This is a genomic window from Kitasatospora sp. MAP5-34, assembly GCF_029894335.1.
In the GTDB taxonomy this organism is placed as follows: domain Bacteria; phylum Actinomycetota; class Actinomycetes; order Streptomycetales; family Streptomycetaceae; genus Kitasatospora.
Map to the genome: position 1 here is coordinate 57,672 of NZ_JARXZC010000011.1, position 55,689 is coordinate 113,360.

Here is a 55,689-nt window from a genome sequence, read left to right on the forward strand (position 1 = left end):
GGCGGGCGTGGCCCAGCCGCGCGGGTTCGCCACGAAGACCTGCACCGCCTCCGCCCCGACCCGCCGGGCGTACGCGAGCCCGGTCCCGACCAACCCGCGCCCGGCGACGGGAACATGCGCGCCGACGGGGTTGCGGCGGGCGGGGGCGGGCGGCTGGGCTGCGGCGTTCATGGGTCCGAGGATGCCATGGCGTCGCAGCGGGCCGTGACGAGGGTGAGGGCGGTAGCGACAGCCGGTGAGACGGCACCGATGATGTCGGGGGGCATCAGGACTGCCCAGCCGCCCACGCCCGACCGAGGTTTACGGAGTACCCGATGGCCGACACCACTCTCCCCGAATGCCGTTGCGGATGCGGCGACACCCGACTCGGCAACCACGGCTTCGCCAGGAGCGGCGGCCACGATCAGAAGGCGATGCTCCGGCGGTTCCGCGCCGACTTCGGCGACGAGTCCGGCATGATCGGCCGGTTCCTCGACTGGTACGACGACAACCGGCCCACCCGTACAGCGGACGAGTGGGGCACGATCCGTCAGCTCGTCGCCTGGCTGGACCAGAAGAACGGGAGCAGCGACCACGAGACCGCGATGCGCCTGATGAAGCTCAGCGAGGAGGTCGGCGAGACCATGCAGGCCTACATCGGCGCGATCGGCCAGAATCCTCGGAAGGGCGTCACGCACAGCCCGGCCGACGTGGCCGACGAGCTGTGCGACGTCATCGTCACCGCCATGGTCGCTCTCGACCGGTTCACGCCGGACCCGGAACAGCACCTCGCGGCGAGGATCCAGCGGATCGCCGACCGATCGCGCGCGATGCTCGACGTGCCCGCCGCCGAAGCGGCGCCGGACGGCGCAGCCGAACTCCGGTGACCAACTCCGGGGGCTGTCGGGGTGGGTGCTGCTGAGCCGCCGCTGTCCGCCCCGGGCCGGAGCGGGCTCGGCCCGAGCGCGCCGCTCATGCTGGATCATGGTGTGAGGGTGAGCCTGTCCTGCGGGAGTATGCGGGGGCGGCGTTCGCCGCCCGCCGCACACCTCGCCGAAGGAGAGCACCAGCGATGACCGAGCCGTCCGCCTACGCCCAGCAGATCGCCGCAGTCATCCGCCCCGCCATGCTCACCGGCCTCCAGGAGGCCGAACTCCTCGGCCCCGTCGGCACCCAGCGCATCAACGAGTGGGCGGACTGGATCTCCGAAGCCATTGCCCAGGCGGTCGTGCAGCCGATCACGGCGGAACGCGACGCCTTCGCCGACCGGGTCGACACCCTCAGCCACATCGCCAAGCGGCACAAGGACGGGTACGCCGACGCCGTCGCGGACGTCCAGAAGCTGGAGATCCGGATCACCGAGCTGGAAGCCGAACTGGCCGAGCTGCGGGCCGCCGCGGAGCTCGGCCGGGACTGAGCCTGCGGCCCCGGGGCGGGCGCGTCACCAGGCACGTCACCGGGCTGGGCGTACGCCCGTGAAGACCGTGGTGGCGGAGAGCAGGAAGGCGTCGGGTCGCCGCAGGATGCCCTCCGGTGCCCCGGGATCGATCAACACGTCGAGTGTCCTGCAGTCCTCGACGTCCAGGGACTCGCTCATCGCCTCCCGCAGCCGGGTCAGATGGTTGTGCAGGAAGGCGCGGGCCGTCTCGCCCAGCGGTGCCGGCAGGTCGAGCAGGAAGGTGAAGCCGCCGGTACGGGTGAGTCCGGCGCGGCCGAGCATCGCGGGCCAGTCCTCGACCACGGCGGTGCTGCCGGGGAGTTCGGCTCGCATGATCTCGAACCAGTGCTCCTGGGCGGTGTCGAGCCGGGCCTGGAGGCCCGGCCTGCCGATGCCGATATCGCGCGGGAGGAAGCGCATCGGCAGGCCGCCCTCCGCCAGGGCGAGCAGGCCGCCGGGCCTCAGCACAGCAGCGAGTGCGTCCAACGCGCCCTGCTGGTCGCCGAGATGGTGCACGGCCTTGCTGCTCCAGATCAGATCTGCCGGGCCGAGGCCGCCCGCCCCGTGCTCGTCACCGTCGGTCAGGCCCTCGGGCAGCTCGGCATGCCGGACGGTCACCCGGCCGTCCAGGCCGAGCCGCTCGGCGCGGGCCAGGGCGTGGTCCAGCAGCCCGGGCGCGCCGTCCACGGCGACCGCCTCGGCGTCGGCGAAGGCCTCGGCGAGCACGCAGGTCATCACGCCCGGCCCGCTGCCGATGTCGAGGATGCGCCGGACCTCCTGCTCCGGGCCGAGCAGCTCCCTCAGGCGGTCCGCCGTCAGGCGGAGGACCGGGAGCTGCAGTTCGCCGGAGTCCTCCAGTTGGTCGGTCATGACCTCCCAGTCGATCTCGGTGTGGTGGTGTCCGGGTCCGGGTCGGTGACTGCTGTGTGCGCTCATGCCGAGGAGCGTGCACCCGCCCGGACGGCAACGGCAACTTCTGTTGCCGATTCCGGGACAGCGGGGTGGAATGGCCGCCATGGACAACCCACCGACCTACCAGGCGGTCCTCGACGAGGTCGCTCCCAGGCTCCGACGGCTGCGCGCGAAGAGCGGCCTCACGCTGGCCGCGCTCTCCGAGGCGACCGGCATCTCCAAGAGCACCCTGTCCCGGTTGGAGTCCGGACAGCGGCGTCCCAGCCTGGAGCTGCTGTTGCCACTGGCCGGTGCGTACCGCGTGCCGCTGGACGACCTGGTCGGCGCCCCGGAGGTGGGGGATCCCCGGGTCCGGCTGACACCCCGCACCCTGCCGGACGGCGGCACGGTCGTACCCCTGACCAGGGGGCCGGGCCCGCTCCAGGCGTACAAGATGATCATCCCCGACCGAGGTGCCGAGCCGGATCTCCGTACGCACGAGGGCTACGAGTGGCTGTACGTACTGAACGGCCGGCTGCGGCTCGTCCTCGCCGGACACGATCTGGTCCTCGGCTCCGGTGAGGCGGCCGAGTTCGACACCCGCCTGCCGCACTGGTTCAGCAGCGCGGACGGACGGCCCGTGGAGGTCCTCAGCCTCTTCGGGCGGCAGGGGGAGCGCATGCACGTCCGCGCGAAACCGAGCGCATGACGGCACGACAGCCCGGCGGGCCGGGAGGTCGGTGGTCACCTGGTGGTCAGCCGGTGGTCTTGCCCGCCGTTGCCGTACGCGGGACGCCGTCGACGGTGAGGCAGATGCCGAACACGCGGTCGTGGCTGGTCCAGCCGTTGACGCGGCCCCGGTTGTTGCTGATCTGCACCCGCTTGCGGCTCGGGTCCACCGCCGACACGAGATGCAGGTACACCGTCCCCGTGACCCGGGCGAGGACGATGTCACCGACTTCGAGCTTCGTCGGGTCGACCGGGGCGACGAGCACCTGCTGACGACTGCGTATCAAGGGGACCATCGAGGAACCGGTCGGCCGGAACTCCACCCGGGCCCCGCCGGCTACCCTGCCCGCTGCTGCGTCCAACATTCCCATCCGCCGATAGTGCCCGATCAGGGCCGGTCGGCAGGCGGAATTTCCTCCGGGCGGTGTGGGGCGGGACGCGGGTTCCGGCACGCTCGACCGATCCGCTTCGCCGCAGCGCCCCGCCGTACGGCAGGATGGCTGCGACAACATCAGGAGCTACCGCCAGGAGCGTCCATGGGCCAGCCCGACCGGTCGGTCAACCGCTACCGCATCGGGGAGGCGGCGGCGATGCTCGGCGTGAGTGCCGACACCATGCGGCGCTGGGTCGACGCGGGCCGGCTCGACGCCGAGCGTGACGAGCACGGGCACCGGATCATCGCCGGTGCGCGGCTGGCCGCCTTCGCCCGCGAGCTGGCCAGACCGGAGAACGCCGAGGCCGAGGGGCGGCCCTCGTCCGCCCGCAACCGCTTCCCGGGCATCGTCACCAACGTGATTCTCGGCGACGTGGCCGCGCAGGTGGAGATCCAGGCCGGGCCCTTCAGGGTGGTCTCGCTGATCAGCCGGGACTCGGCGGAGGAGCTCGAGCTGGTGCCCGGCGCCCCCGCCACCGCCGTCATCAAGTCGACCAACGTGGTGATCGAGCGGAGCTGACGACTCCCGGGCGTGTGCGGGTACAGGCGTGTGCGGGTACACGCTCCTACGTTGACAACCCTTACGTGTGACGAGCGACGAGTGAGGATTTCCAGTGTCCACGTCTGCCCTGCCCCGGCCGGTGCTCGATGCCCGGCCCGTGCTCGCGGTCGCCCACCGGGGTGACCCCTACCGCTTCCGGGAGAACACCCTCGCCTCGGTGGAGTCCGCGCTCGCGGCCGGCGCCGACGCCGTCGAGGTGGACGTCCAGCTGACCCGGGACGGTGTGCCCGTCCTGCTGCACGACCTGACGCTGGAGCGCCTCTGGGGCGACCCGCGTCCGGTCGGCTCGGTCACCCTGGAACAGCTCAGCTCGCTGGGCAGCCCGGGCGTACGGGTGCCGACGCTGGCCGAAGGGCTCAAGGCGGTCGCGGCGACCCCCGCCGCCCGGCTGCTCATCGATCTGGACACGCCCGGCCCGGCCGTGGCCGCCTGGCAGGCCGTCACCGATCTGGGCGCCGAGGACCGGGTGGCGTTCTGCGGCCCGATCGGCGCGCTGCTCGCGGTCCGGGCGCTCGCGCCGGACGCGGAGCTGGCCCTGACCTGGAAGCTCCCGCAGCTGCCCGGCCGGGCCCTGTTGGACGACCTCCGGCCACGGTACGTGAACCCGCCGTTCGGCCTGGTCGACCAGGCGTTCACCGCCGCCGCCCACGACACCGGACTCGCCGTCAGCACCTGGACGGTGGACCGCCGTCGCACCATGACCCGCCTGCTCCGGGCCGGTGTCGACTCGCTGACCAGCAACCGCGTCGCGCTGCTCCGCAAGGTCCTGGACGCGCACTCCCGGGCAGAGACGCCCTGACCGCCGTACTGACCCGCCGGGCACTCGGCCGGGCCCTGCTGGCCCGTCAGCACCTGCTCGCCCGGACCCCGGACACCCCGGACTCCCCGGCGGCGATGGTCGGGCACCTCGTCGGTTTGCAGGCCCAGGCCGTCCCCGACCCGCCGTACCTCGGGCTCTGGTCGCGCCTCGACGGCTTCCGCCCGGAGGCGCTGACCGAGCTGATCGAAGGCCGCAAGGTGGTCCGGGTCGCGCTGCAACGCGGCACCATCCACCTGGTGACGGCCGAGGACTGCCGCACGCTGCGCCCACTGGTCCAGCCCGTGCTGGACCGTGCGCTGCGCAGCACGTACGGCAAGCGGCTGGCCGGTCTCGACCTGGCAGAGGTGTGGGCGCGGGGCCGTGAGCTGGTCGAGCGGGAGCCGCGTACCTTCCAGCAGCTCGGCGCGCTGCTCACGCCGGAGTTCCCGGGGTACGACCCGGCGGCGCTGGCGCAGGCCGTCCGGGCGGGACTGGCGCTGGTGCAGGTCCCGCCGCGCGGGCTCTGGGGGCGCAGCGGTCCCGCCGCCCACACCACCGCCGAGCACTGGCTCGGGCAGCCGCTCGACCCGGCGCCGTCGCTGGACGCGATGGTGCTGCGCTATCTGGCGGCGTTCGGCCCGGCCACCGCCGCCGACGTCCAGAAGTGGTGCGGCCTGACCGGGTTCGGCCCGGTCCTCGCCCGGCTGGCGCCGGAACTGGTGCTCTTCCGCGACGAGCAGGGCCGGACGCTGTACGACCTCCCGGCGGCGCCGCGCCCGGACGAGGACACGCCCGCGCCCGTCCGGCTGCTCGCGCCCTTCGACAACCTGCTGCTCTCGCACGCCGACCGCACGCGCGTCCTGCCGGAGGAGTACCGGCCGCGCGTGATGACGCAGAACGGGATCGTGCTGGGCGCACTGCTGCTGGACGGACTGGTGGCCGGTTCCTGGCGGATCGAGGGCGGCACTCTGCGGGTCCGCCCGTTCCGGCCGCTGTTGCGGGCGGAGGCGGCGGCCGCCGAGGCGGAGGGTGCGCGGCTGCTCGAATTCACGGGTGGCGAGCGGGTGGTGGTGGGCGGCTGAAGTCCTACCGGTCCGGGACGGTCAGGCGGGCGCGTAGCCCTGGTCGTGCGCCCAGTGCCTGGCGAGGGCGGTGAAGGCGCGGGCGGCGCTGCTTCGGTAGGCGGCGTCCCGGCGCAGCAGGGTGACGGTGCGTGAGGGCAGCGCGGGGTCGACGGGGACCGGGCGCAGGTGGGGCTGTTCGCGGGTGATGGCGTGCGGCAGCACGGTGGCGAGGCCGGTTCTTCGGACGATCTCGACGAGTGCGTTGATGGAGTTGGCCTCGATGCAGATCCGGGGCCGGACCCGGTGGTCGGCGAGGTACTGGTCGATGTGCCGACGGGTGGCGAAGTCCTGGCTGAGCAAGGCCAGTTGGTGGTTCTCCAGCTCGCGTACCGGCATGGGGTCGCAGCGGTCAGCGAGGGGGTGGCCGGCCGCGACGACCAGGCTGAGGGTCTCGGTGAACAGGGCGGTGCCGCTGATGCCCGGCAGGAGTGCGCCGCTGAAGGCGATGCCGAGGTCCGTCTCGTCGGCGGCGAGCTGGGACTCGATGCGGTCCTGGGTCAGCTCGCGGATGTCCAGGGTGATTCCGGGGTGCTGGGCGTGGAACTCCGCGACGAGCGGCCCGATCAGGTAGGCGGTGAAGGTCGGGGTCATCGCCAGGCGCAGGGCGCCCTGTGAGAGGTCCTGGACGTCCTGGACCGCGCGTTCGGCCGCCGCCAGCTCCTGCAGGGCCTGGCGCGCGTAGCGGGTGTACGCCTCGCCCGCGTCGGTCAGGCGCACGGTGCGTCCGGAACGGTCGAGGAGCTGGACCTGCAGCGACCGCTCGAGCTGCTTGATCTGCTGCGACAGGGTCGGCTGCGAGACGTGCAGGGCCTCGGCGGCGCGGGTGAAGTTGGCGTGCTCGGCCACAGCGAGGAGGTACCGGAGGTGGCGCAGTTCCATGGAGTCAACTATAGCCACAACCAATCGCCTCTATTGATCTTGTGTCTTGGACACTATAGGTCCAGGTCATGCATCGTTGGACTCGTCGGAACAAGCAGCCGATCGTCGAGGAAATCGTCGAAGCGTCGAAGCGTCGAAGAAGTCGAAGAAGGAGTGACCCTATGAACGAGATCGCGGCGGGCTTCCAGCGGTTCAGCCGGGACGTGTTCCCGACCCAGGCGGCCCTCTTCAAGAAGCTCGCGACCACCCATCAGCCGACCGCCCTGTTCATCGGCTGCTCGGATGCCAGGGTCGTGCCGGAGCTGATCACCCAGACCGATCCGGGCGAGCTGTTCGTCATCCGTACGGCGGGGAACCTGGTGCCGCCGCACGGGCAGGGCGCCGACGGCGTCGCGGCCAGCATCGAGTACGCGGTCAGCGTCCTCGGGGTGGCGGACGTGATCGTCTGCGGGCATTCCGCCTGTGGCGCGATGACCGCCCTCGCCTCCGGCAGCGACCTGACCGGCCTGCCCGCCGTGGCCGGGTGGCTGCACCACGCCGACGCCTCGAAGGCCCGCACCGACGCCGGGGAACACCTGGCCGGCCCGGACCGGGTCGCCGCCCTGGTGCGGGACAACGTCCTCGCCCAGCTGGCGAACCTGAAGACCCACCCGTCCGTGGCCAAGGCCCTCGTCCAGCAGAAGCTGACCCTGCACGGCTGGGTCTACGACATCGGGACGGGCTCCGCCGAGATGCTCGACGTCGACAGCGGTCGGTTCGTCGCCCTGACGAGCTGACCACCCTCCTCACACCCCTCTCCTCACTCTGAAAGGCCTCACCATGGTGCACGCCCAGTTCGACCCGACCGCCCGCCAGCAGCTCGCCCTCCAGGTCGTCGACGCCAAGACGCGCAAGGACCTCACCTGGCAGCAGCTGGCCGACACCACCGGCCTGTCCGTCGCCTTCGTCACCGCCGCTCTGCTCGGCCAGCACCCCCTCCCGAAGGAGGCGGCCGAGGCCGTCACCGAGCTGCTGGGCCTGGACGAGGACGCCGCGCTGCTGCTCCAGACCATCCCGCTGCGCGGCAGCATCCCGGGCGGCATCCCCACCGACCCGACCATCTACCGCTTCTACGAGATGCTCCAGGTCTACGGCACCACCCTCAAGGCCCTGGTTCATGAGCAGCTCGGCGACGGCATCATCAGCGCCATCAACTTCAAGCTGGACGTGAAGACGGTCGAGGACCCCGACGGCGGCCACCGCGCGGTGATCACCCTCGACGGCAAGTACCTCCCCACCAAGCCGTTCTGACCCTCCCGTAGCGAGCCGGGGGGAGCCTTCCGGCTTCCCCCGGCCTCTTCCTCTTGGGGCACCGCATCATGGACTTCGTACAGCGCACCATCGACCTCGCCCGCAAGAACGTCGAGGAGGGCGCGTCCGTTCGCCACCGTCATCGTCAGGGACGGCCGGATCCTCGCCGAGAGAGCACAGACCCCCTCCAAGGCCGACCGGCAACTGGTGGGCGGCGTCACGACGCTCCCCCAGCCTTCGGCCGGGAGGTGCCCGCAGGGCCGAGTCTGGACGGCTTCTCCTCAGTTGCCGCAGCGCTGCTGCTACGCCCTCGTCGGCACCGCCCAGACTCGGCCCGACCCAGACACCTGCCGCCGGCGCGGCGGGCGCTCCTTCACCCACCCACCCACCATTTGCCGGTCGGTCTGACTCCCGTGGCGGACCGTCGCTGCCTGGCACGCGGCGGTTCAGGGGAGCTTGACGGCCAGGATCTCGGTGGTGCGCATGTCGGGGTCGGCGGCGAGCATGGTGGGTGCGATCTGCCCCAGGGCGGCGGCGATCGGCCCGTTGAGGTGCGCGGAGCGGCCCTCTTCGTCCTCGAAGGTGTCGAAGACCCCAAACACGGTCGGGCTTTCCTTGAAGGCGAACCAGGTGACGGTGAGCTCTTCCGCGCGGGCCAGCTCCAGGGCCCCCTGCAGCAGGGCCTCCACCTGGTCGGCGTACTCGGACTTGGCCTCGATGCGGACCAGCAGGCCGATCTTCGACATGTTGCGCTCCATCTTCAGGGGTTCTTGGTCTTGTTGGTGTTCGTGCCGGCCGCGTGCTGCCGGCCATCACGAAGTTACGGGGTGAGCACCGGGCCGGCGCAGTGGCGTATCCGGCGCGTCCGATACCGTTTCCGCCATGCGTATAGCAGTGCTCGTCCTTGACGGTGTCTTCGATTCGGGGCTGGCCGCAGTCCTGGACGTTCTGCAGTGTGCCAACGAGCTGCGCGGGCGCATGCCCCAGCCGCCGCCCGCCTGGCAGGTCAGCACGATCGGCTTCACCGACACGGTGCGCACCGGCGCGGGACACCTGGTCAGTGCGGATCCGGTGGACGGGGCTGCGGACTGTGACCTGCTGCTCGTCCCCGCTGTCGCCGAACGGCAGCCCGAGGAGCTGGTGCGATGGGTGTCCGGGCCCGCCGCAGCCCCTGCGCGCCAGCTGCTCGCCGAGGCCCGCACGCGTCGTACACCTGTCGCGTCCGCGTGCGCGGGCACGTTCCTGCTCGCGGAGGCGGGCATCCTGGACGGCCTTCGGGCCACCACCACCTGGTGGCTCGCCCCGCTGTTCCGCAGCCGGTACCCGCAGGTGACTCTGGACCAGAGCCGCATGGTCACCAGCTGCGACGACGTCACGACCGCCGGCGCCGCCTTCGGTCACGTCGACCTCGCCCTGACCATCGTCCGACGACGCAGCCCCGCCCTGAGCGACCTGGTCGCCAACTACCTCGTGATCGACGAGCGCCCCTCCCAGGCCGCCCACACCATGACCGCCACGCTCGCCGAGAGCGACCCCACCATCGCCGCGTTCGAACGGTGGGCCCGTGACCACCTCCACGAACCCCTGAGCGTCAAGGACGCGGCCCGGGCCGTCGGCGTGAGCGAACGAACCCTGCAACGCACCACCCAGGCCGTCCTGGGGACCTCACCCGTCCGCTTCGTCCAAGATCTGCGCATCGAGCAGGCCACCCACCTGCTGCGCTCCACCACCCAGTCGATCGAGGCGATAGCCCGACGCGTCGGCTACGAGAACGCCAACACCCTGCGCGTCCTGCTGCGCGAACGCACCGGCCATACCGCCGGCCAGCACCGCCGTACCTGACGCCGCCGCACCTGGCACCGCGTACGTCGACGCGCCGCCGTGTGACAAAAGGGACATATCGTCAGATAGTGTGCTGAGATGGCGCCGTGGACCTGAGCAGGCAGGGCGGAGGCGGCGATGTCGGAGGAGTCCACGCACCAGGGCACGACGGACGACCGGCCGGGGGACCGCCGTAGGCCGCACCAGTACCTGCCGCCCGCCGTGCGGGCTGCTGCCGCGTGGTCCGTCGCCGTGATCATCTTCATCTCGGTCGCCGCGCTGGTCGTCTACGCGTTCGTCGCGCTGCGGGCCGCGACCATCCCGATGATCCTGGCGATGCTCGGTACGGCGCTGCTGCACCCGGTGATGCCGTGGCTGGTCCGCCGTGGACTGCGGCGCGGGCTTGCGGCCGGGTTGACCTGTGCGGTGCTGGTCGCGGTGGTGTGCGGGGTGCTGGCCGTGCTCACCAACTCGCTGGTGCACAGTGCTCCGCAGATCGCCAACTCGCTGAAGGAGGCGGGCAATCGGCTCGCCGACTGGCTGGGCCCGACCGGCGGCAAGCTGCGGCAGGCGCTCACCGATGCGGCCGGCTCCGGCAGCTCGGCGGGTGGCTCACTGACCAACTCGCTGGCCAGCGGCGTGCTCTCCGGCCTCGGCATCGCCACTCAGCTGATCACCGGTGGTGTCCTCGCCCTCGCCCTGGTCTTCTTCTTTCTGCGTGACGGCCACCGCAGCGGCGCCCTCGTCCACTCGATGCTGCCCGCCGAGCGGGCCGAGATCGTCATCGCCTGCGGGCATCGGGCGTTCTCCGCGATGGCCGGATTCATGCGCGGCACCACGTTGATCGCACTGATCGACGCCACCGTCATCACCATCGGCCTGGTGATCCTCGGCGTACCGGGCGCGGCCGGTCTGGGCGCGCTGGTGTTCCTGGGCGCCTTCATCCCGTTCATCGGCGCGTTCCTGTCCGGCACGGTCGCGGTGCTGGTCGCGCTCGCGGACCGGGGGCTCGGCACCGCGCTCTGGACGCTCGGCGTGGTGCTGGCCGTGCAGATGGTCGAGGGAAACGTCCTGCAGCCCGTGATCCAGAGCCGTACGGTCGAACTCCACCCGGCCACCATCATGTTCGCCGTCGTCGCGGGGGCCGGGGTCGCGGGCATCCTCGGCGCCCTGCTCGCCGTACCGCTCTGCGCAGCAGGACTCGGCATCGTCTCGGTGCTGCGCGGCACTGCGGGGGAGAGCGTCCGCTGACGGAATCGGTGCAGGGCCCCGACGAGCGTCCGAGATGAGGAGAGGCAGCTGTGGAGTTCTTGGTGGACATGGTGACGAGCGTTCCGGAGGGCACGTCCGAGCAGGCCGTCGCGGAGATCCGTGGCCGGGAGGCGGCGCGGTCGCGCGAGTTGGCCGCCCAGGGGAGCCTGCTGCGCTTGTGGCGGCCACCCCTGGCGCCCGGTGAGTGGCGCACGTGGGGGCTGTTCCACGCGGAGGACGCCGAGCAGTTGGAGCAGGTACTCGCGTCGATGCCGTTGAGGGTGTGGCGACACGACACGGTGACTCCGCTGTCCCCGCACCCGAACGACCCGGGCCGGTAGAGCGCCCCGGACTCCAGGCGAAGAGGAGCACCCCGACGCACGGCACGACGGACAGCGAAGCAACCCTGCGGGACGTGCCGTTCTACCGGTGCGGCAGCCGCCAGCCGGGGCGGACGAAGTGGCAGGTGTAACCGGCGGGGTAGCGCTCGAGGTAGTCCTGGTGCTCGGGTTCGGCCTCCCAGAAGGGCCCGGCGGGGGCCACCTCGGTGACGACCTTTCCGGGCCACAGGCCGGAGGCGTCGACGTCGGCGATCGTGTCCTCGGCGATCCGCCGCTGCTCGTCGTCCTGGTAGAAGATCGCCGACCGGTAGCTGGAGCCGATGTCGTTGCCCTGGCGATTCGCGGTGCTGGGGTCGTGGATCTGGAAGAAGAACTCGAGGATGGTGCGGAAGTCGGTGACGGCGGGATCGAAGGTGATCTCGATCGACTCGGCGTGGCTGCCGTGGTTGCGGTACGTGGCGTTGGGCACGTCTCCGCCGCTATAGCCGACCCGCGTCCCGGTCACCCCGGGCTGCCTGCGGACAAGGGCCTGCATGCCCCAGAAGCACCCGCCTGCCAGGACGGCCTGCTGCGTCTGCGCGGTCACTGGATCCTCCTTGTGATGGTGTCGGCTACTCGCAACACGGACTTCCCCGGCGATCATTCCCCACGTACCGGAATGCTCCGCGTTCAGGGCGGCCGTCGGCGTGACGCACCCAGCGAGCTACCGGCCGGTATCCTCGGTGCTCCTGGCACGGTCGGAAGCAGAGATTGGGTGCGGCAGCAGACATGGAGTTCCGAGAAGACATCCTGGGTGCGCCGTACGAGGCGGCCGAGTTGCCGCTGACCGCCGACGAGGAGGGCGCCGTCGGCGCGACCCTGGTCAGGCGGCTGGTCCCGGGCTCCCAGCGGGCCGTGCTCTACCTCCACGGTTACACCGACTACTTCTTCCAGACCAATCTCGCCGAGCATTTCGTCGCGGCGGGATTCTCCTTCTACGCGCTGGACCTGCGTAAGTACGGCCGGTCGCTGAGGCCCCATCAGTCGCCCAACTTCGTCCGCGACCTCGCCTCCTACGACGAGGAGATCGACGAGGCCGTCCGGCTCATCCGCGAGGTCGACGGACACGAGCAGCTGCTGGTCAACGGCCACTCGACCGGCGGGCTGGTCGCCGCCCTGTGGGCCGACCGCCGGGCCGGGCGCGGGCTGGTGCAGGGGCTCTTCCTCAACAGCCCCTTCCTCGCCATGCCCGCCGCGCCCGCCGTACGCACCCTCGGCGCGCCCGCCCTGGACGCACTCGGCCGCTTCGCCGCCACCAGCAAGCTGCCCGCCCCGCTCAACCCGCACTACGTGCACAGCCTGCACCGCGACCACCGGGGCAGCTGGGACTTCGACCTCGCCCTCAAACCCGCCGAGGGCTTCCCGCTCTACGCGGGCTGGCTCGCCGCCATCCAGCGCGGCCACCGTCAGGTCCGGCGCGGCCTGGCCGTCGACTGCCCGGTCCTGCTGATGGCCTCCACCGCCTCGACCGTCACCAGCAAGTGGGACCCGGCGCTGCTGCACACCGACGCCGTGCTCCGGGCGGACGACATCGCCGCGCTCGCCCCGCGCCTCGGACGCCACGTCACCACCGTCCGGATCGAGGGCGGCATGCACGACCTGGTGCTCTCCGGCGAGCAGGCCCGCGCCCAGGTCTTCGCCGAGCTGGACCGCTGGCTCGCCGCGTACGTACCGGCGCCGGTGTGAGCGGCGGCTCGGCGACCGGCGAGGACCGTGTGTCGGTCCAGTGTCCCGTCGCGCTCGGCACGGCGAAGCTGATGCCCGACATCGACGCCGACCAGGGCTGGCTGCTCACCCTGGACGACACCCCGCAGTCCTACGTCGACCTCGCCGACCCGACGCACCTGGAGTTCGAGTACACCCGGCGGATCGCCCACCTGCTGGACGTGCTCGCCCCCGCCGGAGCGCCGCTGGCCGCCCTGCACCTGGGCGGCGGCGCGCTCACCCTTCCCCGTTACCTGGCCGCGACCCGTCCGGGCTCGCACCAGCGCGTGGTGGAGCTGGACGGTCCACTGATGCGGCTGGTCGCCGACCACCTGCCGTGGCCGCCCGGAATCGAGGTCACCGTCGGCGACGCCCGCGAAGCCCTCGGAGCGACCCCGGCCGGCTCGGTGGACGTGGTCGTCGCGGACGTCTTCCACGGTTCGCGCACCCCCGCCCACCTCACCTCCGTCGAGTTCCTCCGGCAGGCGGCGGCCGCCCTGCGCCCCGGCGGCTGCTACGCCGCCAACCTCGCCGACGGCTCGCCGCTGGCCTTCGCCAAGGCCCAGGCGGCGACGTTGCGCGAGGTGTTCCCGCAGGTCTGCCTGGCCGCCGAGCCCTCGGTGCTGCGCGGTCGCCGCTACGGCAACGTGCTGCTGATCGGCTCCGACCGCCCGCTGCCGGTGGCGGAGCTCAGCCGCCGCCTGGCGGGCGACGCCTTCCCGGCCCGGCTCTGCGACGAGGGGGAGCTGGCGAACCTGGTCCGGGGCACGGCTCCGGTGCTGGACGCCGGCGCCGAGGACTCCCCGCCGCCACCGGACGGCGCGTTCAGCGTCGGGTGACCGGGTGGCTGCGTGGTGGTGACCGGGTGGCTGCGTGGTGAGGTGATCGGGCGTCAGTCCGGCGGCGGTGCCAGAATGCCGGAGTGGGCCAGGGCGAGGCGAAGGAGAGTCGGATGACGTCGGAGCAGTCCGAGCAGGCGCCCGAGAACGAGAGCGAGAAGGTGAAGGCGGGGCTGGGGGCGATCCCGGAGACCGCGCTCTGGACGCTGTACCACCGGGCTGTCGAGGCCCGGCGGCCCGACGCGTTGCTCATCGACCCCCGGGCCGTCGACCTGGTCGAGCGGATCGACTTCCCCTTCGAGGAGCGTTTCGGCCCGGGCGGCGGGGTGCAGACCCAGGTGCAGGCGCTGCGGGTCGGCTGCTTCGACCGTGAGGTCGAGGACTTCCTGGCCCGTGAGCCGCGCGGCACGGTGGTCTGCCTGGGCGACGGACTGGAGACCCAGTACTGGCGCGTCGACAACGGGCGGGCCCAGTGGCTCAGCGTGGACCTGCCCGAGTCGATCGCGCTGCGTGAGAGCCTGCTGCCGCCCGGTCCGCGCCAGCGCTATCTGGCCGCCGATGCCACCGACCTCGGCTGGGCCGAGGAGGTCGACCGCAGCCGTGAGGTACTGCTCACCGCGCAGGGGCTGTTGATGTATCTACCGCCGGCGCAGGTGCGTGCCCTGATCGCAGGCTGTGCCGAGCGGTTCCCGGGCGGCTCGCTGGTGCTGGACGCCGTACCGCACTGGTTCGGCCGGCTCACCCGGAGCGGCAGGGTGCGGAGCCATGGCTACCAGGCCCCGCCGATGCCCTGGTCGATGGACGCGGGCCAACGAGCCAAGCTCTGCACCGCCGGTCCGGCGGTGGCCGCCGTGCGGGACGTCCGGCCGAGCGGCGGGCGCGGGCTCGTCCGTGCGTTGCTGCCGCTCGCGCTCACCGTCCCACCGCTGTCCACCCGGCGCCCCTCGGTCACCGTCCTGGAGTTCGCCGAGCGGTCGGAGCGGTCGGAGCGGTCGGAGCGGCCCGAGCGGTCGTAGGCGGCGGGGGTGGTGGGCGGTCCAACTGGGCCGGGAGCGCCCACTGACACCCGCCCGACTCTCCCCGCGCCGACTTCAGCCTCGTTTGAAGAGCTCGGCCGCGCGCCGGTCGCACGGAAGCAGCTGGACGCCTGTGCCGCCGTTCACCACGCCCGCGCACAGCTTGGCCTGCGAGGAGTAGATGGTGTCACCGCTGACGGAGAACCGCTGTGCCGGGTTGCCGCTGCAGTTCGCGAGCTGCACGACCGTGCCGACGGTGGTGGCGCCCCAGGCGGCGTCCATGCAGAGGCCGTTCGTCCGGATCGTGCCGTCGGAGGTGACGTCCCACTTCTGGTTCGCGGCGCTGTCGCACGGCCAGAGGATCAGCGGTGTGCCGTCCGATCCCGCTGATCCGCTGAGGCACTTGCCGGTGCCGGGGTTCACCAGCGCGGTCGCCGGGCCGGCGGTCGTGGTGTGCGAGGCCGCCGCGCTCGCGGGCGGAGCGCTCTTCGTCGCCTTCGAAGCTGCGGTTCCTTGGGGCACCACCTGGTGGTCGGAGGCTTGCGCCACGGGTGCGGAGGGCGACGAGGACCCCTTCAGCGTGAGCACGACGGCACCGCCCAGCAGGCAGGCGACTACCACGGTCGTGACGATGATCCACCGGCGGGCGAACGGCCGTCGGCGGCCCTCGTGGGCGGCCCCGCCGACCGGGTGGCCGGCCGGATCGGCACCGAGTTCCTCGTGGGCAGGCGTGTCCGCCGTCGAATCCAGCCGGCGCGCCACGGTCTCGTCCAGGAGGCCGGTGTCCACGACACCGGTGGAGTCGATGGTGAAGCGCCATCGTGGCTGGTCGACCCGGCCGACGACGACCACCGACCATCGTCCCTGCGGATCGTCGGCCAGCCGGTGGATGAACTCGCGATCCCGGCCGCCGGGCAGACCGAGCAGCAGCGCCACCCCGCCGCCGCTCTCGTCGGCCAGTGCGGCATCGCCGTCGGCCAGGGCCGGTGCCTCCGTCGCCCCGAACCGCTCTGCGGCGCCGGGGTTGAACCCGATGCGGACCACCTGCACACCCCGTGACCACGGGCTCGTGGTGAGTTCACGGGTCCAGTCCTCGGCCAGGGCCCTCGCCTGCCGGGGATCGCCTTCCAGGCTGATGATCCCACCGACCTGGTTGAGGTTGAGCAGCACAAAGCCCTTGCTGGTGTGGCCGAGTGAGACCAGCCGTGGGTACGGCTCCGTCAGCGCCTCCGCCACGCTCTCGCTCTGCAGTCGCCGTAGCTGAGCGTGCCAGGTCCGGCCGCCGTCATCGGCGGCCCAGCCGGTGGGGGGCCGCTCGTCGGGGGTCTTCAGGCGAAGCCAGACGGTGTCGGGCCCGACGATGACCGCGTGGGCCACCGGAACGGCGCGGTTCTCGCGGTCGCAGGCGGTGGCCAGGACGCGCACCACCCGGTCCACGGTCCACAGACCGTGATCGGCACGAGGGCCCCCCGATCGCGGCTCGGCCCGGCGCGACCGGCGCAGCCGGGCAAGCCAGCTGCTGCGGTGAGGGACGGGATCGGCGGGTCGGCTCGGCAGTGTCACCTGTGGCACCTGTGTCTCCTCGGCTGGGGGTGGCCGGTCGTGTTCGTGGACACCCCGCCCGGCGCGGCGGTGTCCGGATCGTCAGATCATCGGATCGTCAGGAACGCCTCACGTCGACCGCCGGGTGGGGCATTCGGTGTGCTCTGAGCGTTGGCTACCCGTCAGGGAGGTGTCAACGCCGAGCAGGGGGAGGGCTTGGGCCCTTGGGCCCAAGCCCTCGGCCGGGGCTCTGGACCCGCCGCCGGGTCCGTTCCTAGCATCGACAGCGTCCGAGCCGAACGTGTCGGTGCCCACCGAGACGCTCGGCACCACCAGAAGGGACACACCATGGCGAATCTGAACGTCACGTATCAGGAGATGTCGGACACCGCGAGCACGATGCGCCGCAACAAGGCCGACATCGACGACAAGCTCAACCAGTGCAAGAGCATCGTCGACAGCCTGACCACCAACGGCTTCGTCACCGAGCAGGCGTCGGGCAAGTTCGACACCGTGCACACCGAGTTCAACAACTCGGCCACTCAGGCCATGGACACGCTGGACCAGCTGTCGCAGTGGCTCGACAAGGCCGTGGCCGCGATGCAGGACATGGACACCCAGCTCTCCGGCTCCCTCAACAAGTAGTAGCCGGCCCGGAGTCGGCCGGGCATCGCACGCGCGCCCCGCGTCGGCCGTAACGGCGGCGCGGGCGCTCGGACTCATGAGGGGTTGGGAACCATGCCCATGATGATCACCATTGCCCGGCGCCCGGACTGGTCGGCCGACGTGGTCGTGGATGCCGATCCCACGACGCCGCTCCGCGACGTCGTCAAGAACCTGCTGGACAGCCTCGATTCGTCGCAGGCTCCGCCAACCGGCGACTCGGCCGTGACGGCGGTCTATCTCGCCGATCAGCTGCTGGACCTCTCCGGGCCGCTGGCCGGCAGCGGGATCCACGACGGCTCCGTGCTGTGGCTCGGCCGGCCCGGCCCTGGCCCGAGCCGCCGCGCCGGCCTGGTCACCATCAGGGTGGTGGCGGGTGCCGGTGCCGGGCGGGTCTGGTACCTCGACGCAGGCGAGCACCGGATCCGGTCCGGCGCCGGTGTCCACGTCACCAAGGGCGGTGACCAGGCGGCGGCGGTGGCCGCCGTCGTCCGGGTGTCCCTCGATGCCTCGGTGCACGTGCGCGCTGTCGCGCCCGCCGCCCTACTGGGCCGCGCCCCGCTGCCCGACCACGAGGTCGCCTGGCGGGAGACGGTCCAACTCCGGGTCGGGGACGCCATCATGGAGGCGCACCCCCTGCTGCGCCCGGATGCCGTCGTCGAACCCTCTCCCGACGGTGAGTACCTGGACTACAACCGCCCCCCTCGGCTGCTCCCCCCGGTGCAGCGCAGCGCGTTCCGGCTGCCGACCCAGCCCAAGCCGTCGGCCCCGAGCGCGCTGCCGTGGCTGGCGGCCGGCCTGCCCGCCGTCGGCGGCGGCCTGTTCGCGGTGATGACACACAACCCGATGTTCCTGATGATGGCGGCGATGTCGCCGGTCATGATGGTCGGGAACTGGATCAGCGGGCGGCGTCAGGGCCGGCTCGGCAACCGGCGGCAGCTGGTCGAGTACCAGGCCCAACTGGAGGCCACCGAGGCCGAGATCGCGGCGGCGCTGGATCAGGAACGCCTGGACTGCCGCGCCGCGAGCCCGGACCCGGCCGAGCTGCTGGTCATCGCGACCGGACCGAGGGCCCGGCTCTGGGAACGCCGCCGCACCGATCCGGACCACCTGCTGGTCCGGGTCGGCGTCGCCGACCTGCCCACCAAGATCGCCGTCGAGGAGGGTGAGGGCACCGAGCGCCACCGGAACCTCCGGGCGGTGCAGGACGTCCCCGCCGGTTTCTCCATCGCGCAGACCGGAGTCGTCGGTGTCGCGGGACAGGGCGACTGGCCGCGCCGGATGGCACGCTGGCTGGTCGGCCAGCTGGCCGTGCTGCAGAGCCCTCGTGACGTGCAGCTGTACGTGCTGACCGATCCGGCGGGCGAGCCCCTGTGGCAGTGGGCGGCCTGGCTGCCGCACACCCGGCCGCTGCTGGGACAGCAGGCCCTGGCGCTGGTCGGCGCCGACGCCGAGACGCTCGGCCGCCGGGTCGCCGAGCTGATCGAGCTCATCCACGTCCGCCAGCAGGCGCGACTCAACGCCGGTGCCAGTGCCGCGTTCGCCGACCCGGACGTCGTCGTGGTGCTGGACGGTGCCCGACGACTACGGGCGCTGCCCGGCGTGGTGACGATCCTGCAGGAAGGCCCTGCGGTCGGCGTCTACAGCATCTGCGTGGATGCCGACGAACGCACCCTGCCCGAGGAGTGCGCGACCGTCGTCGTCGGAGGCGCCGCGCGACCGGCCACCCTCCGCCAGCAGCGCGCCGCGCAGCTCGACGGCATTCTCGCGGACGAGGTGGCGGACAGCTGGTACGCGGAGACGGGACGTCAGCTGGCGCCGCTGCGCGATGTCAGCGAGAACCAGGGCGAGGCCGCACTGCCGGCCTCCGCGCGCCTGCTGGAGGTCCTCGGTCTGGAGGATCCGACCGCCGCCGCGATCGCTGCTCGCTGGCGCTCCTCGAGCCGCAGCACCAAGGCCGTGGTCGGGTACTCGCTGAACGGTCCGTTCGCCCTCGACCTGGTCAACCACGGCCCGCACGGCCTGGTGGCGGGCACCACGGGCTCGGGCAAGTCGGAGTTCCTGCAGACCCTGGTGGCATCGCTGGCGGTGGCCAACCGCCCGGACGCGATGACCTTCGTCCTGGTCGACTACAAGGGCGGTGCCGCGTTCAAGGACTGTGTCGAACTGCCCCACACCGTCGGCCTGGTGACGGACCTGGACACGCATCTCGTCGAACGGGCCCTGACCTCGCTGAGCGCCGAGCTGACCCATCGCGAACACCTGTTGGCGGCCGCAGGCGCGAAGGACCTGGAGGACTACCTCGACTACGCCGGCCGCCGGCCCGAACTGGCGCCGATCCCGCGCCTGCTCATCGTCATCGACGAGTTCGCGTCCATGGCGCGCGAGCTGCCCGACTTCGTCAGCGGCCTGGTGAACGTCGCCCAGCGCGGGCGCTCGCTGGGCATCCATCTGATCCTGGCGACGCAACGTCCGTCCGGTGTGGTCTCGGCGGAGATCCGCGCCAACACCAACCTGCGGGTCGCGCTGCGGGTGACCGACCCCGGAGAGAGCACCGACGTCATCGACGCCCGGGAAGCCGCGAGCATCTCGGTGGCAACCCCGGGGCGGGCCTACGCCCGGCTCGGGCACAGCTCGCTGATCCCGTTCCAGACCGGCCGGGTGGGGGGCCGCCGCCCACGGGCCGACCGGACGGCCGCAGTGGCCCCGCCGTTCCTGCAGCCGGTCTCCTGGCTGGACCTCGGACTGCCCGCGCCGCAGCGCCCGCACAGCGTGGCCGAGACCGACGAGGTGACCGACCTGTCGGTCCTGGTGGCGGCGATCAGGCAGGCCAACGACCTGCTGGGTATCGCCCCGCAGCGCCGGCCGTGGCTGCCGCCGCTGCCGCTGTCGCCGGTGGTCGAGCTGGCGGCGGAGGCGGTGGGCGGTACGACGGGGAATCCGTCGTTCTCCTGGGCGGTCCAGGACCTGCCGGCTCGGCAGCGCCAGGAGCCGGTGACGGTGGACCTGGCCACCTTCGGGCACCTGCACATCATCGGCGCCCCGCGCTCCGGGCGCTCCGCCGCGCTGCGTACCTTCGCGGCGGCCGCGGCCAGCGCCTCCGGCGTCGCCGACCTGCACCTGTACGGGCTCGACTGCGGCAACGGCGCCCTGCTGCCGCTCACCAAGCTGCCGCACTGCGGCGCGGTGGTGCAGCGCACCGAGACGGACCGGGCCGCCCGGCTGCTGAAGCGCCTGCACGCCGAGGTGCAGAACCGTCAGCGACTACTCGGTGAGGGCGGCTTCGCCGACGTGGCCGAGCAGCGCGCGGCCGGCGCCGAGAACGAGCGGCTGCCTCATGTCGTGCTGCTGCTGGATCGCTGGGAGGGCTTCATGGGAACCCTCAGCGAGTACGACGGCGGGGTGCTGACCGACCTGGTCCAGACCCTCCACCGCGAAGGCGCCAGCGCCGGGGTGCACGTGGTCATCGCCGGTGACCACATGCTGCTGAGCGGCCGGATGAGCTCGCTGTGCGAGGACAAGTTGGTGCTGCGGTTGTCGGACCGCAGCGACGCCAGCCTGGCCGGGCTGAACTCGCGGAAGATCCCGGAGAACCTGCCGCCGGGCCGTGGCTACCGCGCGGTCAGCGGGATCGAGACCCAGGTCGCGCTGGTGGCGGCCGACCCGGCGGGCCCGGCCCAGGTCGCCGCAGTGCACGCGCTGGCGGCCCGGCTGGTCGAGCGCGAGGCGGCGGTCCCGAAGTCGGCGCGTCCCAACCGGATCGCTGTGCTGCCCACCCAACTGCCCTTCGAGCAGGCGTGGGAGATGGTCGGGACCCCGGCCCCCATGTGGGCCCTGATCGGCGTCGCCGGCGACGACCTGGAGCCGGTCGGGGCCGACCTGCTGGGCGATCAGCCGACCTTCCTGGTCGCCGGGCCGTCCCGGTCCGGGCGCAGCACGGCACTCGCCGTCATGGCGGAGTCGCTGCTGCGCGGCGGGACCGAGGTGGTCATCGGCGCCCCCATGAACTCCCCGCTGCGCGGCTTCGCGGGCCGGCCCGGCGTTCGGGGCGTCATCACCAGCGAGGAGCCCACCGAGCGGCAGTTCGCCGAACTGCTGGACCCCGGTGACGGTCCGGTGGTGCTCATGGTCGACGACGCCGAGGCCTGGCGCGACCTGATGTGTCGGGACTGGCTGAAGGCGTTCGTCCGCAGGGCCGCCGGGAGCAGGCGAGGCGTCATCATCGGCGGGGAGGTCGCGTCGGTGGCGAACGGCTTCTCCGGCTGGCAGGCGGAGGTCAAGAAGAACCGGCGCGGCGTGCTGCTGTCGCCGCCCAACATGAGCGACGGCGACCTGGTGGGCGTCCGGCTGTCCCGCTCCCAGACCGCCGCCAGGGTCGTACCGGGCGCGGCCCTGGTGCATCTGGGGAGCGGCAGCCTGCTGCCCGCCCGGATCCCGCTGGTGCCCGCCCCGCCCGACAGACCCGCCCACGACAACCGGGAGCACTGATGGCAGACCTCGTGGTGAAGGACCTACAGGACCTGGTCAACGACCTCAACTCGCTGATCAGCCAGTTCGAGGGGGCGCTGGACTTCCAGAACGACGACAAGGGGCTCTGGGGACAGCTCAACGCCAACCTCTCGATGGGCGACTTCGCCGACAACTGGACCGTCCACCGCGACGCGATGGTCAAGGACATGAAGGCGCTGCGCGACAAGGTCACCAAGATCGACGCCGCGTGGACGCAGGGAGAGCAACAGCTGCTGGACTCGTTCCAGAGCTGACGAGCCGGGAAAGGAGGACCGAATGAGCATCAGGCATCTCGACTGGTCGCCGTTGGACCGGGAGTCGGACCCGGTCCACGCCGACCCCGACGTGGTGGTCGCGGCACAGAAGCGCTACGCGCTCATCGCCACGACCATCGACGACGCGACCGCCAAGCTGCAGCAGATCGTCAACACCAACAGCGACAGCCTCGCCGGCCAGTACGTCCAGGGGCTGAGGTCCGAGGCGAGTTCGCTCAACGACAGACTCAGCAAGGCCGCCGTGCGGTACCACGATGTTGCCAACGAGATCAACAAGTACGAGCCGGATCTGGACCAGGGACTCACCGAGACCGCCGGTGCGCTGACCGATGCCGAGGATGCCAAGAGCTCCCAGGCCAAGGCGAACGGCATGCCGAATCCGCAGAAGAGCTCGGACGGCACCACCACCCCGGCGGAGCAGCAGAAGGGCACCGACAAGAGCAAGGCCCAGTCCGACGCGGACGCGAAGCTGGCGGCGGCGAAGACGCGGCTGAACAACGCGCTGGACGCGCTCAACGTGGCCGGCAAGCGCTTCGGCGACGCGGTCAGTGCCAGGAGGTACGACGACGGGCTGACCGACTCCTACAAGGACAAGCTCGACGCCGTCATGGCCAAGATCAGCCAGATCTTCGCCATCATCGGCATGATCCTGGGCGCTCTCGCGATCCTCATCCCCGGCGTGGACGTGCTGGTCATCGCCGGAGTGGTGGCCGGCGCGGTCACGCTGATCGCCAACATCGTGCTCTATCACGACGGCAAGGGCAGCGTCGTCGACGTCATCCTCGGGGCCGTCGGGCTGGGCATGGCCGGCCTGGGCGCCGTCATCGGGTTGGTGGGCAAGGGGATCTCCAGCATCGCCAAGGCCGGCGCCCTCGCCAACCGGCCGGGCGGAGCCGGCGGAATCGAGCTGGTGCCGCTGAAGCCGCCCGGCTCGATCACGAACTTCTCCAGGCCGTTCGGGCCGGGCAACCCGCGTCCCGGCGGACCTCCCCCGAACTTCTCCAGGCCGTTCGGGCCGGGCAACGTTCCCATCAAGCCTGCCCCGCCGGTGCGCCCCACTCCGGCCGGGGCGCCGGAGCCGAACGCGGCCGCCGACTGGAAGAACCTGTCGGACTGGTTCAACAACCCGGCCACCAACTGGGTGCTGGGCAAGCTCGGCGTCATCACCCCCGAAACCGGGTTCTGGGCCTCGGCCTGGGCCCAACTCAAGGGCGCCGGAGAGATGTGGGCCACCCTGCTGACCGATCCGGCGAAGTTCGGCAAGGACTTCGCCGGCATCCTCACCGGCCTGAAAGGCCCCCTCGACCTCTCGGCCATCGTGAAGGCGGGCGGCCTCGGGGGCATCTCGCCGCTCTGGTTCGCCTGGGGCGGTCTGAACGGCGCGTTCGGGATCGGCGCCGGATTCATCTACACCGGCGGGCGCCTGATGGGCTGGATCCCCTCGGTCAACCCGCCGGGCCAGGTGCCCGCCACGTGAGCACGGAGGAGACGACGATGAGCGACGATCTGACGGCGCTGACCCGGCAGCCGTGGCACTGGGAGTGGGTTCCCGTCGTCCGACCGGGTGAGCCGGCGGACGAGGCGTGGACCGAGCACGTGGTGGCCCTGTTCGACGAGTGGATGTCCGAGGGCCTGGCCGCCACGCGCGCGGCCTGGCCCGCCGCAGCCGGGACGTTCCCCTTCACGTCGGACACGGTGGGACGCGACGCCGCCCGCTGGCTGCTGGAACGCGCGGAGGCGCTGCCCGCCTGGTCCCGGCTGGCCTGGGGCACGGCGTTCGTGAACAGCCGGCCCAGGTGGTCGCCCGTCCCGGTCGTCGTGGAGTTCACCGGGCCCGTGACGGGGGACCCCAACTACCTCATGCACCTGGTCGGCGCCCGTGGCATGGAGGGCGACGCACGCGACCCCGTCGTCGACTACGTGACCACCTCGATCGGTGACGGGCTGCGGGTGTTCGCCCTGTGCCGCAGCGCGGAGGGCGCCGCCTATGCGCGCGTGAATGCCGCACTGCGCCTCGACGTGCCGCCGACCGGCGCCACGCCGGGTGTCGGCATCGACGTCGTGCTGAGCACGCTCGTCTTCGAGATGGGGCTGATGGCCTTGATCGGGAACGGAGTCGAGCGGTTGATGCAGCAGATAGCCGACGAATGCGCTCCCGCCGACGGGGGCCCGGCCCGGCTCGGCTTCCTCGCGGCCACCGCCACCGCCACCGAAGGAGCACCGGCATGATCGACTTCGAACTCGTCCTCCCGGACGGCTGGGTGCAGATTCCCACCACGCCGGACACCGCCAGGCTGCGCCACCGGATCATCGGCGACGTGATCCAGCATCACCTGCCCGACTCGCTGCCCCGGGACAAGGCGACTCCGTGGCGCCGGATGCTGCGCAAGGAACTCACCGAGGCGACCGACGAGGCCGCGCGGCAGAGTGCCCGCTCGGTCCTGCTGCCGCTGCAGGAGTTCAGTGGCATCCGGCTGCCCGGATCGATGCTGGTGACCGTCCTCGAAGGCGAGGACGAGACCGAGGACCTGGAACAGCTGCTGGCCGCCATCCTCGCCGATGCGGGGGCCGACGGGACCCGACTGGAGATCGGCGGTGCACCGGCGGTACGGGTGGCCTCGGTCATCGACAGCGGCCGGGTCCGGCGCAAGTCGCCGTCCTGGAAGGTCTCGTACTACGTGTCCCATCCGGAGGCGCCCGGCGTGTGGGGGTTGCTGACCTTCACCGTGCTGACCGACGGGGATGTCGACGCCGCACCGGTGCAGGCCGTCGTCCTGCTCTTCGACATGATCGTGGCGACGCTGCGCTGGGGGGACCGCGTGGACGTCCCCACCGAGGACGAGGTGCTCGCCCAGCTCACCCAACTCGCCGAGTTGGCCCAGGCATCGGGCGCGGGCGCGGGCGCGACAGCCGACGGGGCCGGCCTGCGAACGCCGTCCGGACCGGACGTGAAGGAAGTATGAAGCGGGCTCCGCCACGCTGGGCGTATGACACTCGTCGCCACGTCCGTGCCGATCAGTCCTACCTGCGTGCGGATCGCCATCACGAGCCCGGACATCCTGGCCCAGATCCGGCAGGTCTTCGCCAGCAAGAACCTGGCCGTGGAGATCGTCCGCATGCCCTACGTCGAAGTCACCGTCAGACCGGCGGCGGTCGCCGTGACCGGCACGGACCGGTCTGTGATGGGTACCTCGCTGGAGCGGGTGGTCGGCCCCGCCGTCCAGCCAGGTGCCCCGGCCGCGCGCCGGCTGTGCGCGGAGTACCGGCTGAGCGTGGTCGAGGTCGGCGGCCGCCCGGGGACCGAGGACCCCGCCCCACCGGCCTCGGTGCCGGACCCTGATGCCGGCAGCCCGGTGGCCGCGCTGTCGCGGCGTCAGCACGAGGTGATGGCCCTGGTGTCCAGCGGCGCGCGCAACAGCGAGATCGCCGCCCGACTGCATGTCAGCGAGAAGACCGTGAAGAACCACATCAACCGGATCTTCAGGTCGCTGGGGGCGGGCAGCCGGGTCGAGGCCGTGCTGGCCTGGCAGCGCCACCAGCAGAACCACGCTATCCCGCGCGGCGCACCGAGTCCTCCGCTGGCACCGGCGCTGGTCCGGCACCCAGGGCACGGAGGAAATCCGTGACGTCGGCGACCTCCTCGGCGGTGAACGGGGACAGTGTCACCCGGCGGGCCGAGTATCGGACCACGAGGCCGCTGAGCCGGTTGCGGCTGGTCACGACGGTGAACGAGGGACCGCCGTCCGGCAGCAGGTCCTCGACCTGGTCGGCGGACGCGGCGTTGTCCAGCACGATGAGCAGGCGCTTGTCCCGCACGATGCTGCGCCACAGCGCGACCCGCTCCCCATGCTCCGCCGGGATGTTCCCCGCGTTGAGCGAGGTGAGCAGGTGGTACAGGGCGTCCTCGGGGGAGCGGACCGGGTGCTCGGGGTCGAAGCCGCGAAGGTTCACGTACACCTGGCCGTCGGGGTACTCGGCGGCCAGCAGATGACCGCAGTGCACGGCCAGCGCGGTCTTGCCGACCCCGCCGACTCCGACGACCATCACGATCTGCGGGCGCCCCGCCTTGTCGGCCCCGCCGTCACCCGGCCCGGTACGCGCCGCGTCCAGCACCTGCCGGACGGGAGCGACCCGACCCACGAAGCCACCGACGCCGCGAGGCAGCTGCGCCGGCCGGACCGGAGCGGCGGTCGCCGGCCTCCTCGGGGCGCTGCGCGGCCCGGCGTTGTCGGTCAGGATCGATGAGTACAGGGCCCGCAGCTCGGCCGACGGGTCGATCCCCAGATCCTCGGCGAGCAGCTTGCGCACGTCGTGGTACTGCGCGAGCGCGTCGGCCGTCCGACCGCTCCGGCGCAGCGCCGTCATCAGCAGGGCACGCAACCGCTCGTGGTAGGGGTTGCCCGCCACCTGGCCCCTCAACTGGTCGGCCGCTGTGGTCGGTTGCCCCAGTTCAAGGAGAAGTTCGGCGCGCTCCAGCAGCAGGCGGAGCCGTAGTTCCGCCACCCACGTACGGTGCTGGGCAGCGAACGGACCCGGCAGGCCGCTCAGCGCGGAGCCCGGGTGCCAGCGGGCCAGTGCCTGGTCGAAGGCGTCGACCGCAGCGGACGGCTGCTGCCGGGCCCGACTGGTCCGGGCCCGGGCCGTCAGCCACTCGACCACTCTGACATCGAGCTGCCCGGGCCCGAGCCGGAGCGCATAGCCCGATCCCGAGCTGGTCAGCGGCTCGCCCAGACCGGCCAGGGTCCGGCGCAGGCCGGACACGTAGGTGTGGAGGCTGCCGGCGGCGGTGACCGGCGGCGACTCGCCCCAGATGTGGTCGATCAGCTCGTCACGCGGGACGACGCTGTTGGCACTCAGCGCGAGAACGGCGAACACGGCGCGCTGCTTGGGCGGCCCGAGGGGAAGCTCCCGCCCTTCGGCATACGCGCGTAGTGGTCCGAGAGTCTCAACCCTCAGGCAACCGTTCTCCATCTCTCTCCTTGCGTGGAAATCCGGGCCCTCAGGCCGGGTGGGAGACGCATCTCTGGTCGCTGACGCGCGAAGCGCTGGAGTACTACCAGTGACCTGTCCTCGGACAGCGGTCAGGGTTTGGCCGTCACGAGGCTTTGCGGAGCCAAGTGAGAAGCCCTCTCGTTCACGAGAGGGAGGAGTCACGACGGTCTCTCCCTCGGGGGAGGCAGAGTTTCGGCGCGCATGCGGGCGTTGGGCTGCCTTACGTCGCCTGGTGGTACGAAAAGGGCATCTGTCGGCAGTACCCCGGCCCAGGGCATGGGTCTGCCGACCGCTCCCGGACACAGTTCCGCAGTGGCTCCGGGTTGCTCCCGTGACAGCGTCCGGTTCGAACTCCGGTAGGTGGTGCTTCGTCACCATCGGCACAGGACTGCGGCCCACCAAGGCCATCGGGGTCCGAGTGTGGCCGGAGTCGAACAGCCGGGTCAAGCCTCATGACCGTGTTCGATCGGCGTGCCCTGACCAGGGCGGAACCCGTGGTCCGGCAGCCGTCCCCGGCCAAATGACCGGTGGGGTCGGTCATCGGGGGCCGGAATCTGGGCATTCGGGCATCCAGGGTGGGCCGCCGGGTTGTTCGAAGTCGCTGACCTGCGGTCATCTCCGGTGGGAGCGGGCAGAATTCGGGCCTGTTCCGGTCTGCCACGGAGCTGTTCGTCGTCCCGGCACGGGGGTATAAATCTTGCACGGGCGCATTCGGGCTTCCGATGTCCGAACGGGCGGAGGGAGCACCGGAGATGCGAGCAGCGGAGCGGCAGCACCGAATTCTGGTACTGGCCCGTCAGGAGGGGCGCGTCGAGGTCACCACTGCGGCCGCTGATTTCTCGGTCGCGGTGGAGACCATCCGGCGCGATCTGAGCGAGTTGGAGCGCCGGGGGCTGATCCGTCGTACCCACGGCGGCGCCTACCCGGTCGAGAGCACCGGCTTCGAGACCGACCTGGCGCAGCGCGTCACCCGGCACGTGGAGGCGAAGCGCCGGATCGCGGCCGAAGCCGTCAAGCTCGTGGGCGAGGCGGAGAGCGTCTTCGTCGACGAGGGCTACACCCCGCAGATCCTCGCCGCGCTGCTGCCGGCCGACCGTCCGCTGACCGTGGTGACGGCATCGCTGTCGACCGCTGCGGCCGTGGCCGACTCGGCCAACATGACCGTCCTGCTGCTGGGCGGCCGGGTGCGTGCCCGGACCATGGCCACCGTGGGCTCCTGGGCCTGCGCGATGCTGGCGGGCTTCGTCATCGACCTGGCGTTCCTGGGAGCGAACGGGATCTCCCGCGACCTCGGGTTGACCACCCCCGATCCGGTGGTGGCCGACGTCAAGGCCAAGGCCCTCGAGGTGTCCCGCAGGCGGGTCTTCATGGGTCACCACAGCAAGTTCGGAGCCAGCAGCTTCTGCCGCTTCGCGGAGGTCGGCGACTTCGAGACGATCGTCACCGACGCCGAACTGTCCAGTGCGGAAGCCCATCGCTACGCCCTGTTGGGACCGCACGTCATTCGGGCCTGAGGCACCAGGCCCGAGAAGACCCGCACTTGAACAACCCCGCGCTCGAACAACCCCGTGCTTGAGGCACCACCCCCCCGGTGGTCGTGGCGCGGCTGCCGCCGTCTCCGCAGGACGTCCGGCCGCCGCCTCGGTCGCACGTGCCCCGAACCCGTCCCACCCGACCGGGTTCACCGAGAGAAGGAACACGCATCATGACGATCAGACAGACAGTCCTGCGCAGAACCGTGCCGCTGGGCGTGGTAGTCCTCTGCGGCGCCACCCTCGCGGGCTGCAGCGGCGCCGGTGGCGCCGGCGGTGGCTCGCAGGCGCACTCCATCAACGTGCTGATGGTGAACAACCCGCAGATGGAGGACCTGCAGAAGCTGACGGCGGCCAACTTCACCAAGGCCACCGGCATCAAGGTCAACTTCACCGTGCTGCCGGAGAACGACGCCCGGGACAAGTTCACCCAGGACTTCTCCAGCCAGTCCGGCCAGTACGACATCGCGACCATCAGCAACTACGAGGTCCCGTTCTACGCGAAGAACGGCTGGCTGGCCTCGCTCAGCGGGCCCGCAGCGGGCGACACCGGGTTCCAGCAGAGCGACATCCTGCCCACCATCCAGCAGGCGCTGACGTACAACGGCCAGCTCTACGCCGAGCCGTTCTACGGCGAATCGTCGTTCCTGATGTACCGCAAGGACGTCTTCGCGGCCAAGGGCCTGACCATGCCCGCCAACCCGACCTGGGAGCAGGTCGCCGACCTCGCCGCCAAGACGGACGGCGCGCAGCCGGGCATGAAGGGCATCTGCCTGCGCGGGCAGCCGGGTTGGGGCGAGCTGATGGCGCCGCTGACCACGGTGGCCAACACCATGGGCGGTACCTGGTTCGACCAGAACTGGCAGGCCCAGCTGACCGCCCCGGCCTTCACCGCCGCGACGAACTTCTACGTGAACCTGCTGCGGGCGCACGGTGAGGCGGGCGCGCCGCAGGCCGGGTTCACCGAGTGCCTCAACGACCTGGAGCAGGGCAAGGTCGCCATGTGGTACGACGCGACCTCGGCGGCCGGCTCGCTGGAGGCCTCGGACTCGCCGGTGGCCGGCAAGGTCGGGTACGTGCCCGCGCCGGCCGACCAGACCAAGGCCTCGGGCTGGCTCTACACCTGGGCCTGGGGTGTGCAGAAGGCGAGCACGCACCAGGGCGACGCCTGGAAGTTCATCTCCTGGGCCTCCGGCCAGGGGTACGAGCAGCTGGTCGGCAAGACCCTCGGCTGGTCCCGCGTCCCGGCCGGCAAGCGCGCCTCGACCTACAGCGACCCGAACTACGTGGCCGCCGCCTCGGCGTTCGCACAGGCCACCAAGACCGCGCTGACCAGCGTCGACCCGCAGAACCCGGGAGTCCAGCCCAGGCCCGCGCCGGGCATCCAGTTCGTCGGCATCCCGGAGTTCACCGATCTGGGCACCCAGGTCTCGCAGCAGATCAGCGACGCGATAGCGGGCCAGATCAGCGTGGACCAGGCGCTGAAGAACAGCCAGACGCTCGCCGCCAAGGTCGGCGCCAAGTACGCGGGGCAGTGACCCGCCCGCGCACCCCACCCGAGCGGAGACGCACGTGAGCACTACCTCGATCACCGGACGCCCCAGCAGGGTGTCGCGGTCCGCCGAACCCGGCGCGCGCCGGGCGGCGGGCCGGCCGCGCGGCGCCTGGTCCCGCCGGGCGCCGCTGCTGCCGGCGCTGGTCTTCATGATCGTCGTCACCCAACTGCCCTTCGTGGGCACCCTGGTGATCTCGTTCATGCGCTGGAACGCGCTGGACCCGGGCAACCGTGGGTTCGGCGGCCTCTCCAACTACAAGGCGGCGTTCGACGATCCGGCGCTGCGCTCGTCCATCGAGACCACGGTCCTGCTGACCGCCGCCGTGGTGCTGGTCAGCCTGCTGCTCGGGCTGGTGCTGGCGCTGCTGCTCGACCGCCGCTTCCGGGGCCGTGGCATCGTGCGGACGATGCTGATCACCCCCTTCCTGGTGGTGCCCGCAGCCTCGGCGCTGCTCTGGAAGCACGCGATCTACAACGCCTCCTACGGTCTGCTGAACGGCACGCTGACCTGGCTCTGGAGTCTGTTCGGCAGCGCGCCCGCCCCGCAGCCGGACTGGCTCTCCAACACCCCGCTGATCGCGGTCGAGATCTCGCTGATCTGGCAGTGGACGCCGTTCATGATGCTGATCCTGCTCGCCGGGCTGCAGAGCCGGCCGATGGACGTCGTCGAGGCGGCCCGGGTGGACGGCGCGAGCACCTGGCAGGTGTTCCGCTACCTCACCTTCCCGCACCTGCGCCGCTACCTGGAACTCGCCGCGTTGCTCGGCAGCATCTACGTGGTGCAGAACTTCGACGCGGTCTTCACGATCACCTCCGGCGGGCTGGGCACCGCCAACCTGCCGTACACCGTCTACCAGACCTTCTACCAGGGCCACGACTACGGCCAGGCGTCCGCCGAGGGCGTCCTCGTGGTCATCTGCACCATCCTCCTCGCGACCTTCGCGCTCAGGACCGTCTCGTCGCTGTTCCGGGAGGAGTCGTCATGACGGCCGCCGCAGTGTCCAGCCGGGCCTCGGCCCGCCGTAACAGTGCCCTGCTCGGGCTGCTGGCCTGGTTGGGCGGGGTGCTCTTCTTCCTGCCGTTCGCCTGGATGGTGCTCACCTCGCTGCACAGTGAGCCGGCCGCCGCGACCAACCCGCCGAGCGTCGGGGCCGGGCTCACGCTGCAGGGGTACCGGGAGTTCTTCGGTGCGGGCAGCGGGGTGAGCCCGTGGCCGCCGCTGATCAACTCCCTGACGGCGAGCGTCGCCTCGACCCTGCTGGTACTGCTGCTGTCGGTCCCCGCCGCCTACGCGCTGTCGATCCGGCCGGTGCGCAAGTGGACCGACGTGATGTTCTTCTTCCTGTCCACCAAGATGCTGCCGGCCGTGGCGGGCCTGCTGCCGATCTACCTGATCGCCCAGAACGCCGGGATGCTGGACGACATCTGGCTGCTGGTCATCCTCTACACCTCGATGAACCTGCCGATCGCGGTGTGGATGATGCGCTCCTTCCTGGCCGAGGTGCCCAAGGAGATCCTGGAGGCCGCCTCGATCGACGGCGCGGGGCTGCCGACCGTCCTGCTGCGGATCGTGGCACCCGTGGCCATGCCGGGCATCGCGGCCACCGCGCTGATCTCCTTCATCTTCAGCTGGAACGAACTGCTGTTCGCCCGGGTGCTGACCGGCGTCGTCGCCGGCACCGCACCCGTCTTCCTCACCGGCTTCGTCACCAGCCAGGGCCTCTTCCTGGCGAAGGTGTGCGCCGCCGCCGTGTGCGTGTCCGTGCCGGTGCTCGTGGCCGGCTTCGCCGCCCAGGACAAGCTCGTCCAGGGCCTCTCGTTGGGGGCAGTCAAATGACCGATCAGATCGCGTGGGGGGCAGTGCGGTGAAGGCTGCCGTCATCAGCTCGCCCGGTGTGGTGAGTGTGGAGACCGTCCAGGATCCGGCACCGGGCCCTCGGGAGGTGGTCGTCAAGGTGGCGGCCTGCGGCCTGTGCGGCACCGATCTGCACATCCTGCAGGGCGAGTTCGCGCCCACCCTGCCCATCGTCCCGGGCCACGAGTTCGCCGGGGAGGTGGTCGCCGTGGGCACCGGCGTCGGGGAGCTGTCGATCGGCGACCAGGTCGCCGTCGACCCCTCACTGCCCTGCCACGAGTGCCACTACTGCCGGATCGGGCGGAGCAACCTGTGCGAGCACTTCGCCGCGATCGGGGTCACCGTCCCGGGCGCGGCCGCCGAGTTCGCCCTCGCCCCGGCTGCCAACTGCGTACGCCTGCCGGAGCACGTCCGCACCCAGGACGCCGCCCTCATCGAACCGCTCTCCTGCGCGGTGCGCGGATACGACGTGCTGCGCAGCCGGTTGGCCAGCAACGTGCTGATCTACGGCTCCGGCACCATGGGCCTGATGATGCTGGAGCTCGCCAAACGCACCGGCGCGGCCAGCGTGGACGTGGTCGACATCAACAGCGAACGGCTCACCGCCGCCCGCCTGCTGGGCTGCAGCAACGCCGTCACCGCCGCCGACGAGATCGAGCGGCCGCGCGGCTGGGACGTGGTCATCGACGCCACCGGCAACCAGCGGGCCATCCAGGAGGCCCTGGGCCGGGTCGGCAAGGGCGGCACCTACCTGCAGTTCGGCGTCGCGGACTACGCCGCCCGTGCGACGATCGAGCCCTACCGGATCTACAACCAGGAGATCACCATCACCGGCTCGATGGCGGTCCTGCACAGCTACGAGCGCGCGTCGGAGCTCTTCGCCGCCGGGGTGCTGGACCCGCAGGTCTTCATCAGCGACCGGCTCCCGCTGGCCGACTACGCCGCCGCACTGCGGCAGTTCCAGGCCGGCAAGGGCCGGAAGATCGTCATCACGCCGTGACCCCGGGCAGCCTGCCCGGAGAGCAAGGAGGACACATGCCGGCCGCGGAGCCGTCGACCCTGGTCATCGGTGAGGCGCTCACCGACATCCTGACGGGACCGGACGGCCGGCGGAGCGCCGTCCCCGGGGGCAGCCCCGCGAACGTGGCGCTCGGCCTGGCCCGGCTCGGCCACCCGGTGCGCCTGGCCACCCGGATGGGCGGCGACGCGTACGGCCTGGAGCTGCGGCGCCACCTCGGCGAGAGCGGCGTGCGGCTCACCGACGGGTCGGTGGTCGACGCCCCGACGTCCACCGCCACCGCCGTCCTCGACGCCGACGGCGCGGCGAGCTACCGCTTCGACGTCCGCTGGAGCCTGCCGGCGGCGGCGACCGACCCGGCCACCACCGGCCCGGTCGCCCACCTGCACACCGGATCGATCGCGGCGCTGCTCGCCCCCGGCGCCGCGCAGGTGTTCGCGGCCGTACGGGCGGCGCAGCGGGGGACCACCGTCTCCTACGACCCGAACCTGCGGCCCGCGCTGCTCGGCACGGCGGCGCAGGAGCGGCCTCGGGTCGAGGAACTCGTCGCCCTCAGCGACGTGGTGAAGGCCAGCGACGAGGACCTCGGCTGGCTCTACCCCGGGCACGACGCCGCAGCGGTGGCCGAGCGGTGGGCGCGGACCGGCCCCTCGCTCGTGGTGCTCACCCTCGGGGCCGGCGGCGCGCGGGCCTTCTGGCAGCACGGCAGCCACCAGGTCCGGCCGACCCCGGTCGAGGTGGTGGACACGGTCGGTGCGGGCGACGCCTTCATGTCCGGCCTGCTCAGCGGCCTGCTGCGGGCCGGGCTGCTCGGCGGCGGCCGGGGGGAGCGGGCGCTCGCCCGCGACGAGCTGCGGTCCGCCACCAGCGGGGAGCGGCTCCCCGCGAAGCTGGTCGACTCACTCGTCCTGGCAGCCCGCACCGCAGCCGTCACCTGCACCCGCCCGGGCGCCGACCCGCCGCGCCGCGCCGAGCTCCTGGACTGATCGCCGGCCGCGCGGAGTGTGCCGGACGCGCTGCTCCGCCTCGCCGACCGGTAGGAACCTCACCGGGCGGCTGCCCGTTACCGGTGCGGGCGGCCCGCCGGGTTAGGCTGCCCTTCCGGGGGAGGCCCAGCCCTGCCCGAGTCACCGCGAGTCCTGCCCCACGGAGGTTTCCGCCTTGCACATCGACCAGTGGATCGAGAGCGTCCCGCCGACTTCGGTGTACGCGCTGGTGGCGCTGATCATCGGGCTGGAGAGCGTGGGCATCCCGCTGCCGGGCGAGATCGCGCTGGTCACCGCCACGCTGATGGCGGTGAAGGGCACGGTGGACCCCTGGGGGGTGGCGCTCTGCGCGATCGCGGGGGCGGTGATCGGCGACTCGATCGGCTACGCCATCGGGCGCAAGGGCGGCAAGCCGCTCTTCGAACGGCTCGGCCGGAAGTTCCCGCAGCACTTCGGCCCCGACCACCTGGCGACCGCCGAGCGGTCGTTCCACCGGTGGGGCATGTGGGCGGTCTTCTTCGGACGGTTCGTCGCCCTGCTGCGCATCTTCGCCGGGCCGCTCGCGGGCGCGCTGCGGATGCCGTACTGGAAGTTCCTGATCGCCAACGTGCTCGGCGGCGTCTGCTGGGCCGGTGGTACGACGCTGCTGGTCTACAAGGTCGGCAAGGTGGCCGAGAAGTGGCTGGGCAGCTTCTCCTGGATCGGGCTGGTCCTCGCGCTGGCCGGCGGCCTCGCGTCGGCCTGGGTGCTGAAGCGCCGGGCCGCCCGGACGCACCAGCCCGGCAGCCTGACCGAGCCGACCGGCTCGGACGGCTCGAACGGCGATGCGGAACTGCGCGCCGAGCCGATCGCTGACTGACTGTCACCACCGGTGGATAGGATCGAGTCCGAACACGACCATGGACACGGACACCACCCGGAGGCCGGTATGGCGCAGCAGCAGTGGACGGCAGTCGACACCTACTTCAGCGACGTCCTGATCGGCGACGACCCGGTGCTGGCGGCGGCACTCGCCGCCGCCGACGCGGCCGGGCTGCCGCAGATCGCCGTCGCGCCCAACCAGGGCAAGCTGCTCCACCTGCTGGCCCTCACCCAGGGCGCCCGGCGGGTCCTGGAGGTGGGCACCCTCGGCGGGTACAGCGCGATCTGGCTGGCCCGCGCCCTGCCCGCCGACGGCAGGCTGATCACCCTGGAGATCGACCCGACGCACGCCGAGGTGGCTGCCGCCAACCTCAAGCACGCGGGCTTCGCCGAGCTCGCCGAGGTGCGGCTCGGCCGGGCGGCCGAGACGCTGGCGCAGCTGGTGGCGGATGGCACCGAGCCGTTCGACTTCGTCTTCATCGACGCGGACAAGCCCAGCAACCCGGTGTACTTCGAGTGGGCGCTCAAGCTCTCCCGCCCCGGCACGGTGATCGTGGTGGACAACGTCGTACGCGGCGGTGCCGTCGCCGACGCCGGCTCCACGGACCCGGGAGTCCTCGGCGTGCGGCGGCTGCACGAGCTGCTCGCCGCCGAGCCGCGCGTCTCGGCGACTTCGGTGCAGACGGTCGGCGTCAAGGGCTACGACGGGTTCACCCTGATCCGGGTCGGCAGCTGAGCGGACGCCGGACCGCTCGCCCTCGCCGCGCCGCTCGCCGGGTCACCGCGTTCCCGGTCGGCGGTCGGCGGGGCGGGCCGGGGGGATGGGGGTGGCGGGGAAGTCTCGCGGGCCCGTCCAGAGCGCGGGTACGGCGTCGCTGCGGCGGGCCAGTTCGTACGCGAGGGCCTCGTAGTTGACCCGCCAGCCCTGGAAGTGCGGCCAGGCCTCGGCGACCGGGCGTTCCTTGACGACACCGCTCGCGGCGACCATCGCGACCGCCGCGTCGAACTCGTCGAAGGTGAGCCGGATCGGGCTGTTCGGTTCGGGGTCGCTGTCGAAGTCGATGCGCAGCGTCCGGGCGATGTCCCGCAGCGCGGTGAAGCCCGCCCGGAGGACGAGGCGGGCCTCGGGCGGGGCGGAGCGCGGGCAGATCGCGAGCTGTATGGCGGCCGCGTCCATCACCGCGAGCAGCCCGACCACCCAGCTGCGGTTCGGTCGCGGTGACCGGAAGGACAGCAGCACGGGGTAGTTGGAGTGCCCCTCGCCGATGTCGGCGGCGAGCCGCTCCCAGTCGCGGTAGAGCTGCGGCAGTGCGGTCTCGGTGTCCACCAGGGACTGCCGGGCCAGCAGCTCGGGGCCCCAGGCGGGTTCGCCGGCCCGGCTCTGGAGCAGGGTCACCTCGACCTCGCGGCGGGTGTAGGCCGCGTACAGGGTGGGCAGGTAGGCGATCAGCAGTGCGGTGATCAGCGGGCCGGTGGCGGCGGCCAGGAAGTCCAGCGCGGAGAGCCGCAGCCGGTCCCCGCTGGCGAAGCCGAGGGTGAAGAGGCTGGAGCCGGCCTCCCGGAAGGCGATCCCGAAGGGCAGGCCGGAAGTGCCGAACAGCAGCAGGGTGTACGCGAGCAGCATGCTGCTGAGCCAGGTCGCCAGCATGGCGAGCAGGATCAGTGGTGCCAGCCAGGACAGCGCCCGGTCCTTCGCGGCGTAGCCGCCGGAGGCCGGGGTGAGCCGCCGCAGGACGGCCCGCAGGATGATCCAGATGCGGGTGACCAGGGCGGAGTACAGTCCGCGCGGCACCACCAGGGTGCGCAGGATGCTGGCGGTGGTGAAGACCAGCAGCAGCAGCCCGGCCAGAGCATAGATCCACTTCATGGCGCCCATTGTGGCCCGGTGGCCCGCCGGTTCCGTCCGGCGGGCCACCAGGTGGTGGGCGTGTCAGCCGTTGGCGAGTGCCTGCACGCGGTCGATCGCGCCGTTGAAGAGGTTCTGGTCACCAGGCAGGCTGCCGGAGTCGGAGTACTGCCAGATGGTCTGGTACGCCCACCCGGCCGGGAGGGTCCCGACGCTGCTCGCGTAGTGGGCGATCCAGAGCGGGTCGGTGCCTCCGAAGCCGCCGTTGTTGCCGGTGCAGGCGCTCCACCAGCCGGCGGTGGTGTAGATGACGGGGTAGCGGCCCGTCCGGCTCGCCACGGTGTTGCCGAAGTCGTGGATCCAGTTGACCATCGCGCCCTGGCTGAGCCCGTAGCAGCTCGCGCCGTACGGGTTGTACTCGATGTCGAGGGCGGGCGGCAGCGTCCTGCCGTCGCGGGACCAGCCGCCGCCGTGGTCGACCAGGAAGTTGGCCTGGGTCGCACCGCTGGAGATGTTCGGGAGGGCGAAGTGGTAGGCGCCCCGGATCAGGCCGGCGTAGTAGCTGCCGTTGTACTGCTGGGCGAAGTACGGGTTGGTGTAGCCGGTGCCCTCGGTGGCCTTGACATACGCGAACCTGGCGCCGTCCGCGGCCGCCGCGCTCCAGTCGACGTTGCCCTGCCAGCTGGAGACGTCCGTGCCGGGGGTCTGGGAGACCAGCGGGCGGATGGTGCCGGTGTGCGATCTGCCCTCGTGCGCGACGACGGTCGAACCGGCGAAGTCGCGCTCGGGGTGGTAGCCGCGAGGCGTGGTGGGCCCGGCCGCGTTCGCGGGCGCGGCGGCGGTGGCGAGCAGTACGGCGCCCGCCGCGAGCGCGACGGCGCCCTGGCGGAGCAGGTGGCGGGTGTGACGTAGTGGGGAGAGGTGGAACGAAGGTGCGGTACTTGGCATGAGCGCTCCTTGGTCCGGGTGCGGCCGGTGCCGATCGGCGTGACCGCGCAGCAAGGAGGCTAGTCATGAACCCGACAGCCGCGCCACGGTGTTGATCCCACATCAACCCGCACCGAGAAGTGTGAGCCGACGACATACTCCGGAGCGGTCCGGCGGTGGTCGGACGGGTGATCGGGCTGTGGCACGATGCATGGCGGACGGGGAACGAATCCGCAGAGAACTGGAGTGAGCCAGATGGTGTCCGAGAACTCGGAGCTGACCTTCCGTACGGCGGAGGCGGCCGACGTACCGGCGCTGGTGGCGCTGATCGAGTCCGCGTACCGGGGTGACGCGAGCCGGGCCGGCTGGACGACGGAGGCCGACCTGCTGGGCGGTCGCCGTACGGATGAGGAAGCCGTCGCCGAGGCCGTCGCCCGGCCCGACACCCTGCTGCTGATGGCCGAGCGGGCGGGGGAGCTGCTCGGCTGCTGCCTGCTGGAGCAGCGCGAGAAGGTCGCGTACTTCGGGATGTTCTCGGTCCGTCCCGAGCTTCAGGGCGGCGGCCTCGGACGGGCGGTGCTCGCCCACGCGGAGCGGGTCGCACGGGAGAGGTGGGGTGCGGCGGAGGTCGAGATGACGGTGATCGACCTGCGCGAGGACCTGATCGCCTGGTACGAGCGCCGGGGCTACCGGCGGACGGGCGACCACTCCCCGTTCCCGTACGGCGACGAGCGTTTCGGCGTCCCGCGCCGGCCGGACCTGCGTTTCGAACGGCTGACCAAGGCGCTCTGACCGGCCGCTGCCCCTACCCCTGGCTCAGTCCCCGTAGAGGCTGTGGCAGACCTTCGCCTGCTCCGATCCCGGAGCCCACTGCCCGAGCCGCTCGGCCTCCGCGCACACCTTCACCGCTGGGACCAGCTGTGTCGTCGAGCCGCCGCCGGTCTGCGGGGGAGCGGGGGCCGGGTTGGTGTGGTGGGTCCTGACAGGCCGGGGGCGGGTGGTCTGACGCGGGGTCGGCGCCTGGTCCGGGTCGTCGCCGGTACTCGCCGGTGCGGCGGAGGACGGCGCCGGTGCGGCGCTCGGTGCTGCCGAGGAGGGGGAGTCGGACACCCACGGGGACGGGGACGGGGACGCGGACTGGGACCGGGACGCGGACGGGGACGACGGCCCGGCGGACGCCGGGCTCGCGGACGGATCGGGCGGCGGCGCGCCGCCGTTCTCGCCGGAGGCTCCGCAGGTGGCCAGCAGCCCGCCCAGCACCAGGGCACCACCGAGCGCGGTCGCCGCCCAGGCCACCTTGCGGGCCCGGGTCCGCGCCGGACGCAGCGGGGTGACCGGCGGCTCCCAGGGTGTCGGCGGTGGTGGCGGTTGCTCCCACCCGTACTGCCACGGCGCCTGCCACTGCTCGTTCACGGTCGTCCTCCGCACACTCTCGTCGCCCGCGCGCATGGCGGGCTGCCGTGCTCAACGAGCCACGGCACCGGTGCGGAACGCCTCCGCACGGCCGTCAGGGCGTGCGCGCGACCCGCTCGCGCCACATGCTGAAGGACATGGACACCAACACGGACAGCAACCCGTCGGCGACCCCGCTGGTCGAGGTCGCCGAGTTCCGCACCGACAGCCGTTACCGCCTGGTGCACTTCGAGGGGACGGGCTGGGAGCCGCTCGCCCCCGAGGAGTTCGAGCCCCGGCTCAGACAGCTCTTCCCCGACCTCGATCCGCATGACCCCGTCCGGGTGCACTGGACCGACCGCCCGTGGGAGTGGCCCGCCTGGCACCCCGGTGAGGCCTGACGGAGGCTCCGACCCCTCAGGTCTCTCCGGCTTCGTCGGCGCGGGACCCGGCCTGGCAGTACGTCACGACGGGCGGGTCCAGCGCCGGGTGGAGCGGGAGTGGGTCGACGCGGCGGTGGCGGTGGCGGCCAGCAGGAGCCCCGCGATCAGCAGGGGCAGGGTGCGCGAGGAGTGCAGCGCGATCAGGCCGCCGACCAGGGCTCCGGCGAACATCGAGAGCACCGAGAGCGCGCGGCGGACGAACCTGCTGTCGGAGCCGCCCGCGAGGCGGCCGTCGGCGCTGATGCCGGTGATGGTCAGGGTGAGCACGGTGGTGGTGAAGTCCGGGACGGCCAGGCGGCGGGCTGCGGCGTTCTGAGTACCCATCGCGAGGGCGAGCAGAATGATGATCAGATCGCGACCTGTTCCCGTGAACGGGTCCGCCAGGCTCTCGCTGCAGACGTACGCGACCAGGACGAGCGCCGTCTCCAGCAAGGTGATCCCGAGCAGCAGCCTGGCGCGGTGGCCGGGGAACCGATTGCAAACCCTGCCGCCGAGCAGGGCACCCGCCGAGAACGCGAGCAGGGCCAGCAGCGACGCCTTGAGCGAGAAGGCGGGGGCTCCGGCGATCGAGAAGGCCGTGAAGACCACGTTGCCGGTCATGTTGGCGACGAAGACGTTGCCCAGGACGAGGTAACTGAAGGCGTCGACCATGCCGGTGACGACGGTGAGCGCCAGCAGCATCGGCTGCAGCGGGCCGTGGCGGTCGTCCGGGCCGGGGGCGAGGGTGGCCCACAGGTCGCGCAGCGGCGTGAAATGCAGTGGCGTGAAATGCGGTGGCGTGAATCGCGGCGGGCTGGTCACGGTGGCGCTCCGATCGGGAGGGGCGGTCCGGCTGGGCGCCCGGGCGTGTCTCATGATCCCCGGCGTCGGCGTCCGGCGGGGATCGTGAGACACGCCCTACGGCCAGAGCAGCCTGCGGCGCCAACTGCCGTCGTCCTGGCGGCGGTACGCCAGACGGACGTGCCGACGGTGCTGGTCACCCTGCCAGAACTCCACCTCCTCGGCGAGCACCGAGTAGCGGGTGTGGCCGGGCGCGGGGGTGGACGGGTCGCGTTCCCGCAGCGCCGCCGCTGACTCCCAGGCCCGCTCGAACTCCGCCGGGCCGGAGAGCGGCAGGCTCTGCCGGCCGACCAGCGTCGCGATGTGCGCGGCCGGGCTCAGCCCGCGTACGTCCGGCGCCGCCCACGCCAGATCCAGCGCCTCCACCCGCCCCCGCAGCCGGATCTGCCGTCCGAGGGCCGGCCAGTACGAGGTGAGCGCCGCCCACGGGGAGACCGCGAGCTGACGGCCCATCGGGCTGCGGGCGTCGGCCTGGAAGGACCACGCGCCACGCGCCACGTCGAGGTCGCGCAGGACCAGCATCCGGGCGTCCGGGTGGGAGTCCTCGCCGACGGTGCTGACCGTGACCACCTGCGCGTCGGGCACGTCCGCCGTCATCGCGCCGAGCAGCCATTCCACGTAGAGCGGCGCGGGCTCGGCCGGCGCCACCGCCGGATCGAACCCGGGCAGCTCACGAGCCATCGGCGGCCGCTCGCGAAGCAGCCGGCGGAGCTCCTCCACGGGTGATCCGTCCGGCCCGACACCTGTTGACCGCTGCGACACGTCCGCCTCCTACCGTCCGGGCCCGAGGCTATCGCGTTCAGCGCGCCCGGCCGTCCCGGCCGACACTCCGGGCGGCCGCCAGGCGAGGAACCGGACCACCACCACGGCGGCGACGATCAGGCTCACGTCGAACCCGTGGACCAGTACCACCTGCCGGGGCCAGTCGGTGGCCCGGCCGACGCGGTACCAGCGGTACCAGTTGTCCTGCGGCCACCACACGCCCAGCAACCAGGCGATCGAGATCAGGGTGCGGACCGTCAGACCGCGTGGACGGCCGTGGCGTTCGAGGACGCTCCGGCCGAGGACCAGGAAGGCGACGGCGGCACCGAAGCCCAGACACTCGAAGGCGTACAGCAGCCGGACCAGCCCCGCCCAGGGCGCCGGAACCCCCGAGAGGCTGGTGGAGCCGTACCGGAGGACATCGGTGAGGACCGCCGCGAGTGCCCCGAACAGGACGGTCAGGACCGCCCAGGTCACAGCGCCGGGCGGCTCCGCCGGCCGGGGGTTCACGGGCTGCGGCGCGGCGCGGGGCGCGGCGTGGGGAGTGCTGTGGGGAGCGTTGTGGCGGGCAGGGCGGGGTGTGGTGGGCGGCGCGGAGTGTGGGTGCGGGGGTGCGTACGGGTGCGGATGCGGGTGCGGGTGCGTTTGGCCGGGCGCGGTCGGCAGGGGGAGGCCGCGTCGGTCGAGTCTGCCCGCGCGGGTGCGGGGCAGGGCGGGCAGCGGGACGACGGTGCCGGGCACCAGGTTCGGCGGCAGCCGGTCGGCCAGGTACGAGCGCAACGTCCCCGGCTCGGTGGTCGCGTCGGCGGCGGGGACGACGTACGCGACCAGCCCGGATCGGTCGGGCGCGGTCTCGATCTCGGCGACCACGCTCTCCAGGACGAGGGGGTGGCCGCGCAGCACCGCCTCGAGCTCGGCCACCGCAGTGGCGCCCGTCGGGTCGGCGGTGTCCGGGCCGACGGCCCGTCCGACGAACTCCAGCAGCCCGTCCGGCCGCAGCCGTCCGATGTCGCCCGTGCGGTGGACCCGGCCGTCCGGGTCCAGCTCGGAGTGCTCGAAGCGCTCGGCGGTCAGCTCGGGCCGGCGCAGGTAGCCCCGGCCGAGGCCGGGCCCGGCGAGGCAGATCTCACCCGCCTCGCCGGGAGCCACCGGTCTGCCGCGCCGGTCGAGCAGATGGACCCGGGTGCCCGGGAACGGCCGCCCGATCAGCGAGATCCGCTCGGCCTGCTCCGGAGCGTCCAGCAGTGTGCTGCTGTCGAAGTAGGTACTGTCGACGGCGGCCTCGGCGACCCCGTACACGTTGAGGTGGCGGACCCCGGGGCCCAGGTAGCGCTGCAGCCGCAACTGTTCGTCGAGATACCACTTCTCCGCTCCCACGGAGAGCAGCCGGACCTTGCCCAACTCCAGCCCGAGCGGCAGGAGATGGGCGAACAGCCGGCGCAGGGTGTGGACGTTGGTCTCCAGCACGGTGACCCCCTCCCGGATCACCAGGTCGTGCAGCAGGGCGATCGGCGCGGCCTGGTCCGGGGTGAAGTCGCGGTCCGCCATCACCAGGGTCCCGCCGGTGCACAGCGCGCGGATCCATTCGGCGGTGAAGACGTCGGACTCCAGCGTCGCCGTCTGCAGGAACCGGTCGGCGGCCGAGAGTTGGTAGACGCGTCGCCAACCCCGGTAGGAGTGCAGCAGGTTGCCGTGTTCGATCAGCGCACCCTTGGGCAGGCCGGTCGACCCGGAGGTGTAGAACACGCAGGCCAGGTCGGATGGTTGGAGGTCCACGCCCAGCGGCGTGGGCGGGTGCGCGGCGATCGCACCGGCCAGCGTGTCGAGGCAGAGCACGGTACGCGCACTCGCGTCCGTGAGCCTGACCCGGTTCACCTCCTGGGTGATCACCATCGCGGGGTCGGAGTCGGAGAGCATATGACGGATCGTGTGGTCGGGCCCGCTCGGCTCCAACGGCACATACGCGGCGCCCGCCTTGAGTACCGCGAGCACCGCCGTCAGCAGCTCGGGCTCCCGTCCCAGCGCCACGGCGGCGACCGCACCCCGCCGCAGCCCGAGCTCGGCCAGATGCCGGGCCAGCCGGTTCGCCCGCGCCTCGAGCTCGCCGTACGTCAGCCGGACCGAGCCGCACACCAGCGCGGTCGTCCGGGGCGCGCTGCGGGCCTTCTCCTCGAACAGCTGGTGGACGCTCCGGGCCTCGCCGGACGGTTCGGCAGCGCTGCTCATGGACCCATCCCCTCCTGGTTCCCGCGACTCTCCCCGGAGGCACCCCTTGCACAGCCCACCCGCCCCCACTGACAGTGTGCGGCCAGTCGGCCTGGGTGATCCGCCTCCGTTCAGGGGGAGTTGAACATCTGCCACGGGCCCGGAGCACGGCCCTGCCGACGCGCCCGCCCCGGGACCGCCCTGCGAGCTGCCGGCTGCCCAGAACCACCGCGCACGCGCCGGCGTTCGGGGCGGCGGCGCGTGCGCGGTGGTCGGGGAGGTTGCCGAAGGGGGTTGGTCAGGCCGGGAGTTGGGCCTCGATGGCGGTGATGACCTCGTCGGCCTCGGGCTCGGTGCGGGGGCGGAAGCGGTCGGCGACGGTGCCGTCCGGGGCTATCAGGAACTTCTCGAAGTTCCAGGTCACGTCGCCCGCCGTGCCCTCGGCGTCCGTGGTCTTGGTCAGCTCGGCGTAGAGGGGGTGACGGTCGTCCCCGTTGACGTCGAGCTTCTCGAAGAGCGGGAACGAGACCCCGTACGTGGTCGAGCAGAAGGTCTGGATCTCCTCCGCGCTGCCCGGCTCCTGGCCCATGAACTGGTTGCAGGGGAAGCCGAGGACGCTGAAGCCGCGCTCGGCGTAGCGCTGCTGCAGCCGCTCGAGCCCGGAGTACTGCGGTGTCAGGCCGCACTTCGAGGCGACGTTGACGATGAGCAGGGCCTTGCCCTGGTAGTCGGCCAGCTTGGCGGGCTCGCCGGTCAGGGTGCTGAGCGGGATGTCGTACAGGCTCATGAAGGTTCCTTCGGGGTGGTGATCCGGCGGTGGGTCTCCCGCCGGAGCCGACAACCGTACGCGGGCCCCTGGTGTTCCCGATCGCGGGCCGGTCCCGTCGGTGCCTCCCGGTTCTTTGCCGAAGCTTTGTCAACTCATCGGGGGCGTAAGCCGTGTGACATGTGCAATGGTACAACGTCCGCCGACCGGACCGGCGGCAGCCGCCGCTTCCGCCGAACACCGAGAAGGGAATCCTTGTGGCCGCAGTACCCACGGGCGCACTGCCGCGCAGGGCGAAGCTGTTCGCCTCCGCGCTGCTCTCACTCGGGCTGGCGTTGACCGGAGTGTCCGGAACCGCCGCCGTCGCACAGGCTGCTGACGCCCAGTCAGCCATGGCCGCCTCCGCAGCCGACGCCCACCCGGCCTCGGCCGGCTGGGTGCAGACCCACGGCACCTGGGTGCAGATCCAGCCCGGCCACCCGCACGCCGCAGCCGCCGCCCGCCCGGCCGCCGCCCCGCAGTCCGCGCAGTCGTCGACCCTGCCGAAGCCGGGCGGGACGCAGCCCAATGCCGATCCGGCGCCTGGGCAGAACGTCGTCGTGGTCAACAACGGCCAGCCGGACATGACCTACCAGGGCAGCCAGGACTCCGTCGGGGTCACCTCGGGACCGCCCAAGGTCTACGTCATCTACTGGGGGTCGCAATGGGGTACCGCCGGGAAGGACGCGGACGGCAACACCACGCTCTCCAACGACCCGGACAACGCCGCGCCCTACCAGCAGTCCTTCTTCAAGGGCCTGGGTAGCAACGGCGACGCCTGGAGCGGCGTGATGACCCAGTACTGCGAGAACGTCGCCACCGGCAGTGCCAACTGCCCGGCGGGTGCCTCGCACGTGGGCTACCCGCAGAGCGGTGGCACGCTGGCCGGCGTCTGGGTGGACAACTCCACCGCCGCGCCCCAGCAGGCGACCGAGCCGCAGATCGCCGCCGAGACGGCAGCCGCCGCGAAGCACTTCGGGAACACCACCCAGGCACAGAACCGCAACGTGCAGTACGTGGTGACCACGGCGAAGGGCATGGACCCGGACAGCTGGCACGAGCTCAACACCTGGTGCGCCTGGCACACCTTCGAGCGCTCCAGCTACGGCACCCTGGCCTACACGATCATGCCGTACCTGACCGACTACAAGTACTGCGGCACCAACTGGATCAACCCCGGCCCGCGCGGACGCCTGGACGGCTGGTCGATCCTGGGCGGCCACGAGTACGCCGAGACGATCACCGACCAGAATGCGATGGGCGGCTGGATCGACCCGGCCGGCCAGGAGAACGGCGACAAGTGCGCCTGGATCACCCAGGGGACGCCCGGCGGCCTGTTCAACCTCCAGCTCGCCACCGGCGCCTTCGCCGTCCAGACCACCTGGTCCAACGACGAGCACACCTGCTCCGGATCCCATCCGGTGGTGGCGAACAAGCCGCTCGTGGTGAGCACGATGTGCGACCGCACCGCACCGCCCGGCAAGCCGGTCGAGCTGCCGGTGATCGCCTCCGACACGGCCTCGGCCAAGCTCAGGTACCGCGCCTCCGGCCTGCCGCGCGGCCTGAGCATCGACCCGCGCACCGGTGTGATCCGTGGCCGTACCCGGGACGGCGGCTACCACGACGTAACCGTCACCGTCCGTGACGACGCGGGCAACCAGGGGACGACCCGCTTCTGGTACGGGTTCTTCCCGACCGGCGAGTACGGCTGCCTGGGCATCGAGCAGATCGTCGACCCCGGCTTCGAGGTCCCGGTCGACGCCAAGGGCAACTACCCCGGCTGGTGGTCGCCGTCCTCGCCCGGCATCATCACCCAGTCCACCGCCCACCAGCCGCACTCGGGCGCGGGCTACGCCTGGCTCGGCCACAGCGCCGCACAGGACGACTCGCTCTCCCAGGGCGTCGAGACCACCCCCGGCTACACCCGGGCCTCGCTCTCCTTCTGGCTGCACGTCGACTCGGCCAACACCGCCGCGTCGGCGCAGGACACCCTCACGCTGGAGCTCGACGACCAGTACTCGGGCAAGCGGATAGCCGTGGTCAAGAGCTGGTCCAACCTGGACGCCACCAACGGGTACGTCCCGGTCTCGATCGACCTGACTCCTTATGTGGCAGCCGAGTTCGGCTCCACGGTGATCGTCAAGTTCACCTCGCACGAGGTCGGGTCCGCGCAGACCGCGTTCCTGCTGGACGACACCTCCTTCCACCTGAGCTGACGCCCGTTCGGCTCGACCGGCCCCACCGCACCAGCGACCCCGTCCCGGCTCCCCTGGGCGGGGTCGCTGCGGCTGCTGGCTCGTCGTCAGTGACCTGTGGTCAGTGGTCGGGCCCGGGCAGGGCGAGTGGGGGCAGGGTGGTGGCGCCGGCCGGGTTCTGCCGGGCCCACCGCACGAGGCCCCCGGCGTTGATCCGGTACGGCGGGTGCTGTTCGTAGGCGGCGAGGCCCTCCGCCGCACGGGCCAGCAGCGCGACGGCGCCGACGGTGTTGCCGCGGGCGGCGTGCGTGAGGCCGACCGCGAACTGCGCCAGGGCCCGCCAGAGCGGGCGCTCGGCCGCCGGGGCGGCCTTCCAGCTGTCCTCCAGGACCTCGTGGGCGTGGAACGGCCTGCCCGCGTCGAGGAGGCGCTGGGCCTCGGTGAGCGCTGCCTCGGGGGTGCGTTGTACGCCCTCGGGCTGCCGCATCTCGCCCTGCGTGCCGTACGGGAGGGGCCTGCCGAGGCCGTCGCGCGGGCGTCCGTTCCGGGCCCGGCCCGCCGCGTCGCGGTCCCGGCCCGGCTGTCGCACGACGGGACGGCGGGCCTGCCCGGCACCCGTACCGGCGTCCGCGTCCGTTCCTGTACCGGCGACCGTACCCGCGCCCCGGACGGCTCCGCAGCGTTCGCAGGCCGCCGGGGCCGGGTCGCCGAGGTGGCCGCCGCACTCATCGCAGACCTGGCCCAGCCGGCAGGCCGGCTCCCCACCCTGATACTCCGAATCGCCCATACCCCGATTGTCCACCGGCCGGGGTCGGGTCTGGGGTGGGGGGTGTACCAGGTGTCGAACGGGGGCGTGCAACGTGGGAGCGTGCGCTGCCGCAGCACCTCGCACTCCTGCGGATGCGCTGTTTGCGCGCAGCGGGCACGGCGTTGCGAACTCGCCGCAGCAGATCAGTCGGACACGATCTATTGAGGTCGGCGGGATCGGCGCAGTCGGTGGACTCGGCGTAGCCGTCGGCCCGCGCGGTCAACACCGGAACAGAAGAGACGAGCGAGCCTTGGCCATCAATCTCATGCAGACGGCGATCGATCCCGGCGCCCCGGCGGTGCCCCCGCAGCAGAACACCCCCGAGCAGCTGGAAGCGGCGCTGCAGGACACCCAGGGGAACATCCTCAAGAGCCACGGGCGGGACCACAGCTACCACCTCTTCATCACCTTCCTGACCGAGACCGAGCCGCAGAAGCTGGCCGCGAGGCAGTGGCTGGCCACCACTGCGGCCGGCCGGGTGACGTCCGCGTGGACGCAGTGGACGGAGACCGGCAACCGGGCCCAGGCGATCCGCGACGCCGGGAACCACACGTCCCTGGCCGACATGAACAACGTCCTGCTCGGGATCACCGGAACGTTCGTCAGCCTGCTCCTGTCGGCCGACGGTTACCAGGCGCTCGGGCTGGACGCCACGAAGATGCCCGAGGACCCGTCCTTCCTCGCCGGGGCGAAGCAGCGGGTGACGGAGCTGAACGATCCGCCGCCCAGCGAGTGGGAGGAGCCGTTCCAGGGCGATCTGCACGCGCTGCTCATCGTGGCCGACGACGACCCGACGCGACTCGACAGCGTCGTGGCGGGGATCACCGAGGAGCTGAAGCCGGTCGCGCAGCGGGTCTTCGCCCAGGCCGGTACGGCCATGCGGGTGGACGCCGACGGCAATCTGTCACCGGACGGCCAGGTCCACGAGCACTTCGGCTTCGCCGACGGCGTCAGCCAGCCGCTGTTCTTCGCCAAGGACATCGACACCGCGAGGAGCCGGACCGGGGGCATCGACAAGTACGACCCCAGCGTGCCGCTGGCCCAGGTGCTGCTGAAGGACCCGGGCGGTGGCGAGCACGGCTACGGCTCGTACTTCGTGTACCGCAAGCTCAAGCAGAACGTTCCGGGTTTCCGCGCCGGGGAGAGGGCGCTGGCGCTGGCGCTGACCCAGCAGAAGGATCCCAAGGCGACCGAGCCGACCGATGCGGACGTGGCGCTGGCCGGCGCGTACCTGGTGGGACGGTTCAAGGACGGCACCCCGGTGGTGGACCAGCAGGAGAACGGCCTGCGTACGCTGCCGAACAACTTCACCTACGACTCCGACGTGAACGGCGTGCGCTGCCCGTTGGCGGCGCACGTCCGCAAGGCCAACCCCCGTGGTGACAAGCAGCGCCAGTTCGGCGTGCCGGTGACCGAGGAGCGCTCCCGCCGGATCGCCCGCCGGGGGATCAGCTTCGGACCGGTGACCCTGGACCCGACGGACGCCGACGACGTCGGGCTGCTCTTCCTCTGCGCGCAGAGCAGCATCATCGACCAGTTCGAGTTCATCCAGGCCTTGTGGGCCAACAGCCAGGACTTCCTGCGGCCCCGGACCGGACTGGACCCGATCATCGGCGAGGCCGGGCCCGGCGAGCAGGCGGTCAACCAGCCCTGGCCCAAGGAGTACGGCTCCTGCAACCAGCTCGACTTCAGCACCAACCCGCCCACGGAGACCGACCCGTTCCTGCGCTCGGTCGCCCTCGAGTCGTGGGTGACCATGCGCGGCGGCGAGTACTTCTTCGCGCCGAGCCTGAGCTTCCTGACCAGCTGCGGGTAGCCCGCTCGGTTCCGCCTGTCCTGCATCTGACGCCCGGACCGGGCTGGTCAGGGGTGATTGCCTCAGGGGTGATGGGTGACGATTAGTTGACCGTTCGTTGGTCTGCGTGGGTATGTCATGTGACGTGTATTCGGACTACTGTTCGGTAGCTCCGTAGTGCAGCACACCCAACAGTCATCCACCCACCTCAGGACTGGCGATGAAGAAACTCGTCACCCGCACCCTGTCGGTCATGTCGGCGCTCTCCGCAGTGCTGGCCATGTCCACCGGCGGTGGCGCGTCCGCCCGGACCCTCACCTCACCCACCTCCCGCCCGGTGGCCAAGGCACCGAAGACCGGTGCGCAGCTCGCCGCGTCCTGGACCGGCCCGCTCAGCACCCGGGGTCGGTACATCGTCGACGCCAACGGCAACCGCTTCAAGCTGCAGTCCGGCAACTGGGAAGGAGTGCAGGGTACTTGGCTCGGCAGTGGCGATGCCAACGACCCGGCGAACAACGAGCACGGCGAACCCTCGTACAACCTGCCGCTGGGCCTGGACCGGGTGCCGATGGCGCAGATCATGGCCGGGTTCCACAGCCTCGGGATCAACAGCATCCGGCTGCCGTTCTCCGACGCGCTGATCCACAACACCACCCCGGTACCCGACGCCGCCGTGGCCGCCAACCCGCGGCTGCGCGGCGATACTCCGCTCCAGGTGTACGACGCGGCGGTGGCGGCGCTGACCGCTGACGGCTTCGCGGTCATCCTGAACAACCACACCACCACCGCGCGTTGGTGCTGCGGGCTGGACGGCAACGAGCGCTGGAACAGCGGCCAGAGCACCGACCAGTGGATCGCCGACTGGGTGTTCATGGTCCACCGCTACCAGGCCGACAAGCGGGTGGTCGGCGCGGACCTGCGCAACGAGGTCCGCCGGGACATCACCGATGACCCCAACTGGGGCTGGGGCGACGCCCACGACGAGAACGCCGCCTTCGAGGCGGCGGGCAACCAGATCCTGCAGGCCGACCCCGACCTGCTGGTCATCATGGAGGGCATCAACTGGCAGGGCATACCGCTGGCCGGCCTGCCGCACGGGCGGCCGATGCTGACCCCGGTCCAGAACCTCTCCAACACGCTGATCTCCTCGGACAAACTGGTGTACTCGGCGCACTTCTACGCCTACACCGGCCCGGCCAACAGTGGTGCGGGCAGTGGCCTGGGGGCCACCAACGACCCGCGCTACGAGGACTTCACGCCCGCGCAGCTCGCCCAGGTGGTCAGCCAGGAGGCGCTGTTCGTCACGCAGTCCGGGCAGCACTTCACGGCCCCGGTCTGGGTCAGCGAGTTCGGCGCGGCGGGCCGTGGCTCGACGGACGCCAAGGAGCAGGCCTGGTTCGACAACTTCACGGACCTGCTGGTCGCCAACGACACCGACTTCGCGATCTGGCCGCTGATCGGCTGGACCCAGAACGGCGCACCGCTGGACAACTGGGCCCTGCTCTCGTACGACTCCGCCGGCAACCGGCTGAGCGTCGACGACCCCGGCGACTGGCGGGCCGCCGACTGGAACAAGCTGGTCGGCGCACCGGGGTTGACCGGTCCGGTGGCGCGGTCCGACCGCTGGAACATGCTCAACCTCGACCACGCCGACTACGACGTCTCCGCGCGGATGCTCACGCTGCCCGACTGGGACTCGGGCGCCCGCAAGGGCAACTGCCCCGACACCGAACGGCTCACCGGCCTGGGCCGCAGCGACAGCCGTGGACTCTGTACGGACGCCGGCCGGCCGGCCAGGAGCGGCGCGGCGTACCTGACGGTCACCGACGAGCGCTACGTCACCGAAGGCGACTGGGCCTCCGGTTACAACAAACTGCAGTGCCCGGACAACTACTTCGCCGTCGGTTACAGCGTGCGCGGCAACGCGATGTCGTCCCTGCTCTGCGCGCCGGCGGCCGGGCCGTTGCCCACCACGGGTCACGACGTCTGGTTCGACCACGGGGACAGCCGGCCGAGCAGCGGAGGCTCGACCGCTAGCGACTGGGCTCCCGGCTACTACAAGGGGCAGTGCGCCGACAACGAGTACCTCGCGGGTGTCGCCTACACCTGGCGCTGGAACGACGGCGGGGTGCCGGACGCTCTGCTGTGCCGGCCGTTGAGCCCCTGACGGCGCGGGTCTGACGGGTGCAGGGGACTGCGGGAGGCTGGAGGTTGTTGCCTTCCGGTTCGCGCGGTTCCCCGCGCCCCTGGCCGTGGTTGCTCAGGTGCATATGATCCTACGGAGCAACGAAATGTTGTCCGCTTGTTCGGCGTGATATATCGTCGTCGATCATGGCACTCGACTCGACGACCCGCAGGGCCGGGCGGCAGGTGACCGCGCGTACGCGGCTGGCGGCTCTCGACGCCCGTCCCGAGCTGCGGAACGATGGCCGGCCGGCTTGGCAGCCCGCCGGACACCTGTGGGAGACCTCGGCATTGCTCGGCAAGGTGATGGACGCCTGCACCCGCCCGGCGGGCGACCTGCCGGAGGTCGGCCCGGACGAGTTGGGTGCGGCGCTCGGCCTGTTCGAGGAACTCCGGCTCCAGCTCGACCACTTGGAGTCCCAGGTGATCATCGAGGCGCGGCGCCGTGGCATGGACTGGCGGCAGATCGCCGACGAGCAGGGGTTGAACACCCCGCAGGCCGCCTCGCAGCGTTACCAGCGGCTGATGACCCGCCTCGAGGAGATCCGGCTGGGGGTGCGGTGACGGTGCCCGACTCCCTCTTCGATGCCGTGGACGCGTTGCTGGCGCGCTCCGAGGCGGTGCCCGACCTGCCGTCACCCGCAGAGCGGCAGCGGCTGCGCGAGGCCGGGCAGTACAGTACCAACGACGTCGCCAAGGCCCTGCAGGTCCGCCGTGAGACGCTGGAGCGTTGGGAGACGGGCGCCACCGAGCCGCGCTCGCCCAAGCGCGAGGCGTACCTGCGGCTGCTGGCCGCGCTCGCCGTACGGCACGGCGTCCAGGGCGACGTCCGCTGGCTGGAGCTCGCCGACGAGGCCGGCCTGCTGCCCGCGCCCGCCGCGCCGGCCGAAGCTGAGGCCGCACCCGCACCCGCTGCCGCGCCGCAGTCGGCGCCCGCGCCCTGCGTCCGGTGCGGGGTCCCGACGCCGTTCCGCGCACCGGACGGCAGCCCGCTGCACCTGGGCGGCTTCTGCCAACCCCCGGCCGCTCCGACACCCCCGGCCGCGCCCGCTCCCACGCCGCTCCGCGCGCCGGCCCGTACGCCCGTCCGGACACCCGGGCCGCCCGCCGTCCACGAGCCGGTGCAGCCCGCTGCCGCCGCGAAGTACCCGGCCGGTCCGCTGGCCGTGCTGGACCTCGCGCCGTCCGGCCCGGGCCTGGCGGCCCGGCTCGCCGACGGCCGGACGCTGGACGTACCGGCCCGGACGCTGCCGGAGCTCACCGAGTGGGCCCTGACGGCGGGCCTCGGGTCGGCCAGGCTGCACAAGCACGGCAAGGACGGCGACCCGCTCGTCGTCCTGACCGACGCCGCCGCCGAGCTGCTCGGCCTGCCCCCGGCGGGCCGGGAGCGCAGCGACTACGACCGCCGTACGGGCCGGCTCCCGGAGACCCACCGCGTGGTGAAGGCCCTCACCAAGGCGGGCTGGCTCCTGACGAAGCGTGGCTTCGGCCCGTGGGCGCGGGTCTACCGCACGCCCGACGGCGGCCGCCGAGAGTGCGTGCAGTACTGCGTACCCGCCTGGGGTGCGCTCTCGACCGGCGGTTGGGCCGTGCCGGAGGCGCTGGACGCCGCCGACCTCGCCCGGCTGCTCGGCACGTACGCGGCCCGGGTGATCACCCCGCGCGGCTCCACCGCCGTCTCCGGCCTCGAGTTGATGACCGCGCTGCGCCCGCCGACCCGGGCGGTCCGTACCGAGTCCGGCTGGGCGTCCGGCCCGGTGGAGGGGTCGCTGACCCACGCGGTGGACCCGGCCCCGCCGGAGGCGCCCGCCGAGCACCCGGTCGCCGAGGGCCGCGACCCCGAGGACGTGCTGGACGAGGAGGCGTGGGACTGGTACCGCCCGATCGAGCTGGTCGACGACCGGGAGGCGGCGCTGCCGTGGGTGGTCGGCCTGGACATCAACACCGCGTTCCTCGCGGCCGCCGGCCGGCTGCTGGTCGGCCTCTCCGAACCGGTCCACGAACTCGAACCCCGCTTCGACAAGAAGATCCCGGGCAGCTGGCTCTGCGACTTCTCCGACGTCGAGCTGGACCTGCGGCTGCCGAACCCGTTCACGCCGACCGGCGACCGGCCGCTCGGCCCGGCCTGGTACAGCACCGTGACGGCCGCCTACGCCGCCGAACTCGGCGCCACCGTCCAGCCGTTGGCGGGCTGGCTGCGGCACGCTTCCGGTCCGTACCTGGACCCGTGGCACAAGCAGCTGCGGGCCGCCTACGTCACCACCATGGACCGGCTGGGCGTCCCGCTGGACCTCGCCGACCGCGATCCCGAGGCGTTCCTGCGTGCGATGGCCGCCCTCAGGGACGGCGACCCGGTCGAACTCGCCGTCCTGCACGCCGTGAAGGCCACCGCCAAGGGCGGCATCGGCAAGCTGAGGGAGCGTCCGCAGGGCGCCGGCTACCGGCCCGGACAGCGCTGGGCTGCGCTCGACCGGCCGACCTGGCGGCCCGACATCCGCGCGGCCGTCATCGCCACCGCCCGGATCAACATGCACCGCAAGCTCCGCCGGATGGCCTCCGACGCGGGTCGCTACCCGCTCGCCGTGCTCTCCGACTGCGCCGTCTACCCGGCCGACGGACCGTCACCGCTGGACGCGCTGCGCTGCCCGGACGACACGCTCAGCACCGCGCTGCGCCTCGGCGTCTCGCCCGGGCACGTGAAGCACGAGGGGACGCAGCCGATGCGGGAGGTGCTGGCCCTCATCGAGTCCGGTACCAACCCGGCCCGCCACATCAAGACGGGCGTCGACGCCGTCGCCGAGGGGGAGTAGCGCGTGAGCGAGATCGACGACGGCCTGGAGCGCGCCCTGCACACCCGGCCGATCCCGCAGTCCAACGCCGCCCGGATCCGGTTCCTGGTGAAGGCCGCCAAGGGCTCCACCAGGCTGGTCGCCCAGGAGTTGGGCGTCAGTCAGCGGACCGTGCAGCGCTGGCTCAAGAGCGCTGCCATCACGCCGAAGCCCGACGCGGCGAAGGCGATCGAGAACGCGGTGAAGGCGAAGTGGCAGCCCAGGGTGCGGGACCGGGCCCGCAAGGCGGCCGTCGCCAACGGCTTCTACCTCAACGCGATGGGCCAGTTCGGCTACCGCAGCGCGGCCGGCAGCACCGACGACCCGCGCCTGCGGCAGATCACCCAGAAGCTCCCGGGCAGCGTCGCGGCCGAGCTGTTCGCCGCCCGGGACGCGGGAGCGACCGAGAGCCGGCAGCTCGACATCCTCGCCCGTGGCCTCCAGGAGTCCTACTTCAAGGACGGCGGCCGCCGGGCAAGCGGCTTGAGCGTCGAGTTCAACGGCCTGGAGTGGGCCTCCTTCGAGATCGACTGACGGCCTCGGCCGACCACTGCGCCGACGGCTACCCGGCTTCGGCATCGACAAGGCGACCGCCGGGACCCAATATCGCGAGCGCCGTTGCCGCCGCCGTTGCCGCCGGTGAACAGCAGTGACCCCGACCGAGCGTGAGGCTAGGCCTAGTTCGCCCAGAGGACCATGCAGCGTTTGAGGGCGTCCCGCTCCAGCTCCAACTCCTCGATCCGCCTGGACTGTTCGGCGTTCCGCCGACGCAGCCGGAGGAGCTCCTCGCGTTCCGGGGTGTTCAGTGTGCCGTCCCCGCCCGCCTTTCGGGCTCGTGAGACCCAGGTGGCCAGGGTGGTCTCGTTGATCCCGAGTTCGCGCGCGACCTCTGCGGCCGGCTTGCCGGATCTGATCACGGTCCGTACGGCCTCCGCGCGGAACTCGGCGTCGAACTTCCGGCGCTTCTCGGCAATGACTCCCATTTTCCCCTCCAGCCCTCGTCTCTGTTCCATGCTACGAGGAGAAGCGTGGGGCCCACCGGCTGTTCGCCACAGAACTCCGGTGATACGTCAGAAGATCCGCGAGATCGCCTGCCAAGGGACCGGCTGCCAAGGGGCCGCCTGACGGACCGTCAGCGGGGGAAGGCGCGCCGGGCCCGCCAGGTGGTGTGTTCCCGGGAGACGGTGTCCTCGGCGTCGCCGGCCAGTTCGGCCCAGCGGGCCTCGGCCTCGGGGGTGCCGAGGTCGAGATCGGAGAGCCGTCGCTCGACGAGGTCGAGTTCCTTGGCCGCCATCAGGTATGTCGCGGCCAGCGGGCGGAGCTGCTTCAGCTGCGTCCAGGCGATGACGGCCGCCGCTGCGGCCGCGCAGACGCCGAACAGGTGCACGGAGAGCGCCCCGCTGGCCTGGGCGACCGCCGCCGCGCCGCCGACGATGATCAGCGCCGCCGTGCCGAGCCCCCAGGATGCCGACTGCTCCTCGTACGCGGCGGCCCGGTCGCGGTACCAGTTGCGCTGGCCCTCCACCCGGGAGCGCAGGTAGAGGTTGCGGCGGACCGACAGGGTGGCCGCCCGAAGCCGGCGCATCTCCCGGGTGATCTCGGGTACCGCGCCCGGCGGCAGCACGGCGGTGTCCTCGAACGCCGCCAGCACCTCGCCCACCTGCCGCAGGTAGTCCTGGTCCGCGTAGGCGGAGTCCGGCTCGCCCTCGAACGGCCGGGCCCGGACGGTGTACTTC

Annotated in this window: 55 protein-coding genes (2 of these 55 running past the window's edge); 37 read left to right on the forward strand and 18 right to left on the reverse strand. The window is 71.9% G+C overall.

What is annotated here, in order from left to right:
• A protein-coding gene (locus P3T29_RS12350) for a deoxyribonuclease IV (protein ID WP_280716420.1) crosses the window boundary here: on the reverse strand, positions 1-171 show its 5' portion. It extends 771 nt beyond the left edge of the window; 171 of the gene's 942 nt are visible here — the first part of the coding sequence; it begins with the start codon at positions 169-171; its stop codon lies beyond the left edge, outside the window.
• Positions 172-314: 143 nt separating this feature from the next.
• On the opposite strand from P3T29_RS12350, the gene P3T29_RS12355 reads away from it, so the two are divergent.
• Together P3T29_RS12355 and P3T29_RS12360 are read left to right on the forward strand one after the other, a co-directional pair.
• Positions 315-866: a MazG-like family protein gene (locus P3T29_RS12355; protein WP_280716421.1), complete on the forward strand. Its 552-nt coding sequence runs from the start codon at positions 315-317 to the stop codon at positions 864-866.
• A 185-nt stretch (positions 867-1,051) separates the two neighbouring features.
• Entirely contained in the window at positions 1,052-1,396 is a 345-nt protein-coding gene (locus tag P3T29_RS12360) for a hypothetical protein (RefSeq protein ID WP_280716422.1), read from the forward strand.
• 36 nt (positions 1,397-1,432) lie between these two features.
• On the opposite strand, the gene P3T29_RS12365 is transcribed toward P3T29_RS12360, so the two are convergent.
• Entirely contained in the window at positions 1,433-2,353 is a 921-nt protein-coding gene (locus P3T29_RS12365; protein ID WP_280716423.1) for a class I SAM-dependent methyltransferase, read from the reverse strand.
• Between the two features lie 79 nt (positions 2,354-2,432).
• Between P3T29_RS12365 and P3T29_RS12370 the strand changes: the two genes are divergently transcribed.
• Positions 2,433-3,017, forward strand: coding sequence for an XRE family transcriptional regulator (locus P3T29_RS12370; protein WP_280716424.1), 585 nt, complete (start codon positions 2,433-2,435; stop codon positions 3,015-3,017).
• Between the two features lie 46 nt (positions 3,018-3,063).
• Here the strand turns inward: P3T29_RS12370 and P3T29_RS12375 are convergent, their stop codons facing one another.
• A complete protein-coding gene (locus P3T29_RS12375; protein ID WP_280716425.1) occupies positions 3,064-3,333 on the reverse strand; it encodes a S26 family signal peptidase in 270 nt (89 codons plus the stop codon).
• Between the two features lie 240 nt (positions 3,334-3,573).
• Between P3T29_RS12375 and P3T29_RS12380 the strand changes: the two genes are divergently transcribed.
• The 3 genes from P3T29_RS12380 to P3T29_RS12390 all read left to right on the forward strand — a co-directional run bounded on the left by P3T29_RS12380 (position 3,574) and on the right by P3T29_RS12390 (position 5,913).
• Positions 3,574-3,990 (forward strand): helix-turn-helix transcriptional regulator, encoded by a 417-nt coding sequence (locus P3T29_RS12380; RefSeq protein ID WP_280716426.1) that lies wholly within the window; start codon positions 3,574-3,576, stop codon positions 3,988-3,990.
• A 94-nt stretch (positions 3,991-4,084) separates the two neighbouring features.
• Positions 4,085-4,831: a glycerophosphodiester phosphodiesterase gene (locus tag P3T29_RS12385; protein WP_280716427.1), complete on the forward strand. Its 747-nt coding sequence runs from the start codon at positions 4,085-4,087 to the stop codon at positions 4,829-4,831.
• Between the two features lie 95 nt (positions 4,832-4,926).
• A complete protein-coding gene (locus P3T29_RS12390) occupies positions 4,927-5,913 on the forward strand; it encodes a winged helix DNA-binding domain-containing protein (protein ID WP_280716428.1) in 987 nt (328 codons plus the stop codon).
• Positions 5,914-5,934: 21 nt separating this feature from the next.
• Here P3T29_RS12390 and cynR read toward each other — a convergent pair whose 3' ends face one another.
• Complete coding sequence (gene cynR, locus P3T29_RS12395) at positions 5,935-6,834, reverse strand: transcriptional regulator CynR (RefSeq protein ID WP_280716429.1); 900 nt, start codon at positions 6,832-6,834, stop codon at positions 5,935-5,937.
• A 161-nt stretch (positions 6,835-6,995) separates the two neighbouring features.
• Between cynR and P3T29_RS12400 the strand changes: the two genes are divergently transcribed.
• Both P3T29_RS12400 and cynS read left to right on the forward strand, forming a co-directional pair.
• Positions 6,996-7,610 (forward strand): carbonic anhydrase, encoded by a 615-nt coding sequence (locus P3T29_RS12400; RefSeq protein WP_280716430.1) that lies wholly within the window; start codon positions 6,996-6,998, stop codon positions 7,608-7,610.
• Positions 7,611-7,653: 43 nt separating this feature from the next.
• Complete coding sequence (gene cynS, locus P3T29_RS12405; protein ID WP_280716431.1) at positions 7,654-8,124, forward strand: cyanase; 471 nt, start codon at positions 7,654-7,656, stop codon at positions 8,122-8,124.
• A gap of 446 nt (positions 8,125-8,570) precedes the next feature.
• Here the strand turns inward: cynS and P3T29_RS12410 are convergent, their stop codons facing one another.
• Entirely contained in the window at positions 8,571-8,870 is a 300-nt protein-coding gene (locus P3T29_RS12410; protein WP_280716432.1) for an antibiotic biosynthesis monooxygenase, read from the reverse strand.
• Positions 8,871-9,006: 136 nt separating this feature from the next.
• On the opposite strand from P3T29_RS12410, the gene P3T29_RS12415 reads away from it, so the two are divergent.
• The 3 genes from P3T29_RS12415 to P3T29_RS12425 all read left to right on the forward strand — a co-directional run bounded on the left by P3T29_RS12415 (position 9,007) and on the right by P3T29_RS12425 (position 11,537).
• Entirely contained in the window at positions 9,007-9,966 is a 960-nt protein-coding gene (locus P3T29_RS12415) for a helix-turn-helix domain-containing protein (protein WP_280716433.1), read from the forward strand.
• Between the two features lie 117 nt (positions 9,967-10,083).
• Positions 10,084-11,196 carry an AI-2E family transporter gene (locus tag P3T29_RS12420; protein ID WP_280716434.1) on the forward strand — a complete coding sequence of 371 codons (1,113 nt, stop codon included), beginning with the start codon at positions 10,084-10,086 and terminating at the stop codon, positions 11,194-11,196.
• Positions 11,197-11,246: 50 nt separating this feature from the next.
• Positions 11,247-11,537, forward strand: a complete 291-nt coding sequence (locus P3T29_RS12425) for a muconolactone Delta-isomerase family protein (protein ID WP_280716435.1) — start codon at positions 11,247-11,249, stop codon at positions 11,535-11,537.
• 82 nt (positions 11,538-11,619) lie between these two features.
• On the opposite strand, the gene msrA is transcribed toward P3T29_RS12425, so the two are convergent.
• Entirely contained in the window at positions 11,620-12,123 is a 504-nt protein-coding gene (msrA, locus tag P3T29_RS12430) for a peptide-methionine (S)-S-oxide reductase MsrA (protein ID WP_280716436.1), read from the reverse strand.
• A 182-nt stretch (positions 12,124-12,305) separates the two neighbouring features.
• Here msrA and P3T29_RS12435 point away from each other — a divergent pair, with 182 nt between their 5' ends.
• The 3 genes from P3T29_RS12435 (at position 12,306) to P3T29_RS12445 (ending at position 15,135) form a co-directional block, all read left to right on the forward strand.
• Positions 12,306-13,262, forward strand: coding sequence for an alpha/beta hydrolase (locus P3T29_RS12435; RefSeq protein WP_280716437.1), 957 nt, complete (start codon positions 12,306-12,308; stop codon positions 13,260-13,262).
• 71 nt (positions 13,263-13,333) lie between these two features.
• Entirely contained in the window at positions 13,334-14,119 is a 786-nt protein-coding gene (locus P3T29_RS12440; protein ID WP_280716518.1) for a fused MFS/spermidine synthase, read from the forward strand.
• Between the two features lie 113 nt (positions 14,120-14,232).
• Positions 14,233-15,135, forward strand: coding sequence for a class I SAM-dependent methyltransferase (locus P3T29_RS12445; RefSeq protein ID WP_280716438.1), 903 nt, complete (start codon positions 14,233-14,235; stop codon positions 15,133-15,135).
• A gap of 75 nt (positions 15,136-15,210) precedes the next feature.
• Here the strand turns inward: P3T29_RS12445 and P3T29_RS12450 are convergent, their stop codons facing one another.
• Positions 15,211-16,563 (reverse strand): RICIN domain-containing protein, encoded by a 1,353-nt coding sequence (locus P3T29_RS12450; RefSeq protein WP_280716439.1) that lies wholly within the window; start codon positions 16,561-16,563, stop codon positions 15,211-15,213.
• Between the two features lie 462 nt (positions 16,564-17,025).
• On the opposite strand from P3T29_RS12450, the gene P3T29_RS12455 reads away from it, so the two are divergent.
• The 7 genes from P3T29_RS12455 (at position 17,026) to P3T29_RS12485 (ending at position 25,750) form a co-directional block, all read left to right on the forward strand.
• The gene (locus tag P3T29_RS12455) at positions 17,026-17,322 is read left to right on the forward strand and encodes a WXG100 family type VII secretion target (protein ID WP_280716440.1); all 297 of its coding nucleotides are present in this window, start codon (positions 17,026-17,028) and stop codon (positions 17,320-17,322) included.
• 99 nt (positions 17,323-17,421) lie between these two features.
• Positions 17,422-21,828, forward strand: coding sequence for an FtsK/SpoIIIE domain-containing protein (locus P3T29_RS12460; RefSeq protein ID WP_348532819.1), 4,407 nt, complete (start codon positions 17,422-17,424; stop codon positions 21,826-21,828).
• Positions 21,828-22,103, forward strand: a complete 276-nt coding sequence (locus tag P3T29_RS12465) for a hypothetical protein (protein ID WP_280716442.1) — start codon at positions 21,828-21,830, stop codon at positions 22,101-22,103. The genes P3T29_RS12460 and P3T29_RS12465 overlap by 1 nt, the downstream gene beginning before the upstream one ends.
• A 22-nt stretch (positions 22,104-22,125) precedes the next feature.
• Complete coding sequence (locus P3T29_RS12470; protein ID WP_280716443.1) at positions 22,126-23,601, forward strand: hypothetical protein; 1,476 nt, start codon at positions 22,126-22,128, stop codon at positions 23,599-23,601.
• 17 nt (positions 23,602-23,618) lie between these two features.
• Positions 23,619-24,353 carry a hypothetical protein gene (locus tag P3T29_RS12475; protein ID WP_280716444.1) on the forward strand — a complete coding sequence of 245 codons (735 nt, stop codon included), beginning with the start codon at positions 23,619-23,621 and terminating at the stop codon, positions 24,351-24,353.
• Positions 24,350-25,087: a hypothetical protein gene (locus P3T29_RS12480; protein ID WP_280716445.1), complete on the forward strand. Its 738-nt coding sequence runs from the start codon at positions 24,350-24,352 to the stop codon at positions 25,085-25,087. Before P3T29_RS12475 ends, P3T29_RS12480 begins: the two co-directional genes overlap by 4 nt.
• A gap of 24 nt (positions 25,088-25,111) precedes the next feature.
• The gene (locus P3T29_RS12485; RefSeq protein WP_280716446.1) at positions 25,112-25,750 is read left to right on the forward strand and encodes a helix-turn-helix transcriptional regulator; all 639 of its coding nucleotides are present in this window, start codon (positions 25,112-25,114) and stop codon (positions 25,748-25,750) included.
• Here the strand turns inward: P3T29_RS12485 and P3T29_RS12490 are convergent.
• On the reverse strand, positions 25,674-27,524 hold the full coding sequence (locus tag P3T29_RS12490; protein WP_348532822.1) for a BTAD domain-containing putative transcriptional regulator: 1,851 nt from the start codon (positions 27,522-27,524) through the stop codon (positions 25,674-25,676). The genes P3T29_RS12485 and P3T29_RS12490 overlap by 77 nt on opposite strands.
• Positions 27,525-27,868: 344 nt before the next feature.
• Between P3T29_RS12490 and P3T29_RS12495 the strand changes: the two genes are divergently transcribed.
• From P3T29_RS12495 to P3T29_RS12530, 8 genes are all read left to right on the forward strand, one after another.
• A complete protein-coding gene (locus P3T29_RS12495) occupies positions 27,869-28,630 on the forward strand; it encodes a DeoR/GlpR family DNA-binding transcription regulator (protein WP_280716448.1) in 762 nt (253 codons plus the stop codon).
• 191 nt (positions 28,631-28,821) lie between these two features.
• Positions 28,822-30,186, forward strand: a complete 1,365-nt coding sequence (locus tag P3T29_RS12500; protein ID WP_280716449.1) for a sugar ABC transporter substrate-binding protein — start codon at positions 28,822-28,824, stop codon at positions 30,184-30,186.
• Positions 30,187-30,352: 166 nt separating this feature from the next.
• A complete protein-coding gene (locus P3T29_RS12505; protein WP_280716519.1) occupies positions 30,353-31,189 on the forward strand; it encodes a sugar ABC transporter permease in 837 nt (278 codons plus the stop codon).
• Positions 31,186-32,040, forward strand: coding sequence for a carbohydrate ABC transporter permease (locus tag P3T29_RS12510; protein ID WP_280716450.1), 855 nt, complete (start codon positions 31,186-31,188; stop codon positions 32,038-32,040). Before P3T29_RS12505 ends, P3T29_RS12510 begins: the two co-directional genes overlap by 4 nt.
• Before the next feature lie 28 nt (positions 32,041-32,068).
• Positions 32,069-33,058: a zinc-dependent alcohol dehydrogenase family protein gene (locus P3T29_RS12515; protein ID WP_280716451.1), complete on the forward strand. Its 990-nt coding sequence runs from the start codon at positions 32,069-32,071 to the stop codon at positions 33,056-33,058.
• Positions 33,059-33,093: 35 nt separating this feature from the next.
• Positions 33,094-34,062: a carbohydrate kinase gene (locus P3T29_RS12520; RefSeq protein ID WP_280716452.1), complete on the forward strand. Its 969-nt coding sequence runs from the start codon at positions 33,094-33,096 to the stop codon at positions 34,060-34,062.
• Between the two features lie 175 nt (positions 34,063-34,237).
• A complete protein-coding gene (locus P3T29_RS12525) occupies positions 34,238-34,921 on the forward strand; it encodes a DedA family protein (protein ID WP_280716453.1) in 684 nt (227 codons plus the stop codon).
• A gap of 69 nt (positions 34,922-34,990) precedes the next feature.
• On the forward strand, positions 34,991-35,659 hold the full coding sequence (locus P3T29_RS12530) for an O-methyltransferase (protein WP_280716454.1): 669 nt from the start codon (positions 34,991-34,993) through the stop codon (positions 35,657-35,659).
• A gap of 42 nt (positions 35,660-35,701) precedes the next feature.
• Here P3T29_RS12530 and P3T29_RS12535 read toward each other — a convergent pair whose 3' ends face one another.
• Together P3T29_RS12535 and P3T29_RS12540 are read right to left on the reverse strand one after the other, a co-directional pair.
• On the reverse strand, positions 35,702-36,790 hold the full coding sequence (locus tag P3T29_RS12535; RefSeq protein ID WP_280716455.1) for a hypothetical protein: 1,089 nt from the start codon (positions 36,788-36,790) through the stop codon (positions 35,702-35,704).
• A 63-nt stretch (positions 36,791-36,853) separates the two neighbouring features.
• Entirely contained in the window at positions 36,854-37,717 is an 864-nt protein-coding gene (locus tag P3T29_RS12540; protein WP_280716456.1) for a lysozyme, read from the reverse strand.
• 234 nt (positions 37,718-37,951) lie between these two features.
• Here P3T29_RS12540 and P3T29_RS12545 point away from each other — a divergent pair, with 234 nt between their 5' ends.
• Positions 37,952-38,488, forward strand: a complete 537-nt coding sequence (locus P3T29_RS12545) for a GNAT family N-acetyltransferase (RefSeq protein ID WP_280716457.1) — start codon at positions 37,952-37,954, stop codon at positions 38,486-38,488.
• A gap of 24 nt (positions 38,489-38,512) precedes the next feature.
• Here the strand turns inward: P3T29_RS12545 and P3T29_RS12550 are convergent, their stop codons facing one another.
• Complete coding sequence (locus tag P3T29_RS12550; protein ID WP_280716458.1) at positions 38,513-39,109, reverse strand: hypothetical protein; 597 nt, start codon at positions 39,107-39,109, stop codon at positions 38,513-38,515.
• Positions 39,110-39,246: 137 nt separating this feature from the next.
• On the opposite strand from P3T29_RS12550, the gene P3T29_RS12555 reads away from it, so the two are divergent.
• Positions 39,247-39,489, forward strand: coding sequence for a hypothetical protein (locus P3T29_RS12555; protein ID WP_280716459.1), 243 nt, complete (start codon positions 39,247-39,249; stop codon positions 39,487-39,489).
• Between the two features lie 63 nt (positions 39,490-39,552).
• Here P3T29_RS12555 and P3T29_RS12560 read toward each other — a convergent pair whose 3' ends face one another.
• From P3T29_RS12560 to P3T29_RS12575, 4 genes are all read right to left on the reverse strand, one after another.
• A complete protein-coding gene (locus P3T29_RS12560) occupies positions 39,553-40,332 on the reverse strand; it encodes a YoaK family protein (protein ID WP_280716460.1) in 780 nt (259 codons plus the stop codon).
• A gap of 96 nt (positions 40,333-40,428) precedes the next feature.
• Positions 40,429-41,091, reverse strand: coding sequence for a pyridoxine 5'-phosphate oxidase C-terminal domain-containing protein (locus P3T29_RS12565; protein WP_280716461.1), 663 nt, complete (start codon positions 41,089-41,091; stop codon positions 40,429-40,431).
• A gap of 51 nt (positions 41,092-41,142) precedes the next feature.
• Positions 41,143-43,359: an amino acid adenylation domain-containing protein gene (locus P3T29_RS12570; RefSeq protein WP_280716462.1), complete on the reverse strand. Its 2,217-nt coding sequence runs from the start codon at positions 43,357-43,359 to the stop codon at positions 41,143-41,145.
• Between the two features lie 277 nt (positions 43,360-43,636).
• Entirely contained in the window at positions 43,637-44,125 is a 489-nt protein-coding gene (locus P3T29_RS12575) for a glutathione peroxidase (protein WP_280716463.1), read from the reverse strand.
• 236 nt (positions 44,126-44,361) lie between these two features.
• Between P3T29_RS12575 and P3T29_RS12580 the strand changes: the two genes are divergently transcribed.
• A complete protein-coding gene (locus P3T29_RS12580) occupies positions 44,362-46,359 on the forward strand; it encodes an Ig domain-containing protein (RefSeq protein WP_280716464.1) in 1,998 nt (665 codons plus the stop codon).
• 100 nt (positions 46,360-46,459) lie between these two features.
• Here the strand turns inward: P3T29_RS12580 and P3T29_RS12585 are convergent, their stop codons facing one another.
• Positions 46,460-47,125 (reverse strand): DUF309 domain-containing protein, encoded by a 666-nt coding sequence (locus tag P3T29_RS12585; protein WP_280716465.1) that lies wholly within the window; start codon positions 47,123-47,125, stop codon positions 46,460-46,462.
• A 271-nt stretch (positions 47,126-47,396) separates the two neighbouring features.
• On the opposite strand from P3T29_RS12585, the gene P3T29_RS12590 reads away from it, so the two are divergent.
• The 5 genes from P3T29_RS12590 to P3T29_RS12610 all read left to right on the forward strand — a co-directional run bounded on the left by P3T29_RS12590 (position 47,397) and on the right by P3T29_RS12610 (position 54,487).
• Positions 47,397-48,962: a Dyp-type peroxidase gene (locus P3T29_RS12590; protein ID WP_280716466.1), complete on the forward strand. Its 1,566-nt coding sequence runs from the start codon at positions 47,397-47,399 to the stop codon at positions 48,960-48,962.
• 199 nt (positions 48,963-49,161) lie between these two features.
• Positions 49,162-51,108 carry a cellulase family glycosylhydrolase gene (locus P3T29_RS12595; protein ID WP_280716467.1) on the forward strand — a complete coding sequence of 649 codons (1,947 nt, stop codon included), beginning with the start codon at positions 49,162-49,164 and terminating at the stop codon, positions 51,106-51,108.
• A gap of 164 nt (positions 51,109-51,272) precedes the next feature.
• Entirely contained in the window at positions 51,273-51,689 is a 417-nt protein-coding gene (locus tag P3T29_RS12600; RefSeq protein WP_280716468.1) for a hypothetical protein, read from the forward strand.
• 2 nt (positions 51,690-51,691) lie between these two features.
• Positions 51,692-53,935, forward strand: coding sequence for a transcriptional regulator (locus tag P3T29_RS12605; RefSeq protein ID WP_348532820.1), 2,244 nt, complete (start codon positions 51,692-51,694; stop codon positions 53,933-53,935).
• A gap of 3 nt (positions 53,936-53,938) precedes the next feature.
• Complete coding sequence (locus P3T29_RS12610; RefSeq protein ID WP_280716470.1) at positions 53,939-54,487, forward strand: helix-turn-helix domain-containing protein; 549 nt, start codon at positions 53,939-53,941, stop codon at positions 54,485-54,487.
• 143 nt (positions 54,488-54,630) lie between these two features.
• Here P3T29_RS12610 and P3T29_RS12615 read toward each other — a convergent pair whose 3' ends face one another.
• Together P3T29_RS12615 and P3T29_RS12620 are read right to left on the reverse strand one after the other, a co-directional pair.
• Complete coding sequence (locus P3T29_RS12615; RefSeq protein WP_280716471.1) at positions 54,631-54,936, reverse strand: transposase; 306 nt, start codon at positions 54,934-54,936, stop codon at positions 54,631-54,633.
• Positions 54,937-55,085: 149 nt separating this feature from the next.
• Positions 55,086-55,689, reverse strand: the 3' portion of a protein-coding gene (locus P3T29_RS12620) for a DUF4231 domain-containing protein (protein WP_280716472.1). Its footprint extends 296 nt past the window's final position; the window shows 604 of its 900 coding nt (coding positions 297-900); its start codon lies off the right edge, out of view; the stop codon is at positions 55,086-55,088.

Bases quoted from the DNA above. Each gene is read 5' to 3' on its own strand.
- P3T29_RS12355 (WP_280716421.1), top strand. From the start codon at position 315: ATGGCCGACACCACTCTCCCCGAATGCCGTTGCGGATGCGGCGACACC.
- P3T29_RS12360 (WP_280716422.1), top strand. From the start codon at position 1,052: ATGACCGAGCCGTCCGCCTACGCCCAGCAGATCGCCGCAGTCATCCGC.
- P3T29_RS12365 (WP_280716423.1), bottom strand. From the start codon at position 2,353: ATGAGCGCACACAGCAGTCACCGACCCGGACCCGGACACCACCACACC.
- P3T29_RS12370 (WP_280716424.1), top strand. From the start codon at position 2,433: ATGGACAACCCACCGACCTACCAGGCGGTCCTCGACGAGGTCGCTCCC.
- P3T29_RS12375 (WP_280716425.1), bottom strand. From the start codon at position 3,333: ATGGTCCCCTTGATACGCAGTCGTCAGCAGGTGCTCGTCGCCCCGGTC.
- P3T29_RS12380 (WP_280716426.1), top strand. From the start codon at position 3,574: ATGGGCCAGCCCGACCGGTCGGTCAACCGCTACCGCATCGGGGAGGCG.
- P3T29_RS12390 (WP_280716428.1), top strand. From the start codon at position 4,927: ATGGTCGGGCACCTCGTCGGTTTGCAGGCCCAGGCCGTCCCCGACCCG.
- cynR (WP_280716429.1), bottom strand. From the start codon at position 6,834: ATGGAACTGCGCCACCTCCGGTACCTCCTCGCTGTGGCCGAGCACGCC.
- P3T29_RS12400 (WP_280716430.1), top strand. From the start codon at position 6,996: ATGAACGAGATCGCGGCGGGCTTCCAGCGGTTCAGCCGGGACGTGTTC.
- cynS (WP_280716431.1), top strand. From the start codon at position 7,654: ATGGTGCACGCCCAGTTCGACCCGACCGCCCGCCAGCAGCTCGCCCTC.
- P3T29_RS12410 (WP_280716432.1), bottom strand. From the start codon at position 8,870: ATGTCGAAGATCGGCCTGCTGGTCCGCATCGAGGCCAAGTCCGAGTAC.
- P3T29_RS12415 (WP_280716433.1), top strand. From the start codon at position 9,007: ATGCGTATAGCAGTGCTCGTCCTTGACGGTGTCTTCGATTCGGGGCTG.
- P3T29_RS12420 (WP_280716434.1), top strand. From the start codon at position 10,084: ATGTCGGAGGAGTCCACGCACCAGGGCACGACGGACGACCGGCCGGGG.
- P3T29_RS12435 (WP_280716437.1), top strand. From the start codon at position 12,306: ATGGAGTTCCGAGAAGACATCCTGGGTGCGCCGTACGAGGCGGCCGAG.
- P3T29_RS12440 (WP_280716518.1), top strand. From the start codon at position 13,334: ATGCCCGACATCGACGCCGACCAGGGCTGGCTGCTCACCCTGGACGAC.
- P3T29_RS12445 (WP_280716438.1), top strand. From the start codon at position 14,233: ATGACGTCGGAGCAGTCCGAGCAGGCGCCCGAGAACGAGAGCGAGAAG.
- P3T29_RS12455 (WP_280716440.1), top strand. From the start codon at position 17,026: ATGGCGAATCTGAACGTCACGTATCAGGAGATGTCGGACACCGCGAGC.
- P3T29_RS12460 (WP_348532819.1), top strand. From the start codon at position 17,422: ATGATGATCACCATTGCCCGGCGCCCGGACTGGTCGGCCGACGTGGTC.
- P3T29_RS12465 (WP_280716442.1), top strand. From the start codon at position 21,828: ATGGCAGACCTCGTGGTGAAGGACCTACAGGACCTGGTCAACGACCTC.
- P3T29_RS12470 (WP_280716443.1), top strand. From the start codon at position 22,126: ATGAGCATCAGGCATCTCGACTGGTCGCCGTTGGACCGGGAGTCGGAC.
- P3T29_RS12475 (WP_280716444.1), top strand. From the start codon at position 23,619: ATGAGCGACGATCTGACGGCGCTGACCCGGCAGCCGTGGCACTGGGAG.
- P3T29_RS12480 (WP_280716445.1), top strand. From the start codon at position 24,350: ATGATCGACTTCGAACTCGTCCTCCCGGACGGCTGGGTGCAGATTCCC.
- P3T29_RS12485 (WP_280716446.1), top strand. From the start codon at position 25,112: ATGACACTCGTCGCCACGTCCGTGCCGATCAGTCCTACCTGCGTGCGG.
- P3T29_RS12490 (WP_348532822.1), bottom strand. From the start codon at position 27,524: ATGGCCTTGGTGGGCCGCAGTCCTGTGCCGATGGTGACGAAGCACCAC.
- P3T29_RS12495 (WP_280716448.1), top strand. From the start codon at position 27,869: ATGCGAGCAGCGGAGCGGCAGCACCGAATTCTGGTACTGGCCCGTCAG.
- P3T29_RS12500 (WP_280716449.1), top strand. From the start codon at position 28,822: ATGACGATCAGACAGACAGTCCTGCGCAGAACCGTGCCGCTGGGCGTG.
- P3T29_RS12505 (WP_280716519.1), top strand. From the start codon at position 30,353: ATGATCGTCGTCACCCAACTGCCCTTCGTGGGCACCCTGGTGATCTCG.
- P3T29_RS12510 (WP_280716450.1), top strand. From the start codon at position 31,186: ATGACGGCCGCCGCAGTGTCCAGCCGGGCCTCGGCCCGCCGTAACAGT.
- P3T29_RS12520 (WP_280716452.1), top strand. From the start codon at position 33,094: ATGCCGGCCGCGGAGCCGTCGACCCTGGTCATCGGTGAGGCGCTCACC.
- P3T29_RS12530 (WP_280716454.1), top strand. From the start codon at position 34,991: ATGGCGCAGCAGCAGTGGACGGCAGTCGACACCTACTTCAGCGACGTC.
- P3T29_RS12535 (WP_280716455.1), bottom strand. From the start codon at position 36,790: ATGAAGTGGATCTATGCTCTGGCCGGGCTGCTGCTGCTGGTCTTCACC.
- P3T29_RS12540 (WP_280716456.1), bottom strand. From the start codon at position 37,717: ATGCCAAGTACCGCACCTTCGTTCCACCTCTCCCCACTACGTCACACC.
- P3T29_RS12545 (WP_280716457.1), top strand. From the start codon at position 37,952: ATGGTGTCCGAGAACTCGGAGCTGACCTTCCGTACGGCGGAGGCGGCC.
- P3T29_RS12555 (WP_280716459.1), top strand. From the start codon at position 39,247: ATGGACACCAACACGGACAGCAACCCGTCGGCGACCCCGCTGGTCGAG.
- P3T29_RS12570 (WP_280716462.1), bottom strand. From the start codon at position 43,359: ATGAGCAGCGCTGCCGAACCGTCCGGCGAGGCCCGGAGCGTCCACCAG.
- P3T29_RS12575 (WP_280716463.1), bottom strand. From the start codon at position 44,125: ATGAGCCTGTACGACATCCCGCTCAGCACCCTGACCGGCGAGCCCGCC.
- P3T29_RS12585 (WP_280716465.1), bottom strand. From the start codon at position 47,125: ATGGGCGATTCGGAGTATCAGGGTGGGGAGCCGGCCTGCCGGCTGGGC.
- P3T29_RS12595 (WP_280716467.1), top strand. From the start codon at position 49,162: ATGAAGAAACTCGTCACCCGCACCCTGTCGGTCATGTCGGCGCTCTCC.
- P3T29_RS12600 (WP_280716468.1), top strand. From the start codon at position 51,273: ATGGCACTCGACTCGACGACCCGCAGGGCCGGGCGGCAGGTGACCGCG.
- P3T29_RS12615 (WP_280716471.1), bottom strand. From the start codon at position 54,936: ATGGGAGTCATTGCCGAGAAGCGCCGGAAGTTCGACGCCGAGTTCCGC.